This is a genomic window from Luteimonas sp. FCS-9, assembly GCF_001014645.1.
GTDB lineage: Bacteria > Pseudomonadota > Gammaproteobacteria > Xanthomonadales > Xanthomonadaceae > Luteimonas.
Window position 1 is genome coordinate 169,959 of the sequence record NZ_LASZ01000004.1, and the last position, 57,062, is coordinate 227,020.

Annotated in this window: 47 protein-coding genes, 2 tRNA genes and 1 pseudogene (2 of these 50 cut by a window edge); 19 read left to right on the forward strand and 31 right to left on the reverse strand. The window is 70.0% G+C overall.

Going from position 1 to position 57,062, the window contains the following annotated elements; translation table 11 throughout:
• Together WQ56_RS05480 and WQ56_RS05485 are read right to left on the reverse strand one after the other, a co-directional pair.
• Positions 1-49 carry the beginning of an inorganic phosphate transporter gene (locus WQ56_RS05480; RefSeq protein ID WP_047136078.1) on the reverse strand. The gene continues 1,079 nt to the left of window position 1, outside the view, so only the first 49 of its 1,128 coding nucleotides appear in the window; it begins with the start codon at positions 47-49; its stop codon lies beyond the left edge, outside the window.
• 13 nt (positions 50-62) lie between these two features.
• Complete coding sequence (locus WQ56_RS05485; protein ID WP_047136079.1) at positions 63-689, reverse strand: DUF47 family protein; 627 nt, start codon at positions 687-689, stop codon at positions 63-65.
• Positions 690-937: 248 nt separating this feature from the next.
• Between WQ56_RS05485 and WQ56_RS05490 the strand changes: the two genes are divergently transcribed.
• Positions 938-2,245, forward strand: coding sequence for a hemolysin family protein (locus tag WQ56_RS05490; protein WP_047136080.1), 1,308 nt, complete (start codon positions 938-940; stop codon positions 2,243-2,245).
• On the forward strand, positions 2,235-2,873 hold the full coding sequence (locus WQ56_RS05495; RefSeq protein WP_047136081.1) for an exopolysaccharide biosynthesis protein: 639 nt from the start codon (positions 2,235-2,237) through the stop codon (positions 2,871-2,873). Before WQ56_RS05490 ends, WQ56_RS05495 begins: the two co-directional genes overlap by 11 nt.
• A gap of 90 nt (positions 2,874-2,963) precedes the next feature.
• Here WQ56_RS05495 and WQ56_RS05500 read toward each other — a convergent pair whose 3' ends face one another.
• On the reverse strand, positions 2,964-3,752 hold the full coding sequence (locus WQ56_RS05500; RefSeq protein ID WP_047136082.1) for an RNA methyltransferase: 789 nt from the start codon (positions 3,750-3,752) through the stop codon (positions 2,964-2,966).
• An 86-nt stretch (positions 3,753-3,838) separates the two neighbouring features.
• Between WQ56_RS05500 and WQ56_RS05505 the strand changes: the two genes are divergently transcribed.
• Positions 3,839-4,669, forward strand: a complete 831-nt coding sequence (locus tag WQ56_RS05505; protein ID WP_047136083.1) for an inositol monophosphatase family protein — start codon at positions 3,839-3,841, stop codon at positions 4,667-4,669.
• A 248-nt stretch (positions 4,670-4,917) separates the two neighbouring features.
• Here the strand turns inward: WQ56_RS05505 and secF are convergent, their stop codons facing one another.
• The 6 genes from secF to WQ56_RS05535 form a co-directional block, all read right to left on the reverse strand.
• Complete coding sequence (secF, locus tag WQ56_RS05510; RefSeq protein ID WP_047136084.1) at positions 4,918-5,880, reverse strand: protein translocase subunit SecF; 963 nt, start codon at positions 5,878-5,880, stop codon at positions 4,918-4,920.
• A gap of 15 nt (positions 5,881-5,895) precedes the next feature.
• A complete protein-coding gene (secD, locus tag WQ56_RS05515) occupies positions 5,896-7,779 on the reverse strand; it encodes a protein translocase subunit SecD (protein WP_047136085.1) in 1,884 nt (627 codons plus the stop codon).
• A 71-nt stretch (positions 7,780-7,850) separates the two neighbouring features.
• On the reverse strand, positions 7,851-8,192 hold the full coding sequence (gene yajC / locus WQ56_RS05520) for a preprotein translocase subunit YajC (protein WP_047136155.1): 342 nt from the start codon (positions 8,190-8,192) through the stop codon (positions 7,851-7,853).
• Positions 8,193-8,308: 116 nt separating this feature from the next.
• Positions 8,309-9,445 (reverse strand): tRNA guanosine(34) transglycosylase Tgt, encoded by a 1,137-nt coding sequence (gene tgt, locus WQ56_RS05525; protein WP_047136086.1) that lies wholly within the window; start codon positions 9,443-9,445, stop codon positions 8,309-8,311.
• Positions 9,446-9,502: 57 nt separating this feature from the next.
• Positions 9,503-10,555: a tRNA preQ1(34) S-adenosylmethionine ribosyltransferase-isomerase QueA gene (gene queA, locus WQ56_RS05530; protein ID WP_047136087.1), complete on the reverse strand. Its 1,053-nt coding sequence runs from the start codon at positions 10,553-10,555 to the stop codon at positions 9,503-9,505.
• 256 nt (positions 10,556-10,811) lie between these two features.
• On the reverse strand, positions 10,812-11,243 hold the full coding sequence (locus tag WQ56_RS05535) for an Lrp/AsnC family transcriptional regulator (protein ID WP_047136088.1): 432 nt from the start codon (positions 11,241-11,243) through the stop codon (positions 10,812-10,814).
• A gap of 177 nt (positions 11,244-11,420) precedes the next feature.
• Between WQ56_RS05535 and WQ56_RS05540 the strand changes: the two genes are divergently transcribed.
• Together WQ56_RS05540 and WQ56_RS05545 are read left to right on the forward strand one after the other, a co-directional pair.
• Complete coding sequence (locus WQ56_RS05540; RefSeq protein ID WP_047136089.1) at positions 11,421-12,944, forward strand: aminotransferase class III-fold pyridoxal phosphate-dependent enzyme; 1,524 nt, start codon at positions 11,421-11,423, stop codon at positions 12,942-12,944.
• Positions 12,945-13,130: 186 nt separating this feature from the next.
• Positions 13,131-13,469, forward strand: a complete 339-nt coding sequence (locus WQ56_RS05545; RefSeq protein ID WP_052772864.1) for a hypothetical protein — start codon at positions 13,131-13,133, stop codon at positions 13,467-13,469.
• 116 nt (positions 13,470-13,585) lie between these two features.
• On the opposite strand, the gene WQ56_RS05550 is transcribed toward WQ56_RS05545, so the two are convergent.
• From WQ56_RS05550 to WQ56_RS05560, 3 genes are read right to left on the reverse strand one after another with little or no spacing between them, the layout of a single operon-like run.
• On the reverse strand, positions 13,586-14,200 hold the full coding sequence (locus WQ56_RS05550) for an inorganic diphosphatase (RefSeq protein WP_082132211.1): 615 nt from the start codon (positions 14,198-14,200) through the stop codon (positions 13,586-13,588).
• A gap of 5 nt (positions 14,201-14,205) precedes the next feature.
• Positions 14,206-15,591, reverse strand: a complete 1,386-nt coding sequence (locus WQ56_RS05555) for a metallophosphoesterase family protein (RefSeq protein WP_047136090.1) — start codon at positions 15,589-15,591, stop codon at positions 14,206-14,208.
• 20 nt (positions 15,592-15,611) lie between these two features.
• Positions 15,612-16,751, reverse strand: coding sequence for a phytase (locus tag WQ56_RS05560; protein ID WP_047136091.1), 1,140 nt, complete (start codon positions 16,749-16,751; stop codon positions 15,612-15,614).
• A 269-nt stretch (positions 16,752-17,020) separates the two neighbouring features.
• On the opposite strand from WQ56_RS05560, the gene WQ56_RS05565 reads away from it, so the two are divergent.
• Both WQ56_RS05565 and upp read left to right on the forward strand, forming a co-directional pair.
• Complete coding sequence (locus WQ56_RS05565) at positions 17,021-19,837, forward strand: TonB-dependent receptor (protein WP_047136092.1); 2,817 nt, start codon at positions 17,021-17,023, stop codon at positions 19,835-19,837.
• A 128-nt stretch (positions 19,838-19,965) separates the two neighbouring features.
• Positions 19,966-20,598 (forward strand): uracil phosphoribosyltransferase, encoded by a 633-nt coding sequence (gene upp / locus WQ56_RS05570; RefSeq protein ID WP_047136093.1) that lies wholly within the window; start codon positions 19,966-19,968, stop codon positions 20,596-20,598.
• 24 nt (positions 20,599-20,622) lie between these two features.
• Here the strand turns inward: upp and WQ56_RS05575 are convergent, their stop codons facing one another.
• The gene (locus tag WQ56_RS05575; RefSeq protein WP_047136094.1) at positions 20,623-21,552 is read right to left on the reverse strand and encodes an oxygenase MpaB family protein; all 930 of its coding nucleotides are present in this window, start codon (positions 21,550-21,552) and stop codon (positions 20,623-20,625) included.
• A 179-nt stretch (positions 21,553-21,731) separates the two neighbouring features.
• Here WQ56_RS05575 and WQ56_RS05580 point away from each other — a divergent pair, with 179 nt between their 5' ends.
• Complete coding sequence (locus WQ56_RS05580; RefSeq protein WP_156170369.1) at positions 21,732-23,954, forward strand: TonB-dependent siderophore receptor; 2,223 nt, start codon at positions 21,732-21,734, stop codon at positions 23,952-23,954.
• 459 nt (positions 23,955-24,413) lie between these two features.
• On the opposite strand, the gene WQ56_RS05585 is transcribed toward WQ56_RS05580, so the two are convergent.
• Positions 24,414-25,511 carry a YncE family protein gene (locus WQ56_RS05585; RefSeq protein ID WP_047136095.1) on the reverse strand — a complete coding sequence of 366 codons (1,098 nt, stop codon included), beginning with the start codon at positions 25,509-25,511 and terminating at the stop codon, positions 24,414-24,416.
• A 196-nt stretch (positions 25,512-25,707) separates the two neighbouring features.
• Positions 25,708-28,311: an alpha-amylase family glycosyl hydrolase gene (locus WQ56_RS18545; RefSeq protein WP_047136096.1), complete on the reverse strand. Its 2,604-nt coding sequence runs from the start codon at positions 28,309-28,311 to the stop codon at positions 25,708-25,710.
• A gap of 215 nt (positions 28,312-28,526) precedes the next feature.
• Here WQ56_RS18545 and WQ56_RS05595 point away from each other — a divergent pair, with 215 nt between their 5' ends.
• On the forward strand, positions 28,527-31,256 hold the full coding sequence (locus tag WQ56_RS05595; RefSeq protein ID WP_047136097.1) for a TonB-dependent receptor: 2,730 nt from the start codon (positions 28,527-28,529) through the stop codon (positions 31,254-31,256).
• Positions 31,257-31,395: 139 nt separating this feature from the next.
• Positions 31,396-31,470, forward strand: a tRNA-Val gene (locus WQ56_RS05600).
• Positions 31,471-31,618: 148 nt separating this feature from the next.
• Here the strand turns inward: WQ56_RS05600 and WQ56_RS05605 are convergent.
• The 3 genes from WQ56_RS05605 to uvrB form a co-directional block, all read right to left on the reverse strand.
• Positions 31,619-31,873: a Txe/YoeB family addiction module toxin gene (locus WQ56_RS05605; protein WP_047136098.1), complete on the reverse strand. Its 255-nt coding sequence runs from the start codon at positions 31,871-31,873 to the stop codon at positions 31,619-31,621.
• Positions 31,870-32,121, reverse strand: coding sequence for a type II toxin-antitoxin system prevent-host-death family antitoxin (locus WQ56_RS05610; RefSeq protein WP_047136099.1), 252 nt, complete (start codon positions 32,119-32,121; stop codon positions 31,870-31,872). The genes WQ56_RS05605 and WQ56_RS05610 overlap by 4 nt, the downstream gene beginning before the upstream one ends.
• Positions 32,122-32,241: 120 nt before the next feature.
• On the reverse strand, positions 32,242-34,272 hold the full coding sequence (uvrB, locus tag WQ56_RS05615; RefSeq protein ID WP_047136100.1) for an excinuclease ABC subunit UvrB: 2,031 nt from the start codon (positions 34,270-34,272) through the stop codon (positions 32,242-32,244).
• A gap of 183 nt (positions 34,273-34,455) precedes the next feature.
• Here uvrB and WQ56_RS05620 point away from each other — a divergent pair, with 183 nt between their 5' ends.
• Complete coding sequence (locus tag WQ56_RS05620; RefSeq protein WP_047136101.1) at positions 34,456-34,980, forward strand: Tfp pilus assembly protein FimT/FimU; 525 nt, start codon at positions 34,456-34,458, stop codon at positions 34,978-34,980.
• A 112-nt stretch (positions 34,981-35,092) separates the two neighbouring features.
• Positions 35,093-35,169, forward strand: a tRNA-Asn gene (locus WQ56_RS05625).
• 110 nt (positions 35,170-35,279) lie between these two features.
• Here WQ56_RS05625 and WQ56_RS05630 read toward each other — a convergent pair.
• From WQ56_RS05630 to grxD, 11 genes and pseudogenes are all read right to left on the reverse strand, one after another.
• Positions 35,280-35,741 (reverse strand): type IV pilin protein, encoded by a 462-nt coding sequence (locus WQ56_RS05630; protein ID WP_047136102.1) that lies wholly within the window; start codon positions 35,739-35,741, stop codon positions 35,280-35,282.
• A complete protein-coding gene (locus tag WQ56_RS05635) occupies positions 35,738-39,625 on the reverse strand; it encodes a PilC/PilY family type IV pilus protein (protein WP_047136103.1) in 3,888 nt (1,295 codons plus the stop codon). Before WQ56_RS05635 ends, WQ56_RS05630 begins: the two co-directional genes overlap by 4 nt.
• A gap of 10 nt (positions 39,626-39,635) precedes the next feature.
• Positions 39,636-40,160 (reverse strand): PilX N-terminal domain-containing pilus assembly protein, encoded by a 525-nt coding sequence (locus tag WQ56_RS05640; RefSeq protein ID WP_047136104.1) that lies wholly within the window; start codon positions 40,158-40,160, stop codon positions 39,636-39,638.
• A gap of 2 nt (positions 40,161-40,162) precedes the next feature.
• Positions 40,163-41,341, reverse strand: a complete 1,179-nt coding sequence (locus WQ56_RS05645) for a PilW family protein (RefSeq protein ID WP_047136105.1) — start codon at positions 41,339-41,341, stop codon at positions 40,163-40,165.
• Entirely contained in the window at positions 41,338-41,826 is a 489-nt protein-coding gene (gene pilV, locus WQ56_RS05650) for a type IV pilus modification protein PilV (protein ID WP_255350604.1), read from the reverse strand. Before pilV ends, WQ56_RS05645 begins: the two co-directional genes overlap by 4 nt.
• Positions 41,823-42,341 carry a GspH/FimT family pseudopilin gene (locus tag WQ56_RS05655; protein WP_047136107.1) on the reverse strand — a complete coding sequence of 173 codons (519 nt, stop codon included), beginning with the start codon at positions 42,339-42,341 and terminating at the stop codon, positions 41,823-41,825. The genes pilV and WQ56_RS05655 overlap by 4 nt, the downstream gene beginning before the upstream one ends.
• A 187-nt stretch (positions 42,342-42,528) precedes the next feature.
• Positions 42,529-43,917, reverse strand: a complete 1,389-nt coding sequence (ppnN, locus tag WQ56_RS05660) for a nucleotide 5'-monophosphate nucleosidase PpnN (RefSeq protein ID WP_047136108.1) — start codon at positions 43,915-43,917, stop codon at positions 42,529-42,531.
• Between the two features lie 114 nt (positions 43,918-44,031).
• Positions 44,032-47,325, reverse strand: a complete 3,294-nt coding sequence (locus WQ56_RS05665) for a TonB-dependent receptor (RefSeq protein WP_047136109.1) — start codon at positions 47,323-47,325, stop codon at positions 44,032-44,034.
• A gap of 260 nt (positions 47,326-47,585) precedes the next feature.
• Positions 47,586-48,185 carry a YhgN family NAAT transporter gene (locus WQ56_RS05670; RefSeq protein WP_047136110.1) on the reverse strand — a complete coding sequence of 200 codons (600 nt, stop codon included), beginning with the start codon at positions 48,183-48,185 and terminating at the stop codon, positions 47,586-47,588.
• Positions 48,182-48,926, reverse strand: a pseudogene (locus tag WQ56_RS05675) (SDR family NAD(P)-dependent oxidoreductase). The gene WQ56_RS05670 and the pseudogene WQ56_RS05675 overlap by 4 nt, the downstream one beginning before the upstream one ends.
• A gap of 11 nt (positions 48,927-48,937) precedes the next feature.
• Positions 48,938-49,258, reverse strand: coding sequence for a Grx4 family monothiol glutaredoxin (grxD, locus tag WQ56_RS05680; RefSeq protein ID WP_047136111.1), 321 nt, complete (start codon positions 49,256-49,258; stop codon positions 48,938-48,940).
• 116 nt (positions 49,259-49,374) lie between these two features.
• Here grxD and WQ56_RS05685 point away from each other — a divergent pair, with 116 nt between their 5' ends.
• The 3 genes from WQ56_RS05685 (at position 49,375) to WQ56_RS05695 (ending at position 51,260) form a co-directional block, all read left to right on the forward strand.
• Positions 49,375-49,965, forward strand: a complete 591-nt coding sequence (locus WQ56_RS05685) for a Fe-Mn family superoxide dismutase (protein WP_047136112.1) — start codon at positions 49,375-49,377, stop codon at positions 49,963-49,965.
• A 61-nt stretch (positions 49,966-50,026) separates the two neighbouring features.
• Entirely contained in the window at positions 50,027-50,968 is a 942-nt protein-coding gene (locus WQ56_RS05690) for a DMT family transporter (protein ID WP_047136113.1), read from the forward strand.
• Between the two features lie 70 nt (positions 50,969-51,038).
• Complete coding sequence (locus WQ56_RS05695; protein ID WP_047136114.1) at positions 51,039-51,260, forward strand: RNA-binding S4 domain-containing protein; 222 nt, start codon at positions 51,039-51,041, stop codon at positions 51,258-51,260.
• Positions 51,261-51,331: 71 nt separating this feature from the next.
• Here the strand turns inward: WQ56_RS05695 and WQ56_RS05700 are convergent, their stop codons facing one another.
• Positions 51,332-51,856, reverse strand: a complete 525-nt coding sequence (locus WQ56_RS05700) for a DUF4019 domain-containing protein (RefSeq protein ID WP_047136115.1) — start codon at positions 51,854-51,856, stop codon at positions 51,332-51,334.
• A gap of 191 nt (positions 51,857-52,047) precedes the next feature.
• On the opposite strand from WQ56_RS05700, the gene WQ56_RS05705 reads away from it, so the two are divergent.
• Together WQ56_RS05705 and WQ56_RS05710 are read left to right on the forward strand one after the other, a co-directional pair.
• Positions 52,048-52,608 (forward strand): LemA family protein, encoded by a 561-nt coding sequence (locus WQ56_RS05705; protein WP_047136116.1) that lies wholly within the window; start codon positions 52,048-52,050, stop codon positions 52,606-52,608.
• The gene (locus tag WQ56_RS05710; protein ID WP_047136117.1) at positions 52,605-54,311 is read left to right on the forward strand and encodes a DUF2207 domain-containing protein; all 1,707 of its coding nucleotides are present in this window, start codon (positions 52,605-52,607) and stop codon (positions 54,309-54,311) included. Before WQ56_RS05705 ends, WQ56_RS05710 begins: the two co-directional genes overlap by 4 nt.
• Positions 54,312-54,359: 48 nt before the next feature.
• Here WQ56_RS05710 and soxR read toward each other — a convergent pair whose 3' ends face one another.
• Positions 54,360-54,815, reverse strand: a complete 456-nt coding sequence (gene soxR, locus WQ56_RS05715; protein WP_047136118.1) for a redox-sensitive transcriptional activator SoxR — start codon at positions 54,813-54,815, stop codon at positions 54,360-54,362.
• 75 nt (positions 54,816-54,890) lie between these two features.
• On the opposite strand from soxR, the gene WQ56_RS05720 reads away from it, so the two are divergent.
• Positions 54,891-55,916, forward strand: coding sequence for an NADP-dependent oxidoreductase (locus WQ56_RS05720; RefSeq protein ID WP_052772867.1), 1,026 nt, complete (start codon positions 54,891-54,893; stop codon positions 55,914-55,916).
• 143 nt (positions 55,917-56,059) lie between these two features.
• On the forward strand, positions 56,060-57,062 hold the 5' portion of the coding sequence (locus tag WQ56_RS05725; protein ID WP_047136119.1) for an ABC transporter ATP-binding protein. 836 nt of this gene lie beyond the right edge of the window; 1,003 of the gene's 1,839 nt are visible here — the first part of the coding sequence; it begins with the start codon at positions 56,060-56,062; the stop codon falls past the right edge of the window.

Here is a 57,062-nt window from a genome sequence, read left to right on the forward strand (position 1 = left end):
ATTCGAACACCAGCGCGGTCGCGACCACGATCAGCACGAGGGTCAGCATGGTCGGCGGCCCGTCAGGAGTTCTTGAGCACGATCTCGTAGGCGACGACCCCGGCCTCGCGGCAGCGGTCGATGGCCTTCTCGAGGATCTCGAAGAACTCCTTGAGCAGGAACATCTGCAGCGGGTCGAGCTTGCCCGAATAGATGTCGCGATAGAGCTCGAGCATCAGGCGGTCGGCCTCGTTCTCCAGCGCACGCAGCTCGTCGTTGAGCGCCTTCATCGGCTCGAGCTTCATGCTGCGCAGCGCCTTGACCATCTTCACCACGACCGCCGAGGCCTGCTCGAGCATCGCCGCACGCGGCGCGAAGTCGATGTGCTCCAGGTGCTGGGTGGCCAGCGAGTAGCGGTCGGCGAACTTCTCGATCTGCTTGGGGATCTTGTACAGCGCCGACCCGAGCGCCTCGATGTCCTCGCGCTCGATCGGGGTGATGAAGCTGTCCACCAGCGCCTGGCTGATCTTGTCGGACGCCTCGCGCTCGCGCATGCGCGCCAGCTTGAACGCGTCGAGCGCCGGCTGGCGGTCGGCTTCCCGGAGCATGGCGTGCAGCGCCACGGCGCTGTCGTGGGCGGCCACGGCCGCCTCCTCGAGCAGGGTGTAGAACTGGTTGCCTTGGCCGAAGATGGTTTGCAGGGAGAACATGCCGACGCCTTTGTCCGCGCACCCGCGGGGCCGGGCGCTTGCGCAAGCGCGAATTATGACGGCTCCGTGACACTTGCGACCACCCCGGGTGTGCCCGGGTCGTCACGCGGCCACCTGCTATAGTCCGGCCCGCGCCCTCCTGCGCTGCCCGCCACCCATGGACGACGACCCTAGACCGCCCCCCGCCTCCCGACGCCCCCGCCTGCCGACGATCGCTGCCGGCCCCTGCCTGAACCGGGCGGACGTCGATGCTTGAGCTGATCCTCATCGTCCTGGCGCTCATCGCCTGCAACGCGTTCTTCGCGCTGTCGGAGATGTCGGTCGTCACCTCGCGCAAGCCGCGCCTGAAGCAGATGGCCGAGCGCCGCGGCGCCCGCACCGCGTTGGAACTGGCCCAGCACCCCGAGCGCTTCCTGTCGACCGTCCAGGTCGGGATCACGCTGATCGGCGTGCTGACCGGCATGCTCGGCGGCGACGCGCTGGGCAACGCCATCGGCGGCTGGCTGGCCGCCAAGCTGCCGGCGCTGGGCACGTACGCGGCCACCGTCGGCACGGTGCTGGCGGTCGGCCTGATCACGTTCCTGACCATCGTGCTCGGCGAACTGCTGCCCAAGCGCCTGGCACTGCTGGCGCCCGAGCGCGTGGCCAGCGTGGTCGCACTGCCGATGCACTGGCTCTCGCGCATCGCGACCCCGGCCGTCTGGCTGCTCAGCGCCTCGGTGCGCGGCCTGCTCCGCCTGCTGCGGCTCAACGACACCGAGGCCGCCCAGGTGACCGAGGAGGAGATCCGTCTGCTGGTGAGCGAAAGCCACGAACAGGGCGTGATCGACACCGACGAGCGCAACATGGTCAACCGCGTGCTCACGCTGGGCGACCGCGACGCCGAGACGCTGATGACGCCGCGCACGCGCATCGCCTGGCTCGACGTGTCCGCTGGGTTCGAGGAGAACCTGGCGCGGATGCGCGACACGCCCTACTCGCGCTACCCGGTGCTGCGCGGCAACGATGCCGACGTGGTCGGCATCCTGGAGATCAAGTCGCTGATCGACCGGCTCGACGCCGGCGCCTTCGACCTGTTCAAGTACCTGCGCGAGCCGCTGTTCGTGTCCGAGTCGACGCCGGCGATGAAGCTGCTGGAGATCCTGCGCGAGAACCAGCAGTCGCTGGCGCTGGTGGTCGACGAGTACGGCGACATCACCGGCATGGTGACCGTCAACGACGTGATGGAGGCCGTCATCGGCCGCACGCAGAGCAGCGGCGTGGATGCCTCGCCGCTGGTCGTGACGCGCGACGACGGCTCGCTGCTGGTCGACGGCAGCCTGTCGGTCGACGCGGTGCGCGAGTTGCTCGGCGGCGGGTCGCTGCCCGGCGAGGACGAGCACATCTTCCATACCGCTGCCGGCATGACGATCGCCCAGTTCGGCCGGATCCCCAACGTCGGCGAGCATTTCGACGCCAACGGCTGGCGCGTGGAGATCGTCGATCTCGACGGGCCGCGGGTGGACAAGCTGCTGCTGCAGCGCCTGCCCGACGACGAGGCCGACGATGCGGCCTGAGGGGTCGCACGCCCCTTCGCGCGAGGAAGCCTCGACCCGGGAACTGCTCGCGGCGATGGCGGCCGGCGACCCGGCCGACCAGTTGCGCTTCCGCGACCTGCTGGCCGGCCTGGACAAGCGCGTGTTCGGCATGATGCTGTTCGTCGCGACCTTGCCGGCCTTCATCCCGATCCCCGGCGTCGGTGGCGCGGTCGGTGGCCCGCTGGTGATCTTCGTCGGGCTGCAGCTGCTGATCGGGCTGCGCAAACCATGGCTGCCGCGGTTCATCGCCGAGCGCGGCCCGCACCGCAGCGCCGTACAGCGCTTCGAGACCGTGCTCGAACCCTGGTTCCGGCGCCTGGAACGGGTCAGCCGCCCGCGTCTGCCGGCGGTCCTCGACCATCGCGCCGCCACGATGTTCACCGGCCTGCTGCTGGTGCTGCTGGGCATCCTGCTGGCGCTGCCGATTCCGTTCACCAACTACGTGTTCGCGGTGCTGCTGCTGGCCTACGCGCTGGCCCTGCTCGAGCGCGACGGCGCCCTGCTGCTGGTCGCCTGGGCCGCGGGCCTGCTGGCGATCGGCGTGTTCGGCGTGCTCAGCGGCGCGCTGGCGGCCGCGGCGACCGACTGGATCGCGCGGCTCACGTAGCCTCATCGGCGGCGCTGTCCCGCTGCAGACGGAAATTCCCACCGCACCGCCGGGCGGCCCGCGACGGTAGCCGGCCCCGCGCGGGAGCAGCTACCGGTCGCGTTCGCCGGCCAGCCGGGCCATCCGCTGGGCGTCGGCCAGAATGCCGCGCAGCAGCCGCACCTCCTGCGCGTCGAGCCCGGTCCGCACGAACAACCGTCGCAGCTTGCGCATCGCCGAGTCCGGCGCGCGGCCCTTGTGGAAGTCGATTGCCTCGAGCGTGTCGGCCAGCTGGGCGAAGAAGCCCTCGAGCTGCGCGTGCGGCACCGCGTCCGCAGGCGCAGGCGTCACCGCCTGCGGCGCCGAGACCTCGCCCAGCAACGCCAGCCGCAGTTCGTAGCTGAGCACCTGGACCGCGGCCGCGAGGTTCAGCGAGCTGTAGTCGGGATTGGCCGGGATGTGCACCGCCGCATGGCACAGCTGCAGTTCCGCGTTCTCAAGGCCGGTGCGTTCGCGGCCGAACACCAGCGCGACCTCGCCGCCGGACACCGCCTGCGCGTGCGCCGTCGTCGCCGCCTCGCGCGGGCGCAGTTCGCGCAGCTGCACCCGGCGGCTGCGCGCGGTGCAGCCCAGCACCAGGCGGCAGTCGGCGACCGCCTCGGCCAGCGTGTCGAACCGCACGGCCGACGCCAGCACGTCGTCGGCACCGGCGGCCATCGCCTCGGCCTCGGCGTGCGGGAACTTCTGCGGCGCGACCAGCACCAGCCGGTGCAGGCCCATCGTCTTGATCGCGCGCGCGGCCGAGCCGATGTTGCCGGGATGCTGGGTGCCGACGAGCACGATGCGCAGGCGCGCGGCGATCGCGTCGGGCGTGGAATCTGGATTCAGGGGCGCTTGCATGGCGCGAATGGTAAACTGCGCGACCGGCCAAGCGCCGGCACCGCTCTTTCTCCCCTCGAACCTGCCCGCGCCCGGAGTCGTCCGCGATGCTTCAACCTGCTGTCAACATCATGGTCAAGGCGGCGCGTGCCGGCGGCAACGTCCTGCTGCGCAACATGCACAAGCTCGACGCGCTGAACGTCGTCGAGAAGGCGCGGCTGGACTATGCCAGCGAGGTCGACGGCCTGGCCGAGGAAGCGATCGTCAAGGAACTGCGCCGGGCCCATCCCGACTACGCCATCCTCGGCGAGGAAGGCGGCGCCAAGCCCGGCCGCAACGGCGCGAGCCGCTACACCTGGGTCATCGACCCGCTCGACGGCACCAGCAACTACCTGCGCGGCTTCCCGCACTGGTGCGTGTCGATCGCGCTGGTCGAGGGCGGCGAACCGCTGCACGGCGTGATCTTCGACCCGCTGCGCAACGAGCTGTTCACTGCCACGCGCGGCGCCGGCGCCCAGCTCAATGAGCGTCGCATCCGCGTGGCCGACCGCAAGGAGCTGTCGGGCGCGATGATCGGCACCGGTTTCGCCCCGCGCGAGCGCAAGCGCGCCGGCGCCCAGCTGCGCGCGGTCGAGGCGCTGCTCGAATCCGCCGAGGACGTCCGCCGTGCCGGCTCGGCCGCGCTCGACCTCGCCTACGTCGCGGCCGGTCGCAGCGACGCCTACTTCGAGGCCGGCGTGCACCCGTGGGACATCGCCGCCGGCGTGCTGCTGGTCCGCGAGGCCGGCGGTCGCGTCAGCGACTTCAAGGGCCGCGCCACCGGCCCGCTCAACGTCGCCTTCGCCGGCGGCCGCCCGGTCCTCGCCGCCAACGTCCGCCTGATCGAACCGCTGCAGCAGGTGCTGGTGTCGTCGGGGTATGCGAAGGAGTTCGACTGATCCAGCGCCCGGCGCTGGATCAGCGTGTTCGGGGCCCGTAGCCGGTGACCCCCGAGAGCAGAAAGCCGCGCCGTTGCGCGGCTTTTTTGCTTTGGGTGAAGCGACTCCTGTAGGAGCGCGCTCGCGCGCGATGCGCTTCATCAGGAACGCCCGTCGCGCCCATCGCGCGCGAGCGCGCTCCTACAAAATGCCAGACACGAAGAAGCCGCGCGATCGCGCGGCTTCTTCGTTGCGGAACCTGTTCGGGCTCAGGGCCGCCGCGCCAGCGCCGCCTCGTCCCTGGCCTTGGGCAGCAGGTCCTGCTTGGTGACGCGCAGCACGCCGTAGGTCAGCAGCGGGCAGGCGATGAAGATCGACGACAGCGTGCCGACGACCGCGCCCATCATCTGCGTCAGCGCCAGGCCTTCGAGCGAGCCGCCGCCGTAGAGGAACAGCGCCAGCACCGACAGGAAGAACACCAGCGAGGTGATGATCGTGCGCGAGAGCGTCTGGTTGATCGAGCGGTTGAAGATCTCCAGCGGCTCGGCGCGCACGCCGCGGAAGTTCTCGCGCACGCGGTCGAACACCACGATGGTGTCGTTGATCGAGAAGCCCATCACCGACAGCAGTCCGGCCAGCACCGTCAGGTCGAACTCCCGGCCGGTCAGCGAGAACAGCGCGGCGACCACCAGCACGTCGAACAGCGTGGTCACGCTGGCCACGACCGCGAACTTCCACTCGAAGCGCACGCTGATGTAGAGCAGGAAACCCACCAGCACGAAGATCGCGGCGTAGATCGCGTTCTTGCGCAGGTCGCCCGAGACCTGCGAACCGATCGCCTCGGTGCTCAGGATGCGGCCGGGGTTGCCGTCGCTCGAGGCCGCCGCCAGCACCTGCTGCGCCAGCTGCGTGTTGCCGTCCACGTTCGCCTGCTCGTCGCCGCGCACGCGGATCAGCAGGTCGTTTCCGCTGCCGAAGGTCTGCACCTGGGCGTTGGTGATGCCTGCGGTCTCGAGCCGCTCGCGCACGTCGTCGACGCCGACCGGCTGCTCGAAGCGCACGTTCACCGCGGTGCCGCCAGTGAAGTCGAGCGCGAAGTTGAAGCCCTTCACGCCGATCACCGCGATCGAGGCGACGAACAGCAGGGCGAACAACGAGACCCAGACGTGGCGCAGGCGCATGAAGTCGATGCGCGTGTTCGCGGGGATCAGGGACAACGGGAAAATGGTCATGTTCGGTCTCTCCCGTCAGATCGCCAGGGACTTGAGTTTCTTGCGCGGCGCGTAGATCAGCGTGACCAGTGCGCGCGAGACGACGATCGCGGTGAACATCGAGGCGACGATGCCGATCACCAGCGTGACCGCGAAGCCCTGCAGCGGGCCTGTGCCGAAGGCGTACAGCGCGATGCCCGCGATGATGCCGGTCAGGTTGGAGTCGAAGATCGTGTCGGAGGCCTTCTCGTAGCCGGTCACGATCGCCGACTTCGGCGGCATGCCGGCCCTGAGCTCCTCTCGGATGCGCTCGTTGATCAGCACGTTGGCGTCGACCGACAGGCCGATCGACAGCGCCAGGCCGGCGAAGCCTGGCAGCGACATCGTGGCGCCGAACAGCGACATCACCGCGACCACGATCAGCAGGTTCAGGATCAACGCCAAGCAGGTGACGACACCGAACATGCGGTAATAGAGCATGAAGAACAGCAGCGTGAACAGGAACGCGTAGAGCACGGCGGTGACGCCGCGCTCGACGTTCTCCGCGCCCAGGCTCGGGCCCACGACGCGCTCTTCGACGAAGTCCATCGGCGCGGCCAGCGCGCCGGCCTTGAGCTGGCGGGCCAGATCGTTGGCCTCGTCGCGGCTCAGGCCGGTGGTCTGGAACTCGCGGCCGAACACGCCGCGGATCGTCGAGGAGCTGATCACGCGCTCGACGGTGCGCGCCGAACGCACCTCCTCGCCGCCGACGATGCGCACGGTGGGGATGCGCTCGACGTAGACGATGCCCAGGCGCTGGCCGACGTTCTCGAGCGTGTGGTCGAGCATGCGCTTGCCGCCCGCGCTGTTGAGCGTGATGCTGACCGACGGCAGGCCGGTCTGCTGGTCGGTCTGCGGGTTGGCGTTGATCAGCTGATCGCCGGAGACGAGGATGCGCCGCGACAGCAGCAGCGGCTGGTCGAGCTCGTTGTAGTAGATGCGCGAATCGGCCGGGACGTTGCCCGAGGCCACCGCGGCGGCGGCCTGGTTCTCGTCGCCGGTCACGGCGCGGAACTCGAGGGTCGCGGTCGCGCCGATCAGGCGCTTGGCCTCGGCGGTGTCCTGCAGGCCCGGCAGCTGGATGACCAGGCGGTCCTCGCCCTGGCGCTGGAGCACCGGTTCGGCGACGCCGATCGAATTGATACGGTTGGAGATCACGGTGCGGTTCTGTTCGACCGCATCGGTGGCGATCCGCGCGATCTCGCCCTGCGACAGCCGCACGGTGATGCGGTTGCCGTCGACGGCGATCTGCGGGCCACCGCCGGCCACGCCCTGCCCCGACGCGCTCGCAAGGCTGGTGGCGATGTGCTGGCGCGCCTGGTCGACATTGGCGCCCTCGGTCAGCACCACGCCGATGCTGTTGTCGGCACGCCGCTCGACGCTGGAATAGCCGATGCGGTTGTCGCGCAGCACGGTGCGGATGCCGTCGGCGTAGCCGTCGACGCGCTTCTGCAGCGCCGCGGCCTGGTCGACCTGCATCACGAAGTGCACGCCGCCCTGCAGATCGAGGCCCAGCGACATCGGCCGGGCGCCGAAGCCCGACAGCCAGTCGGGCACGGTCGAGGCGAGGTTCAGCGCCACCGAGTAGTTCTCGCCCAGCGCCGGCCGCAGCGTGTCGGCGGCGGCGGTCTGGGCGTCGGAATCGTGCAGCCGGACCAGCAGGTGGTTCTCGTCGATCTCGGTGCCGACCGGCGTCACGCCGGCCTCCTTCAGCAAGCCGTCCACGCGCTGGCGCAGCGCGTCGTCGACACGCGCGTCGCTGGTGCTCGGGGTGATCTGGACCGAGGGGTTCTTCTGGTAGGCGTTGGGCAGCGCGTACAGCGCTGCCAGGACCAGCACCACCAGGATCAGGGCGTATTTCCAGCGCGGGAATTCGAGCATTGGCTTGCCTCGGGCGCCGCACGGGCGGCGCCGGGAGAGTTGCCGGGGCGGACCCCGGCAGAATCAGGGAATCAGGCCGACTTCAACGTGCCCTTGGGCAGCACGTTGCCGACCGCGCCCTTCTGGACACGGATCTCGACGCGCTCGGCGATCTCGACAGTGATGAAGCTCTCGCCGATCCCGCGCACCACGCCGGCGATGCCGCCGTTGGTGATGACCTCGTCGCCGACCGACAGTTTGTCGAGCATCGCGCGATGTTCCTTGGTCCGCTTCATCTGCGGACGGATCATCAGGAAGTACATGATCGCGATCAGGATGATCGGGAAGGCCAGCGTCGACAGCAGGCTCGGCGCGGCGCCGGCAGCGGGCGCGGCGGCGTGGGCGGGGGCGATCAGCAGGTCCAGCAGGTTCATCTGGGCATCCATCAGGGTCGAAAAGGCAGCAGGCGATTATGCCACGGCCGGCCGGAGGCGCAGGCCGAAGCGCGGATCGGGCGGGAATCGGGGCAATCCGGGCCGCCCGGGGCGGCTCAGGCGTCCGGATTCCCCATCCGGGCGCGATAGAAGGACTCGCGGAAGGCGGCGAAGGTTCCCGCCTCGATCGCCGCGCGCATGTCGGCCATCAGTTTCTGGTAGTACCAGAGGTTGTGCAGCGTGCCCAGCATCGGACCGAGCATCTCCCCGCATCGGTCGAGATGGCGCAGGTAGGCGCGGGTGTAGCCCCCGGCGCAGGCCTCGCAGCCGCAACCTTCTTCGATTGGCCGCAGGTCCTTCTCGAACTTCGCGTTGCGGATGCGGATCGTGCCGGTGGACGTGAAGAAGTGGCCGTTGCGGGCGTTGCGGGTGGGCATCACGCAGTCGAACATGTCGACCCCGCGCGCGACCGCCTCCACCAGGTCCTCGGGCCGGCCCACCCCCATCAGGTAGCGCGGGCGGTCGGCCGGCAGCTGCGGCGTGGTGTGGTCGAGCATCGCGTTGCGCTCGTCCTCAGTCTCGCCGACCGCCAGCCCGCCGATCGCGTAGCCATCGAACCCGATGGCCTGGAGCCCTTGCGCCGAGCGTGTGCGCAGGTCGTGGTGCACGCCGCCCTGGACGATGCCGAACAGCGCGGCGTCGTTGCCCTCGTGCGCGCGCTTCGACCGCGCCGCCCAGCGCAGCGACAGTTCCATCGAGCGCTCGACCACGCGCGGATCCACCGGCTTGCCGTCGACCTGCACCGGCGGGCACTCGTCGAAGATCATCACGATGTCCGAATCGAGCGCCTTCTGGATGCGCATGCTCTCCTCGGGGCCGAGGAACACGCGCGAGCCGTCGGTCGGCGCGGCGAACGTGACGCCTTCCTCGGTGATCTTGCGCTTGTGCGCCAGCGAGAAGACCTGGAAGCCGCCCGAATCGGTCAGGATCGGCCCGTCCCAGCGCGCGAAGCCGTGCAGGCCGCCGTGGGCCTCGATGACCTCCAGGCCCGGGCGCAGGTACAGGTGGAAGGTATTGCCCAGGATGATCTGTGCGCCCAGCGCGCGGATCTGGTGCGGCAGCACCCCCTTGACCGTGCCGTAGGTGCCGACCGGCATGAACGCCGGCGTCTCGATCGTGCCGCGCGGGAAGGTCAGGCGGCCGCGGCGGGCGGTACCGTCGGTGGTCTGGAGCTGGAACTGGAGTCGGGACATTGGACGGCCGGGAGCGGGAATCGGGGATTCGGGATCGGGAAGAGCGGCGCCGCTGCGTTACGAATCCCCACTCCCGAATCCCGAATCCCGGCTCCAAAGCAGCATCGCGTCGCCGTAGGAGAAGAACCGGTAGCGCGCGCGCACCGCGTGGTCGTAGGCGGCGAGGATGCGGTCGCGCCCGGCGAACGCCGAGACCAGCATCAGCAGCGTGGACTCGGGCAGGTGGAAGTTCGTGACCATCGCATCGACGCTGCGAATGCGGTAGCCGGGGAAGATGAAGATGCGCGTCTCGCCGGCGAACGGATGCAGTTCGCCATCGACGCTGGCGCTCTCGAGCGCGCGCACGACCGTCGTGCCGACCGCGACCACGCGGCCGCCGGACGCGCGCGTGCGTCGGATCTGCGCGACCAGTTCGGCGCCGACGTTGAGCCACTCGCTGTGCATGCGGTGCTCGCGGATGTCGTCCACGCGCATCGGCTGGAACGTGCCGGCGCCCACGTGCAGCGTCACGTGGCCGAAATCCACCCCGCGCGCGCGCAGGCGCGACAGCAGCGCGTCGTCGAAATGCAGGCCGGCGGTCGGCGCGGCGACCGCGCCGACCTCGCGCGCGAACACGGTCTGATAGCGCTCGGCGTCGTCCACGCCCGGCTCGCGCCGGATGTACGGCGGCAGCGGCATGCGCCCGGCCTGCAGCAGCCAGGATTCGAGCGCGCCGTCGACCTCGAAGCGCAGGTGGTAGAAGCCCTCGTCCCGCGCGAGCACCTCGGCATGGCCGCCGCCGTCGAGCACGATGCGTCCGCCGGGCCGGGGCGCCTTGCTGGCGCCGATCTGCGCGCGCGCCTCGTTGCCGGGCAGCAGCCGCTCGATCAGGATCTCCACGCGCCCGCCGCTGTCCTTGTGCCCGAACAGCCGGGCCGGGATTACCCGCGTGTCGTTGAACACCAGCAGGTCGCCCGGCTGCAGCAGGTCCGGCAGGTCGCGCACGTGACGGTCGTCGAACGCAGCGTCGGCGGGCGGCACGACCAGCAGCCGGCTGGCCGAGCGCTCGGCCAGCGGCGCCTGCGCGATCAACTCCTCCGGCAGGTCGAAATGGAAATCGGACTTCTTCAAGAGGCGGACGGCGGCATGCGGGCCGACATTGTAATGAAGCCCGCCTCCCCCTGTAGGAGCGCGCTCGCGCGCGATGAGGCCCTACCGGAACGCGCCATCGCGCGCGAGCGCGCTCCTACGGGAGATGCGGCGTCCACCCAAGACGCATCGCCCGGTCACGGCCCCCCCACCCCACCATCGGCGCTGCCGATGGTCCCCCCGCCCCCGTGGGCGGGGGTGGGACGCAGCCGTCTTCCGCCGTGAGCGGAAGACGGCTTTATCTTTCGAACTTGGTCGACAGGATGATCGACGAGGTCGTGCGCTCGACGCCCTCCAGGCAGCCGATCCGGTCGGTCAGCACGTCCATGTCGGCGACGGTCGGCACCACGCCGAGCGCGATCAGGTCGTACGGACCGCTGACCGAGTGCAGCGCGCGCACCGCGTCGATCGCGCGCAGTGCGGTCACCACCGGGGTCATCTGCCGCGGGCGCACGCTGATCATGATCTGCGCGCGGATGTGGCCCTGCTCGAAGTCGTCGCGCACCCGCACCGTGTAGCCGCCGATGACGCCGTCGCGCTCGAGCCGCTCGATCCGGCTCTGCACGGTCGTGCGCGACAGCCCGAGCCGGCGCGCGATCTCGGCGGTCGACAGCCGGGCGTTCTCGCGCAGCAGCGACAACAGGCGGACATCGGCGGCCTCCTTATGCACTTGTACGATCTCGCTCGGCGATTCGCCGAAACTTTAGCAAGGCATCGTCGTTCCGTCGCTATCATTCGACGGAATCGTCCAGATAATGGAAAGAACGCACCGGCTGGGGAGCCGGTCTCGCCCGCTGCGCGAGCCCGCGCCCGCCACCGGCCCGCCTGCCGAACCAGGGAGTCACACATGTCCGCGACCCGTATCCTCGCCCCGCTCCGCGCCCACGGTGGCGCGCGCCGCACGACCGGCCTGTCCGACGAGGTCGTCGAGGCGTTCGCCGCGCGCCACCCCGCGCTCGTCGAGGCGCTGCAGGCCGCCGCTGACGAGTACGCGCGGATCCGCGGCGAGTTCGCCGACCTGCTCGACCTCGACGAGGATGCGCAGGCCCGCACGGTGCAGGCCGGCTACGTGAACTTCTATCCCGGCGACGGCGTGAACCCGTACGTCGCGCTGGCCGCACGCGGCCCGTGGATCGTCACGCTCAAGGGCGCGGTGCTGCACGACTCGGGCGGCTACGGCATGCTCGGCTTCGGTCATACCCCCGCGCCGGTGCTCGAGGCGATGGCGCGCCCGGTGCCGATGGCCAACATCATGACCCCGCACCTGTCGCAGCTGCGGCTCGACCGCGCGCTGCGCCGGGAGATCGGCCACACCCGCGGCGACGGCTGCCCGTACAGCCATTTCCTGTGCCTGAACTCGGGGTCCGAATCGGTCGGCCTGGCCGCGCGCATCGCCGACATCAACACCCGCGTGCAGACCGACCCGGACGGCCGCCATGCCGGGCGCACGGTCAAGCGCATCGTCGTCAAGGGCAGCTTCCACGGCCGGACCGAGCGGCCGGCGCTGTATTCCGATTCGACCCGCGCCACCTACATGAAGCACTTGGCCAGCTTCCGCGGCGAGGACTCGCTGATCGCCGTGCCGCCGTACGACGTCGAGGCGCTGCGCCGGGCGTTCGCCGACGCCGATGCCAACGGCTGGTTCGTCGAGGCGGTGTTCCTGGAGCCGGTCATGGGCGAAGGCGACCCCGGCCGCGCGCTGCCGCCCGCGTTCTACGCCGCCGCGCGCGCGCTGACCCGCGAGCACGGCAGCCTGCTGCTGGTCGATTCGATCCAGGCCGGCCTGCGCGCGCACGGCGTGCTGTCGATCGTGGACTATCCGGGGTTCGAGGGGCTCGACGCCCCCGACATGGAGACCTACTCCAAGGCGCTCAACGCCGGTCAGTACCCGCTGTCGGTGCTCGCGGTCACCGAGGACACGGCGGGCCTGTACCGCAGCGGCGTCTACGGCAACACGATGACCGCCAATCCCCGCGCGCTCGACGTGGCCTGCGCTGTGCTCGAACAGCTCACGCCGCAGATCCGCGACAACATCCGCCAGGCCGGCCGCCGCGCGGTCGAGCGGCTCGAGGCGCTGCGCGCCGACGCCGGCGGCGCGATCACCAAGGTCCAGGGCACCGGCCTGCTGTTCTCCTGCGAACTGGCGCCGCGCTTCAAGTGCTACGGCGCCGGCTCGACCGAGGAGTGGCTGCGCGAGCGCGGCATCGGCGTGATCCACGGCGGCGCGAACTCGCTGCGCTTCACCCCGCACTTCGCGATCGGCGAGGACGAGATCGGGCTGCTGGTGGACATGGTCGGCCAGGCCCTGCGCGAGGGCCCCCAGAAGACGGAAGTCTCGACCGAGGACGCGCGTTCCGCCGTCGCGGTCTGATCGAACGCGGCCCCGCCCGGCACAATTGCCCTTCCCCGCTAGGGGGGAAGGGAACGGGATGGGGGCGATGGCCCCCGTACGGCGGACCGCGCGTCCGTCCTAGGCTTGGGGAGAGGGAACGAAGACCAGCCGCCCGGCCCGATCGCCTTCATCGCGACCCGGCCCCGATGCCGGCACAGGAGCCCGATGTCCAGGAGACGACGCGACGCGCTCGACGCCCTCTACGTACGCAGCGTGCTGGCGACGCTGGGCGGCCTGCTGGTCGCGGGGCCGGCGCTGCTGTGGCTGCTCGACACAGGCCGCGGCCATGCCTGGTCCGGCGACGCACTCGCGGTCTGCGGCGCGATCGCCGCGACCGGCCTGCTGCTGGTCTCGATCGCCATCCTCGCGTCCGACCGCAGCGCGGCGCGCTGGGCCGACACCTGCTCGACCCACGAGGCGATCGTCGTGCCGATGCTGCTCGCCTGGCCGCTGTACCGGCTGCTCAAGGCGTCGGAACGCGGGCGACGCCGCACCCGAACGTGAGGGTTCGCTCCGCTGCCGCGCGCCGGTCCGGCCGGCCGGATGCCGGCGGCGCGGCGTACGCCCGGATGGCCGCGACGACGATGCGCGCATTCGCCACCGGATGCCGATCGACGCGGCTACTGCGCCGCGCGCGCGATCGCCTCGCCGATCAGCCGGCGGGCCTCGGCGGCGTCGCCCCAGCCGTGCAGCGCCACGCCGTTGCCGCCCTCGGGCAGGTCCTTGTAGACGCGAAAGAACGCCTCGATGCGCGCACGTTCGGCGGCCGGCAGGTCGGATAGATCGCGCATTCCGGCATAGCTGGGGTCGACGTCGTCGACCGGCACGCCGACGATCTTTTCGTCGGCCTGCCCACGATCGCGCATGCGCAGCACGCCCAGCGGCCGGAAGCGGATCAATGCGCCGGGATGGATCGGCGCGCGCGTGAGCACCAGCGCATCGAGCGGATCGCCGTCGCCGGCGCGCGTGGCGGGCATCGAGCCGTAGTTCGCCGGATACGCCACCGGCATCGACAGGAAGCGGTCGACGTGCACCAGGCCGTCCTCGGCGCCGATCTCGTACTTGACGCTGCCGCCGGCGGGAATCTCCACCGCCAGCAGCGCTTCGTGCGCCGCCGGGTCCGGCTGGGCGACATGGAACGGATGCCGGATCGTGTCGACCGCCGCTGCCGGGGGCTGTGCGCCGGCGAACCCCGTCCCCGCGACCAGCACGGCCGCGAGCCACGCGCGCGCCATCGCGCTCACTCCCAGCACCGGTCGGCGCGGCCCTTGAGCGAGGCCTCGCGCGTGCAGCGCCGCGTCTCGATCCTGCCGTCCTCGCGCTCGACCAGCCGCTTGCGCCCGCCGTCGTCGTGCAGCTCGAACGCGTCGTACAGCCGGCCGGTCGCGGTGCGCGCCTCGTAGCGCAGCACCGGGCCGTCAACGCGCAACACCTGGAACAGCTGCGTGTCCTCGGCGATCGGCGCCATCGTCGCCAGCGCCTGCGGCCCCATGCGGTACTGCTTGGCGCCGACCACGCTGACCGTCAGCTGTGGCGTGTCGCCGTCCGCGTCGAGCGCGCGGCGCCCGTAGGCGTGGTCGTGCCCCTGCAGCACCAGGTCCACGCGGTGCTTGCGCAGCACCGGCGACAGGTGCTCGCGCAGCGGCGCGTAGTCGCGGTCGAAGCGCAACGCGTACAGCGGCTGGTGGATCTGCACCACGCTCCAGCGGTGCGGGTTGCCGGCCAGCACGCGGTCCAGCCACTGCGCCTGCGCCGGACCGGCATCGAGATCGAGGATCGAGGTGCCGTCGAGCACGACGAAGCGCACGCCCTGGTAGTCGAACCAGTACGTCGTCGCCTCGACCCCGGGCGCACCGTTGCGCGGCAGCGCGAACGTCACCGGCCAGTGCGGCGACAGCACCCGGCGCTCCTGCGGCGTGTCCTCGTGCTCTTCGTGGAACTCGTGGTTGCCGGCGGCAGGTGCGGTCGCGATGTCCTCGGGCAGGCCGCTGGCGGCCTCGAACCACTCGGCCCATTCGTCGTCGTCGGCACCCTGCCCCGCGCCGCCGCCCGACACCAGGTCGCCGGCGAACAGCGCCAGCTTCGCGTCCGGCGCCCAGCGCCGCGACTCGCGGATGACCCGGGTCACCAGCGAGGTGTTCTGGTTCTGGGTGTCGCCGAAGTACAGCAGCGTCAGCGGCGCCGCGTCGGCCGTCGCGGTGCGGAAGTGGAACCACGGGCTCCAGGTGCCATGACCCTGCACGCGCCACGCGTACAGCGTGTCCGGCGCCAGCCCGTCGACGTCCGCGCGGTGCTGGTGCGCGGTGCCGTTGCGCGTCTCCAGCGCCTGCGTGCTCGCGACGACGATGCGCGGCCGTCCGCCGCCGATGTCGGGCGTGTCGTCGGCCGGCGCGATCTGCAACTGCGGTGCACGCACGCGCGCATCGGTGCGCCAGGCCACCGCGAAGCCGGTCGCCGCGTCCTGCGCGGGCGAGGCCGCGATGCGGTCCGGATACGCGGTCGCGGCGTGCCCGCGATCGCCTTCGGGCACGCGGGTGTTGGGCTCGGCTTGCCGCGGCGCCTGTGCGTGGACGGCGGGTGCGAGCAACACCAGCGCGAGCAGTGCCGCGCGCAGGCACCGGGTCATGTCGAAGCGCTCTCGCATGATCAGGGCCTCCTGCAGGCGGGCAGCGACAGCGCCTGCGCGATCGCGCGCCAGTCGAACGCGACCAGCCCCTGGTCGTCGTGCACCGCGTACAGCGCGCCGTCGGGAAACGCGGTCGACGGCGCGTCGTGCAGCCAGATGCCGTCGGTGTTGGCGACGGTCTTGCCGGCCACCGCGCCGACGTGCTCGAGCGAGCGCCGGTCGAACAGGTGGAACGCGGTCTGGCCCTTGCCCTGCTCGGTCGTGATCCACCAGCCGCCGCCGTCGGCGCAGGCCTTGAGCATGATGCCCTCGGCCTGCGCCCGGAACACGTCCCGTCCGACCGTGCGTCCGGCATAGCGGCCGGCCAGGTCGTACACCTTCAGTTCGTTGGCGTAGGTCTCGTCCTCCTCGGCGATCAGCAGCCGGTCGTTCGCCGGGTCGCCCCAGATCGACTCGACCACGCGCAGCGCGCCGTCGGCCGTGGTGTCGCCGAATGCGCCCAGCGCCTCGACCGCGAACGTCTCGCCATCGGGGCGCAACGCGTAGCGATGTACGCGCCGGTCGAGCTGGTCGAGCGGCGGCAGTACGTCGTTGCCCTGCGCGTCCTCGCCGTCGTGGTAGGAATCGGTGACGTAGAGCGTGTAGCCGTCGCCCGCACGGTCGATCCACAGGCCGTACGGCTTGACCAGGTCCTGCGCGGCGAACGCGAGCACCGGCGCGAAGTCCGGCAGCCGCAGCACCTGCACGCGGTGGTTGTCGCGTTCGACGACGAACGCCAGGTCGTCGATCACCGCGATGCCGTTCGGGCGCCGGAACTGGCCGGCCCCGGTGCCCGAAGCACCGAACGTGCGCAGCGTCTCGCCCGTCGCCCCGTCGTAGACGACCAGACGGTCGGTGGACTTGGCCGTCGCGATCACCAGCACCCGACCGTCGGGCGCGGTCCACGCGGCCGGCGAGTCGATGTTGTCCTCGGGCGTGAGCGCACTGACGAACGCTTCCTCGACGACCGGCAGCGCGCGCTCGGCGGCGGCCGGCACGTCGTCGGCGGTGGCGGCCGCCTGGCCGGACGTGTCGGGCGCGGAGGCCGAACAGGCGGCGATGCACAGCGCGAGCGATGCGATCGCCAGCGCGCGGGGAGAGACGGTGGAATGCCTTGTCATGGATCACCAGGAAGTCGTGTCATCGGGAAAGCGCGCAACGGTCATGCGACGGTCATGCCGGATCGCGGCGACCGCGCATTGTGTGGACGAACGATGACACCGGCGTGTCATGCCGCGACACGGCGCACGTCGCCTCGCCATCATGAATCCGCAACAAAACCGACCCAGACTTTCCGGACGTTCCCGAGGCGCTCGCGAACACCGGCCCGCGCCGCACGAAAGGGGGTGCGCAGGCCGGCCGATGCGCCCCCGCCACTTCCGGAGTCCCGATGACATCGACACAGACCGCGATCGCCGTGGCGATCGCCGCCGCGCTGTTCGCAGCCACCACGCCCGCCGCCCACGCGCAGACCGCCGCCACCGACGGCGTGGCCGCGATGGCCAGCACGCTCGTCGGCCAGGTCCGCGAGGCCTCGCGCGGCATCGCGCTCGAAGGCGCACTCGTCACCGTCGGCGGCCGCCAGGCCAGCACCGACGGCGAAGGCCTGTTCCGCGTCGTCGGGCTGCCGGCGGGTCGCCACACGCTGCGCGTGGACTACCTGGGATACGGCGCCTACGAGACCGAGGTCACGATCGGCGACGGCCGCGGCACGCGCGTCGACGTCGCGCTGACCAGCAACGCCGGGGCGACCGACTTCGGCGTCGTCGAGGTCCGCGCCAGCCGCGACGCCCAGGCGCGCGCGCTCAACCAGCAGCGGTCGTCGACCAACTACGTCAACGTCGTCTCGGCCGACCTGCTGGGCCAGTTCCCCGACAACAACATCGCCGAGTCCACCCAGCGCATCTCCGGCGTATCCATCGAGCGCGACCAGGGCGAAGGCCGCTACGTCACCGTGCGCGGCGCGCCGAAGGAGTTCACCACCGTCTCGATCGACGGCGTGCAGCTGGCCAACCCCGACGCCGGCAGCCGCGGCGTGGAGCTGGACACCATTCCGTCCGACGTGATCTCCGCGCTCGAGGTCACCAAGGCGCTGACGCCGGACATGGACGGCGACGCGATCGCCGGCAACATCAACATCCGCACCCAGAGCGCGCTCGACCGCGACGGGCTGACGCTGCGCGCCTCGCTGGCCGGCGGCGAGTACCAGCTGGGCGACGGCGACAACGAGCGCTACAACGCGACGATCGGCAACCGCTTCGGCGCCGACCGCAACATCGGCGTGCTGATCTCCGGCTCGCTCAGCAAGCAGGGCCGCTTCACCGACAACGTCGAAAGCCTGTACGAGCGCGTCAACGACGGCTTCGCGCCCACCGAGATCCAGATCAAGGACTACGAGGGCACGCGCACCCGCAAGGGACTGACCGGACGCTTCGACTTCCGCATCGATCCCGACAACCTGGTCTACCTGGTCGCCTCCGACGCCAACTTCGTCGACCGCGAGTTCCGCGACAACCTGACGATCACGCTCGACCAGCACACCGCCGACTCGGGGGAGTCCGGCGGCACCGCGCGCGCGACCTTCGACAAGGAACTGCGCGAGCGCACCTACGACAAGACGATCCGCACCTACAACCTCGGCGGCGAGCACTACGTCGGCGAGACCTGGAAGGTCGACTGGCAGGCCTCGCGCAGCGAGGCCACCAAGGTCACCGAGCCGCGGCGACAGTACATCTTCCGCTCCGACGTGCGCCCGCAGCTCGACTACGACTACGCCAACCCCGACTTCCCCGTGTGGACGATCCGCGGCCGCGAGGACGCGCCGGCCACCGGCGTGAACCTGCCCGAGGACTGGTACGCGTTCCGCCGCCTCAACGACCGCTTCGAGTACAGCGAGGAGAACGAGACCGGCCTGCGCCTGGACCTGAGCCGGGCCCAGTCGTTCGTCGGCGAGACCGGCGACCTGCGCTTCGGCGTGCGCGCCCGGCTGCGCGACAAGCAGTTCGACGACGAGCGCTTCCGCAACGGCGAGGGCGACGACTTCGACGCGCTGGGCATCGCCTACTCGGACATGCTCTGCGACAGCCTGTCGAACAACTTCGGCTACTTCCTGACCGGCCGGCGCTTCTGCCGCGACATCTTCGACCGCTACGCCGGACCGCTGCAGGACAGCGACGCGTACGAGCGCCTGATCCCCGACTCGCTGACCGGCGACTACCGCGCCGAGGAGGACGTGTATGCGGGCTACGTGCGTCTGGACGCGACCTGGGACGCGCTGACGATGATCGCCGGCGTGCGCTACGAGCGCACCGAGACCGAGGGCATGGCGATCGCGTTCGACGAGGACACCGGCGTCGCGACGCCGGTCTCGGCCAGCCGCCGTTACGGCAACGTCCTGCCCAGCGTGCACCTGCGCTACGAACTGGGCCCCGACAGCATCGTGCGCGCCTCGTACTCGACCGCGCTCAACCGCCCGGACTTCATGCACACCGCGCCCTACCGCATCCTCGGCGAGGCCGACGACCGCAACGTCATCGCCATCGACGAGGGCAACCCGCTCGTGCAGGAGGCCTACGCGCACAATCTCGACCTGTCGTTCGAGCACTACCTGCGCCCGCTGGGCCTGGTGTCGGGCGCGCTGTTCTACAAGCGGATCGAGGACCCGCTGTTCCTGGCCTCGCACGACGAGGACGCCGGCGGCGGCCAGACGCTGCGCATCACCCGCGCCGAGAACGGCGACCGGGGCCGGATCTACGGCGCGGAACTGACCTGGCAGCAGACCTTCGACCGGCTGCCCGGCGCGCTCGCCGGCCTGGGCGTCTACACCAACTACACCTACGCCAAGTCCGAGGCGCAGCTGCCGTTCGGCCTGGGCGAGACCGAGCTGCCGGGCACCTCGCGCGACAACTACAACATCGCGCTGACCTACGAGCGCGCGGGCCTCGACGCGCGCCTGGCCTACAACTACCGCTCGCGTTTCATCCAGGCGTTCGATATCAGCAATCCCGAACTGAACGTCTACTGGGACGACCGCTCGAGCCTGGACTTCTCGGCGAGCATGAAGCTCGGCGAGGGCTGGAGCGTGTTCGGCGAGATCAACAACCTGCGCGACACGCGCCAGGTCCGCTTCCAGGGCCAGCGCAACCGCGTGCTGGAGATGGAGGGCTTCGGCCGGTCGTGGCTGGCGGGCGTGCGCTACCAGTTCTGACCGACCGCCGCGTCGTGCGGTGGTCCGGGGTCCGGGCGTTGCGTCCGGCCCCCGGACCGCCGGCAGGGCGGACCCGACGGCGCGCGTGCCCTATCCTGTCGGCATCGCCCGTTCCGTTCCCGATGCCCATGAAGATCGTCGAAGTCCGCCACCCGCTGGTCCAGCACAAGCTCGGGCTGATGCGCCGCGCCGACAACAGCACCAAGACCTTCCGCGAGCTGTCGGCCGAGGTCGCCACGCTGCTGACCTACGAAGCCACGTCGGACCTGGAGACCGAGGACGCGACCGTCGACGGCTGGGCCGGCACGGTGCAGGTGCGGCGCATCAAGGGCCGCAAGATCACCCTGGTACCGATCCTGCGCGCGGGCATCGGCATGCTGCCCGGCGTGCTCGAGCTCATCCCGGCCGCGAAGGTCAGCGTCGTGGGCATCAAGCGCGACGAAGCCTCGCTGCAGGCGGTGCCCTACTACGAGAACCTCGTCGGCGACATGGCCGACCGCACTGCGCTGATCCTCGACCCGATGCTCGCCACGGGCGGTACGCTGATCGCCACCGTGGCGATGCTCAAGGCCGCCGGCGCCAGCCGCATCAAGGGCCTGTTCCTGGTCGCCGCGCCCGAAGGCCTGCGCGCGCTCGAAGCCGTCCACCCGGACGTCGAGGTCTACACCGCCTCGATCGACGAACGCCTCGACGCGCGGGGCTACATCCTGCCCGGCCTGGGCGATGCCGGCGACAAGATCTTCGGCACCCGGGTCGACTGAGCGGCGCGCCGTCCGCCGGCGATTTCAGGCCTCGTCCGGCCAGCGCCGGACGATGTCGGGCGACGCTCCCACGCGCCGGCACGCGCGCGCGGCGATGCCGTCGGGCAGCGCCATGCGGAACAATGGCGCCATGCCGCGCAGCACGCGTGCGCAGGCGCGGTGGCGGACGCGCTGCAGCGGCGTGATCTCCAGCAGCGCCTCGGCCCAGGACGGCAACAGCGCCGCGCCCGCACCGATGAACACCTCGCGCGACAGCGCCGCGCCCGGCACCGGCAGGCGGATGCCGCGCAGCACCGCCAGCACCTCGCGCGAGCGCGCGTCGAAGCGCAGTTCCGGGCGCACCTGCGCGAAATAGTCCGCGATCGCCGCGCGGTCGGCCGGCACGTCGCGCGCGCCCAGCGCCTCGGCCACGCGGCGCGACTCGTCGTAGTAGCGGTCGTCGATCCCATGCGGCGTGCGCAGCCCGGCGTAGGCATGGAATCCCTGCAGAAACGCGTAGGCCTCGGTGACGTGCACCCAGGTCAGCAACTCCGGATCGTCGGCCGCGTAGGGCACGCCGTCGGCCGTGGTGCCGCGCACCTGGCCATGGATCGCGGCGACCCGGGCGATCAGCCGCTGCGCGTGCGCGGTGCCGGCGTAGGTCGTGCCCGCGACGAAGGCCGTCGTGCGCCGCAGCCGTCCGACCAGGTCGGTGCGGAAGTCGGAGTGGTCCCACACGCCTGCCAACGCGCGCGGGTGCAGCGCCTGCAGCAGCAGTGCGCACAGGCCGCCGGCGAGCATGCCGGGGAAATCGCCATGGATCCGCCAGGTGACGCTGTCCGGTCCGAACAGGCCCGGATCACCCGCCGGCGCGTCGTAGTCGATCCCGCTCTGCCCGCGCGGAAACACGCCCAGCACCCAGCTGCGGAGCGCGGCGGTCAGCGGGGTGGCGAGCCCGGGGCGAGGAGCATCCATGGCGCAGATGCTAGCCGGCCGCCGTCGACGCGCGTGTCGATGCCCGGGCGCGACGCCGCGTGCGACAATGTCTTCACGTCGCCGACGCGTCCACGCCCGTCCGCGCCGCTCCGTCAGCCAGGGGCCACCGGCCCTCAGCCAGCCGTGCCGCCTCCCCTTGCCGACAGGACTGCTTCGCCATGCCCGCTCTTCCGTCTTCCGTCCCGGCCGCGTCGCTGCGCGCACGCCGCGCCCCGCTCGCGCTCGCGTTGCTGGCCTGCATCGCCGCCGCGCCCGCGCTCGCCCAGGACGCCGCCACCGACGCCACCGACGCCACCGAGGCTCGGACCCGCACGCTCGACACCGTGCTGGTGACCGCCGACGGGTCGCAGGTCGAGCTGCCGCCCGCCTACGCCGGCGGCCAGGTCGCCACCGGCGGGCGCGTCGGCCTGTTCGGCAACCTCGACCTCATGAACACGCCGTTCAACAGTCTCAACTTCACCGCCGACCTGATGCGCGACCAGCAGGCGCGCAGCGTCGCCGACGTCGTGCAGAACGATCCGGCGGTGCGGGTGGCGCGCGGCTTCGGCAACTTCCAGGAGCTGTACGTGGTGCGCGGCCTGCCCGTGTATTCCGACGACATGAGCTACAACGGCCTGTACGGGCTCCTGCCGCGGCAGTACGTCGCCGCCGAGTTCCTGGAGCGCGTCGAAGTGTTCCGCGGCGCCAACAGCTTCATCAACGGCGCCGCGCCCGGCGGCAGCGGCATCGGCGGTGCGTTCAACCTGGTGCCCAAGCGCGCCGGCGACGACGACCTGACCCGGCTGACGCTGGGCTACGAGAGCGGCGGCCAGGGCTACGCCGCGGCCGACGTCTCGCGCCGCTTCGGCGCCGACCGCGCCTGGGGCGTGCGCGCCAATGCCGTACGCCGCGACGGCGACACCGTGCTCGACGAATCGCGCGAGCTCGGCGTGCTGGCGCTTGGCGTCGACTACCGCGGCGAGCGCGCGCGGTTCTCGGCCGACCTGGGCTGGCAGGACCACCGCATCGACGCGCCGCGCCCCAGCGTCACGCCCAACGGCGGGATCCCGACGGCGCCCGACGCCGACGTGAACTTCGCCCAGCCGTGGACCTTCACCGGCGAGGAGGACCTGTTCGGCGTGGTCCGCGGCGAATACGACGTCAGCGACACCACGACGGCCTGGGCCGCGGTCGGCATCCGTGACAGCCGCGAGCACAACGTGCTGGCCAACCCGCGGGTCGACACCGCCGGCAACCTGGCTGCGTCGCGCTTCGACAACGTGCGCGAGGACCTGCTGCGCACCGGCGAGGTCGGCCTGCGCACCGAGTTCCGCACCGGCGCCGTCGGCCACCGCGTCAGCGTCAGCGGTTCGTTCTTCGACCTCGACTCGCAGAACGCCTTCGCCAGCGGCGTCCGCCTCCCGGTGGGCTCGCTGTACGCGCCGGTCGCGACCCCGCTGCCCGCCACCAACCCCGCGGTCGGCGACATGGCCGATCCGCTGACCACCAGCCGCACTCAGACCGCGAGCCTCGCGATCGCCGACACGCTGCGCCTGGCCGACGACCGCGTGCTGCTGACGCTGGGCGCGCGCCGACAGACCTTGCGCCAGTCGAGCTACGACTACAGCACCGGCGCCGCGCTCGACCGCTACGACGACAGCGTGGTCACGCCGGTCGCCGCGGCGGTCTTCAAGCTCGGCCGGCAGGTCTCGCTGTACGCCAACTACGCCGAGGCCCTGCTGCCCGGCCAGACCGTCGACCAGACCAGCGCCGACGGCACCCCGATCGTCAACGCCGGCGAAATCCTCGACCCGTTCCGTTCCAAGCAGTACGAGGTCGGCGCCAAGTACGACGCCGGCGGCTGGGGCGCGAGCGCCGCGGTGTTCCGCATCGCCAAGCCGAACGCGATCGAACAGGACTACCGGGTCAGCGCCGACGGCGAGCAGCGCAACCAGGGCCTGGAGCTGAGCGTCTACGGCCAGCCGGCCGACGGCCTGCGCGTGCTCGGCGGTCTGACCCTGCTCGACGCCACGCTCCGCCGCACCCAGGGCGGCGTCAACGAGGGCAACGACGTGATCGGCGTGCCGGACGTGCAGGCCAACGCCGGCATCGACTGGGACGTGCCCGGGGTGGACGGGCTCACGCTCGATGCGCGCGCGGTGCACACCGGCCGCCAGGCGGCGCGCCTGGACAATGCGCTGGAACTGCCGTCGTGGACGCGGTTCGACCTGGGTACGCGCTATGCGTTCGAGGCCAGCGGCCGCGACTGGACGCTGCGCGCGCGGGTCGACAACGTGTTCGACCGCGCCTACTGGGCCTCGACCGGCGGCACGTCCGGCGCGAACTACCTGGTGCTGGCCGCCCCGCGCACGTTCACGCTGTCGGTCTCGCTGGCGCTGTAGCGCGGCCCGTTCGCCGCCTTTCGTAGGCGCGCGCTCGCGCGCGATGGCATCGTCGCAACGGCCCCATCGCGCCCGAGGGCGCTCCTACGGGCGATATGGCGTCATTCCCACCGGCTCGCCCGACCCCGCCGCACCGTAGGAGCGCGCTCGCGCGCGATGGCATCGTCGCAACGGCCGCGTCGCGCCCGAGGGCGCTCCTACGGGCGATGGCGTTATCCCACCGGCTCGTCCGGCCCCGCCGCACCGTAGGAGCGCGCTCGCGCGCGATGGCATCGTCGCAACGGCCCCATCGCGCCCGAGGGCGCTCCTACGGGCGATATGGCGTCATTCCCACCGGCTCGCCCGACCCCGCCGCACCGTAGGAGCGCGCTCGCGCGCGATGGCATCGCCGCAACGGCCCCATCGCGCCCGAGGGCGCTCCTACGGACGATGGTGTCCCCCGGCGCCCCGGCCACCGGCCTATTCGAGCGGGATGCGCACCACCGACTCCAGCGCGCTGGCGGTGTAGTCCTTGTTGAAGGGCGCCTTGACCGTCACGTACAGCGCCTTGCCGTCGGGCGCGATCTCCAGGCTGTTGGGATTGGGCGGCAGCGTCCAGGTGCGGCGCACGGCGTAGCTGTCGGCATCGAGCTCGCTGACCGTGCCCTGGTCGCGATGGGTGACGTAGAGCGCACGGCGCTCGGGGTGGAACTTGATGCCCATCGAATCGCCGACCGGCAGGCTGCGCTCGACCTTGCCGGTGCGCGTGTCGAACACCAGCACCGTCGCGCCCTTCGAGTGATCGGTGACGAACAGGCGGTGGGTCGCCGGGTCGTGGGCGAGGTTGAGCAGCAGGTACTCCTTGCCGTCGCCAGGCGTCCAGCGCTGCTGGATCGTGTGGGTGGCGGTGTCGATCACCAGCACTTCGCCGTCGCCGTTGGCCGAATACAGACGGCCCGCGGCCGGATCGAGCAGCAGGCCGGTCACCCACTTGCCGGCATCGCCGATCGTCGCGCGCAGCGTCAGCGTCGCCGCGTCGACGACCCAGATCAGGCCCGGTGCGCCGACGCCGCCGACGTAGAGCGTGCCGCCGGCCTCATCAAGGATCACCTGCCGCGGTCCGTAGTTCGAGCCGTCCGAGGCCTTGTCCTCGAAGCGCAGCCGCGCTTTGACCTCGCCGGTCTTCGCATCGATCGAGGTCAGCCCCCGCTCGACGCTGTTGGTCACGTACAGCGTCTCGCCCTTGGCGTCGGTCGCGACCGCGAAATTGCGCAGGTCGGTGTGGGTCTTGCCGCGGGTCTCCAGCGTGGCCGGGTCGAGCCGGTAGATCACCCCGCCCTTCGTGTCGGGCGCGGCTTCCGAGGACGCGACGAACAGCGCGTTCGCGGCCTGGCTGTAGCGCGCCTCGTAGACGCCGCGCGCCAGGTCCCGGCGCAGCACGCCGTCGACGAGCGCGGTCGCGGTCGCGGCCGGCGGCGCGACCGCCGGTGCCTGCTCGGCATGCAGGGGCGATGCCAGGCCGAGCGCGAGCACGGTCGCGGCGGTCAGCAGGGAAAGGGCACGGGAGGACGGCATCATGGGCATGGACTCGGAGGGAGGACGGGAGGACGAGGACCGCATCGGGCGTCTCCGGCCGGCATCGCTTGCCGGAGGCACGACCCGGCGACGGGCCGGACCGGCGCGCCGTCGAGCGATTCCGGCCCGCGACGCGCCCTCATCGGGAACGATTCTCATTTTCCCGATGGACTGCGGCCTTGTCCATCGCCGGCCGCGCTCACGGCAGCCGCAGCGGCCCGACCGCGTCGAGCACGCGCGCATCGCGCGCGCCGTCGCCGCCACCGAACGCCGATGCGCTGGACTCGGGCTGCAGCGGACGGAAGCCGTCGTCGTAGTCCCAGGTCACCGCGTGCACGCGTGCGCCGGCCAGCGTCGCCGGATCGCCGAGCGACACCGCGGGCAGCGTGAAGCGGATCGTCGCCGCGTCCGCATCGACCTCGATGCGCGCCGGCTGCGCCTGCGGCGTGCCCTCGTCGTCGTCGCCGGCGCCCTGCGCCGAGAACAGCGCGTTCGACCAACCGTGGGCGCGCAGCCGGTAGTGCCAGCGCATGCCGTCGGGCAGGCGCGCGTTCTGCTGCGGCATGGCCTCGCTGCCGCCCTCGCGCCCCGGCAGTTCGACGAACAGCACCGGCGCGACATGGTCGAAGCCGTTGGGCGGGTTCCAGCCCTGGGTCACGCTGGCCATGCGCAATGTCACGCGCAAGGCGCCGCCGCTGGTCTCGACCTCCATCGCGCGCAGGTCGCCCTGCCGCTGCGTCCGCCACTGCCCACCGAGCGGATAGACCACGCGCCCGTCCAGGCCGTGGTCGTCGCCGGCCGGATCGTCTATGCGTGCGACGGCCTGCCATCGGCGCTCGACCCGGAAGTGCTGCGCGGCCGAAGCGGTCCCGTCGGCCTCGCGCCACAGCACCAGGCGATGCGTGCGCGCCGGGTCGATCCAGCTATCGGTACGCAGCGTCGCCGTCCAGCGGCCGTCGGCACCGGCCTCGACGCGTGGCGCGCGCTGCAGGTCGCCGTCGACCACGACCTGCAACACGTCGCCGGGCGCGGCGTGCCCGTGCAGCACCACATCGTCGCGCCAGGGCGCCGCGGGCAACGCATCGAGTGTCGGTGCCGGCCCCTGCGACGTCTGCGGCGGCGCAGCGCGGCCGCGCTGGCGCCAGACCAGGCCCGCGCGCGGCGGCAGCACCAGCGTCAGCCGTCCGTCGGCCGCGACCGTCAGCGGCGCGGGATTGCCGTCGAGTCCGAATGCGCCGTCCAGCCGCGTCCCGGCAGGCAGCCCGGTCTCCAGCGCGTCGACGAGCACCGGCGCGTCGGCGGTGTTGAAGGCGACCAGCGCGAGCGCATCCTCGTGGCGGGTCGCCCACACCAGCGCGCCCGGCCCGCCGCCGCTGTCGCGCAGCACCTCGGGCACGCCGCGCGGGAACACCCGGTCGTCGAGTCGCAGCGCCGACATCGCCGCGATCTCGCGGTACAGCGGCGCGCCGGTGTCGAACGCATCGCCCTGCGCGCCGACACCGCCTGCGAACATCGCCGTGCGACGCCCGGCGAAGCCCTGTTCGGTGCCGTAGTACAGCGTCGGAATGCCCGGCAGCGTCATCATCGCCAGCAGCGCCTGGCGCAGGGCGCGCGTGTCGGCACCGGCCAGGAACCGGTCGACGTCGTGGTTGTCGACGAAGCTCGGCATCCAGTGCAGGCGCGGATGCAGCGCGACCATGCTGGCGATGCGATGCCCGAGCACCGCGGTCGGCTCGCCGCGCGCGAACACGTCGCCGAGGCTGCCGTAGAGCGGGAAGTTGATCATGCCCGGCAGGCGCTCGCCGCCGGCCTCGGTGCGCATGTAGGCCTCGAGCCTGCGCGCCTGGGTGTCCTCGAACGGCTTGTCGATCGCGAAGCCCTCGCCGAACACGTGGAAGTCCTCGCGGCCGGTCGCGCGCGCTGCGGCGACGATGCCCGGCGCCTCGCGATCGTCGGCATGCAGGAAATCGTCGAAGAAATCCGCCGGCACGTGCAGCGCGGTGTCGACGCGGAACGCATCGACGCCGACGTCGCGGATCCAGTCGCCGTAGCTGCGCCGCAGCGTCCGGCGGACCTCGGGGTGCCCGGTGTTGAGATCGTCGAGGCCGGCGAGCTGGTAGGTCAGCTCCTGCGTGCGGTCGGTGAAGTCGACGATGTCCGGCGTCCAGTGATAGATCGCCTCGCGGCGCTGCGCCGCATCGCGCGCGTCGTTGCGGTCGAACGGCGGCTGCACCGGCGCCTCGCGTCCGCGCGCGTCGGCGAAGCGCGCGAAGCCCGCCGCCGGGTCGTCCGCGGTCCAGCCGCCGGGATAGCCGAAGTAGTTCGCGGTGTGGTTCACGACGATGTCCTGGATCAGGTACATGCCGCGGCCGTGCAGACCACGCGACAGCGCGCGGTAGTCGTCGCGCGTGCCGAAATGCGGATCGAGCGCGGAGAAATCGTCGGCCCAGTAGCCGTGGTAGCCGCCGTAGCGGGTCGCCTCGTTCCACCACTGGTGCGCCACCGGCGGCGTGATCCACACCGCCGTCGCGCCCAGGCCCTGCACGTAGTCGAGCCGGCGCGCCACGCCCGCGAGGTCGCCGCCGCTGTAGCGCGCCGGATCCTTCGGGTCGTACTCGCCGGTGCCCTGGTCGTTGTTGGCCGGATCGCCGTCGTCGAACCGGTCGATCATCAGGAAGTAGACGACCTGGTCGCGCCAGTCCGGCGACGGCACGTGCAGTTCGCCGGCGCCCGCCAGGCCGGAGCCCGCGAGCAGGCATGCGAGCGCGAGGCTCCGGATGCGCGATCGCGCGCGCTGATTCATGTAAACGTTTTCCATCGCCGCCTCCCAGCGCCATCGACGCCACATCGTCGACGAGCGCCATCGCGATGCGCCATGAATACGTATGCAGCGCGCCGCCGGGCCCGAACCCCGGGACTACCATGGCCGCCAATCGCAGGACCCGTCCGATCAATCCAGCTGCGGCGCGGACGGTACAACCCAGAACAACCGCCTGCTGGACACCCTTGGGAGGGGAGATGTCGAAGCTCGATCGCAACCTGCTCAGCGTTGCGCTGTCGTCCGCGCTGCTGATGCTCGCAGCCGGCGCACAGGCGCAGACCACCACGTCCACCGACGATGCCGATGCAGGCGCGACGCAGGCGCGTGCCAGCGGCGACGCCGTGCAGCTCGACAGCGTGCGCGTCACCGGCATCCGTCGCGGCATCGAACTGTCGATGGACACCAAGCAGGCCGAGGACACCATCGTCGAGGCGATCTCGGCCGAGGACATCGGCAAGCTGCCCGACACCAGCATCGCCGACTCGCTGGCGCGCCTGCCCGGCATCTCGGCGCAGCGCTTCGGCGGCCGTCCGCAGGAACTCAACATCCGCGGCTTCGCCGGCGATTTCTCGACCGCACTGCTCAACGGCCGCGAGCAGGTCAGCTTCGGCAACAACCGCGGCGTGGAGTTCGACCAGTACCCGTCCGAGCTGATCAGCCAGGTCGTGGTGCACAAGACCACCAATGCGCAGCTGGTCGGCCAGGGCCTGTCGGGCACGGTCAACATGAAGACCGTGCGTCCGCTGTCGTTCGGCGAGCGCGCGGTCGCGGTGAACGTGCGCGGCGACATGAACAAGCTCGGCGACGACAAGGAGTACGGCAGCCGCGCCAGCATCTCGTACATCGACCAGTTCGCCGACGACACGGTCGGCATCGCGGTGGGCTACGCCCGCCTCGACAGCCCGAACCTCGGCCGCCAGTTCGAGTCGTGGAACTTCAATAAGGAGTACGAGGGCTACGAGGGCAATGGCGTGCTCGGCGGCACCGCCGCCTACGGCATCGAGGGCAGCAACCGTCGCGACGGCTACATGGCCGTGCTCGAGTTCCAGCCCAACGAACGCCTGCACTCGACGATCGACCTGTTCTACTCGCAGTTCGAGCGCGAGGAGAACAAGTACGGCCTGCAGACCGGCCTGGCCTACGGCCGGGCAGTGCTCGACGATGCCACGCTGAGCCCCGACGGCACCACGATCGATTCGACCTGGTCGCAGATCGCGCCGATCGTCGTGCGCAACGACACCAACACGATGGACGACCGCCTGCTGTCGTTCGGCTGGAACACCGAACTGGAGGTCAACGCGAACTGGACGCTGACCACCGACGTCAGCCATTCGCGCGCACGCCGCGCCGAGCAGCTGTTCGAGGTCTACGCCACGCCGCCGGCCGGCGTCACCGCGTCGGGCCGCTACGTGTTCAATCCCGAGGGCTGGTACGACATCGGCCTCGACTACGACGTCGGCTCGCCGGGCGGTCTGGTCCTGCGCGACCCCGACCGGTGGGGCGGCGAGCGCGACCAAGCCGGCTACCTGAAGAACTTCGAGGTCCGCGACCAGATCAGTTCGTTCCGGGTCGACCTCGAGCGCCGCTTCGATACCGGCTTCGTCTCGGCACTGCGCTTCGGCGGCAACATCACCGACCGCCGCAAGAGCCGCGCGTCGACCGAATACACGCTGTGCGTCACCGACGCCTGCACCGGCGACGGCAGCGTCGCCATCCCGGGGCAGTACGTGCGCAACAGCGCGTTCGGCTTCGCCGGCATCCCGTCGATCATCGACCTCGACGAGCGCGCGATGCTCGCCGACGGCATCTATCGTCCGTGGCGCAAGGACGACGAGGCCATCAACAGCAAGAACTGGGAGATCCACGAGGAGATCGGCACGCTCTACGTGCAGGCCGACATCGACACCGACCTCGGCCCGGTGCCGCTCAAGGGCAACGTCGGCGTGCAGGTGGTCAACTCCAGCCAGCGCTCGACCGGCGTGGCGACGGTCGAAGGCGTTGCGCTGGAGGCACCGAGCGAGCACGGCGCCGACCATGTGCACTACCTGCCGAGCATGAACCTGTCGTTCGGCCTGCCGGCCGAGCAGTTCGTGCGCCTGGGCGCCTCGCGCCAGATGGCGCGCCCGCGCATGGACGAACTCACCGCCGGTGGCACCTACGGCATCGACCGCAGCCGCAACCTGTGGACCGGCAGCGGCGGCAACCCCGAGCTCGATCCGTGGCTGGCCAACGCTTACGACGTGTCGTACGAGAAGTACTTCGGCGACGAGTCGATCGGTCGCGGCTACGTGAGCGCGGCGTACTTCTACAAGGACCTCAAGACCTACATCTACCGGCAGACCACCGAGTTCGACTTCAGCCAGCTGCCGCTGCCTGCCGAGCTGCCGGGCAACCTGCCGCCGTCGTGGATCGGCGAGTACAGCCAGCCGGTCAACGGCGAGGGCGGCACGATCAAGGGCTGGGAGTTCGCCGTGTCGTTCCCGCTGGGCCTGCTGTGGGCGCCGCTGGAAGGCTTCGGCTTCATGGGCAACTACTCCGACACCGAGAGCGACATCGCGCCCAACGGCCCCGACAGCTCCGAGCCCCTGCCCGGCCTGTCGAAGTACGTCTCCAACGTCGCCCTGTACTACGAGCGCTACGGCTTTTCGGCGCGTGTGTCGCAGCGCAGCCGCTCCGACTTCCTCGGCGAGGTCCAGGGCGCCGGCGGCGACCGCACCAAGGTGATGTTCACCGGCGAGACCGTGACCGACCTGCAGCTGGGCTACGCGTTCGAGAGCGGACGCCTGGAGGGCCTGTCGCTGCTGCTCCAGGTCAACAACCTGGAGAACGAGCCCTTCCGCTCGACCTTCGACGGCCTGCAGGAGCGTCCGAACCAGTTCTACGACTACGGCCGTACCTACCTGATGGGCGTCAACTACCGGTTCTGACCGGATCCGGCCGCGCGGCGCCTCCCCGCCGCGCGGCCGGCGACGCCCGCTCCGGGCATCCCGATCGGGAAATGCTTGTACGGCCCCGGGGACTGGGCTAGAATGCGCGACCTCGCCGACGCGGCGGGATGGCAACACCGGGCGGTTAGCTCAGCGGTAGAGCACTACCTTGACATGGTAGGGGTCACAGGTTCGAACCCTGTACCGCCCACCACGAAGCAGCTGGGAGACAGGCGTTTTCGTGGAATCAGACAGACCCGGCCATCGCGCCGGGTTTTTCGTAAGTGCAGGGTCAGTGCATGCGGTCCCGCTTGACCCGGACGCCGTCCAGGCCCGGATGGAGATAGCGGACTCTGTACCGCTCAGTAGTGGTAGCGGGCCTGCGCGATCAGCTGCACGTCGCCTTCGACCTTGTAGACGATCCGGTGCTCGTCGTTGATGCGCCTCGACCAGTACCCCGCGAGCGCGTGACGGAGCGGCTCCGGCTTGCCGACGCCTCGGAAGGGATCGCGCTGGATGGCCTTGATCAGTTCGTTGATGCGCTTGAGAAGCTTTCTGTCGACCTGCTGCCAGTGGAGGTAATCCTCCCAGGCGTCATCCGAGAACTGCAGGATCACTCGGTCAGGTCCCGCACCTGCCCGCCCCCGGATTCGAGCTGCGCGATCGAACGCAGCAGACGCTGCGCGCTCTTCGGACTGCGCAGCAGATAGGCCGTCTCCTCCATGGCCTTGTAGTCGTCCAGCGACACCATGACCACGGACTGCTCGCGGCTGCGCGTGATGATGACCGGCTCGTGATCGTTGACCACGCGGTCCATCGTGTCGGCCAGGGAGGCACGGGCGGCGGTGTAGGTGATGGTGTCCATGGAAGCGGTCTCTTTATGTACGGGATACCGTACAGGCATACCCATGAACCTACAACCAACCCGATCAGGCGACGTCGTGAGTTCGCCCGTCGGCAGCGGGGCGCCTCGCGGTGAGCCGCCCTACCCCAGCGCCGCCGCCTTGATCTTCTGGATCTGGTCGCGCAGGCGCCCGGCTTCCTCGAACTCGAGGTCGCGGGCGTGCTGGTACATCTGCTGCTCGAGCGCCTTGAGCTTGGACGCGAGCTTGTCGGGCGAAAGCGCCGCGTAGTCCTCGGCCGGTTCGGCGACCTTGCGGCCCTTGCCACGCCCCTTCTTCTCCATTTCGGGCTCGGCGCGCGCGCCTTCCATGATGTCGACGATCGCGCGCGCCACCGAGCGCGGCGTGATGCCGTGCTCGGCGTTGTACTCGACCTGCTTCTGGCGCCGGCGCTCGGTCTCGTCGAGTGCGGTCTGCATCGAATTGGTGATGCGGTCCGCGTACAGGATGGCCTTGCCGCGCAGGTTGCGCGCCGCGCGGCCGATGGTCTGGATCAGCGAACCGCCCGACCGCAGGAAGCCCTCCTTGTCGGCGTCGAGGATCGCGACCAGCGACACCTCGGGCATGTCCAGACCCTCGCGCAGCAGGTTGATGCCGACCAGCACGTCGAACTTGCCCAGACGCAGGTCGCGGATGATCTCCACGCGCTCGACGGTGTCGATGTCGGAATGCAGGTAGCGCACCTTGACGTCGTGCTCGCCCAGGTACTCGGTGAGGTTCTCGGCCATGCGCTTGGTCAGCGTCGTGATCAGCACCCGGTCGCCCATTGCCACGCGCTCGCGGATCTCGCCGAGCACGTCGTCGACCTGCGTGGCGACCGGCCGGATCTCGACCACCGGGTCGATCAGGCCGGTCGGGCGTACGACGAGCTCGGTCACCTGGCCTTCCGATTTCTCCAGCTCGTAGCTGCCGGGCGTGGCCGAGACGAAGATCGCCCGCGGCGAGCGCCCTTCCCACTCCTCGAACTTCAGCGGCCGGTTGTCCAGCGCCGAGGGCAGCCGGAAACCGAAGTTCACCAGCGTCTCCTTGCGCGAGCGGTCGCCCTTGTACATCGCACCGATCTGCGGGACGGTGACGTGCGACTCGTCGATGACCAGCAGCGCGTCCGGCGGCAGGTAGTCGAACAGGCACGGCGGCGCCTCGCCGGGCATGCGGCCGGTCAGATGCCGGGAGTAGTTCTCCACGCCGTTGCAGTAGCCCACCTCGGCCATCATCTCCAGGTCGAACTGCGTGCGCTGCTGCAGCCGCTGCGCCTCGACCAGCTTGTTCTCGGCGTAGAACTGCTCCAGCCGCGGCGGCAGCTCGGCCTTGATCGCCTCGATCGCGTCGAGCGTCGTGCGCCGCGTGGTCACGTAGTGCGACTTGGGATAGATCGTGTAGCGCTGCAGCGTGCGCCGGGTCTCGCCGGTCAGCGGGTCGAACTGGGTGATCCGCTCGATCTCGCCGTCGAACAGCTCGATGCGCAGCGCCTCGGCGTCGGATTCGGCCGGGTGCACGTCGATCGTCTCGCCGCGCACACGATAGGTACCGCGGCGCAGCTCGTGGTCGTTGCGGCTGTACTGCATCTCGGTCAGCCGCCGGATCAGTTCGCGCTGGTCGATGCGCTCGCCGCGGACCATGTGCAGCACCATCCGGAAGTACTCGTTCGGATCGCCCAGGCCGTAGATCGCCGAGACCGTGCACACGATGATCGCGTCGCGGCGCTCGAGCAGCGCCTTGGTCGCCGACAGCCGCATCTGCTCGATGTGCTCGTTCACCGAGCTGTCCTTCTCGATGTAGGTGTCCGACGACGGCACATAGGCCTCGGGCTGGTAGTAGTCGTAGTAGCTGACGAAGTACTCGACCGCGTTGTGCGGGAAGAACGACTTGAACTCGCCGTAGAGCTGCGCGGCCAGCGTCTTGTTGGGCGCCATCACCAGCGTCGGCTTCTGCACCCGCTGGATCACGTTGGCGATCGTGTAAGTCTTGCCCGACCCTGTCACGCCGAGCAGCGTCTGGTGCGCCAGTCCGGCCTCGAAGCCGTCGACCAGCTGCTCGATCGCCTGCGGCTGGTCGCCCGCCGGCTGGTAGGGCGACACGAGCTGGAAACCGGCGGGTTGGGTGGCGTCGTTCATGGCGTCTGCGCTGCGGGGGAAGACCTGAAGTGGGGGCGGCCGCCCCTGGCGACAACCGCTGTCTCGGGAGGAGTCCGACGATACCAGCCGGGGGTTTCCGACCCGTGGAGGCGGCGATAGCCGGATTCAGCAGCACCTCGTCCCAAGCGAAGCTGGCCCTCCGACAGGAGCAGGCGAGCGCCCGTGCACAGGCTGAACGGATTCACGCTGATCGAACTATTGACGATCCTGGTCATCCTGGCCGTGGTGGCGATGGTCGGTCTTCCCGGCTTTGTCGATCTGGTGGCACGTCACCGCGTCCAGACGACGATGCACCTGATCGGCGCCGACCTGGCGATGGCGCGCAGCAGCGCGATCGTCGGGCGCAGCCCCGTCGTGGTCTGCCCGGCCGATGGCGAAGCGGGCTGTCGCGACGACGGGGACTGGAGCGACGGCTGGATCGTCTTCGCCGACCCCGACGGCAATCGACAAGTGGATGCGCCTGCCGATGTCCTGCGCATCACGCCGGCGCCGGCCGGCGCCGCTCGTGGGCTGCGCATCGATGCGACCCGGCCGCTCGTTCGATACCAGCGCGATGGCCGCAGCGCGGGCACCAACCTGACGGTGCGGATCTGCCGGGGCGGACACCTGGAGGGCGAAATCGTCGTCAACAATCTCGGGCGCGTGCGCAGCGAGCGGCTTTCGGTGCCGATGCCCTGCCCTGCATAGGGCGTCCCCTGATGGCCCCACGGCGCGCAGCATGGACCTCCTCGACGCACGGGCAGCGAATGCAACACCGATGCTTGACCCGCGCCGCCAACCGACTAGAATGTGCGTCCCCGCCCGAATAGCTCAGCCGGTTAGAGCACTTGACTGTTAATCAGGGGGTCGTTGGTTCGAGTCCAACTTCGGGCGCCAGATCGAAGAAAAAGCCGCGGAGCGATCCGCGGCTTTTTCTGTGCATGTCACATCGGCCTACGCTGCCATAGACCACCGACGCGCCGGGCAAATAGGCACGATCGCAGGGATCACCAGCACTCGGCGACAGTGCCCGTTGGTTTCGGACTACCGCCGATGGTTTTGCGACCAGCCTGATCCAGGCCGAGTGTGCCGCAGCGCGTGTCCTTCGCCTGGCGCCCCTGCGGCGTTGCGGTCAGGCTGAACGCGTTGGGCCTTTTCGCGTCCACTGCCATACCGATCAGATACGCGGCCGTCCCCGATGCGGGTGATTGCACGTCCTTGCCGTCGTTGACGGTCTCCCAGAATCCCACGTAGGTATTGCGTACGGTATGGAAGCGCTCGGCACGCTGCGCCAGTTCGGCCAGGTCGGCCTTCGCTTGGCCGCGCTTGGACTTGCGGACCGCGTCCTCATAGCTCGGATAGGCGATGGCCGCAAGGATCGCGATCACTGCGACCACGATCATCAACTCGATCAGGGTGAACCCCGTCGGTCGCCGTGCGCGACCGTGATCGCGCTGCCTGGAAGTCATTGGATCTGCCTCCAGGACTGACGACCGCACGGATACGGCAGGTAGCTCGTGTCGGCGCCCGCGACGGTCACCGCCATCCAGCAGCCCTGGGGCGGCGGAGAAGGCGGCTCGCCCCCGTCGTCATCGCCTTCCCCGCCGTCGCCTCCCCCCTCGGAGGACGGCGGCGGTGCCGTGCCCTGGTTGTTTCGGGGCAGCGCGAGCACGCCGACATCGCGGACCGGCGCGCTTCCACCGGTATCGAGCGCCAGGCCTGCGGTGCCTTCCGCGTAATGGCTGCCACCGATCGAACCAGTGCGGGCCGACGAGAGCCCGGCAGCTCCAGTCAAGGCATTGAGGCCGTAGAGCCAGTTGAACCCCTGCGTCGAGCATCCGGTCGCGTTGTCCTGCGGTGCATAGGTCGGCAGGAAGACGACGCCCGATGCGATCGAGGGGAACCCGACGAAGCGCTCGCCCGCCGGCAGCGTCAGGCGCCAGCCGCGCCCAGTCCCGGACGGCGCCGTGGGGGCAGACAGCACACGCACGCCGTTTTGCGTGCCCAAGATGGTCCGCGAGACGAGATGGGACGGGCGGATCGGCGCGAACGCCGAAGTCGGCGGGCCGCGTACCGGATCGACGATCGCGTACAGCGACTGCACGCTCTGATCGCCGGGATCGCCGACGAACGAAAAGCTGCCGGTGCCGAAGTACAGCATCACGCCCCCGCCGGGACCGGCCGTCGCCAGCAGACCGCCGGTGATCGGCTGCCGATACGTCGCTCCGTTCGACTCCGCTTCCTGACTGGTGAACAGCGGCAGCGTCAACGCGTCCGAGGTCGGCTCGCGCAGGTCGAACTTCCAGATCGCGCCCTTCTGGTCCGCGGCATAGACGGTATCGACGAATCCATCGCTGCCAGGCGCGTCGAGTGCGTCGGTGGCCGGATCCAAGCCGGTCCGAGAGCGCCAACGGTCCACGGCCACGAGGTTGCCCAGTCCGTTGCCGCCTGCGATCCCGCTGTCCGGATCCTCGGCTTCGATCATCCGAATGGTCGGCGCCCCCTCGGCAATGTCGACGACGAACAGCACCGCCTTGCCGTTCTTGCTGCCATAACCATTACCGAAGATCGCCTTCCACGCGACCGTGCCATCGGTGTGCCTGACGGGCACGATCACCGGCCGACCGAGGACATGGCCGATGTTGTCGCGCACCTCCGCATCGAGCGTATCGTCGAGATCGCTGATCTCCCACAGCCTGTCCGCGGCATCGAAGGATCCCGGATCGGACACATCGAGCGCGAACACGCTTCGCCCGCCTGCGCCGCTGGCACCGACAACGACGGTCTTCCAGGTGCCGGCAACCCGGGCATCGCCGACGGCAACCGGCCCGTCGACGTAGTAGCGATGGCTGAACTTCTGGTCATTGCGGTCGTCGGGATCGTAGGGATAGAGCAGGTTGCCCAGATGGCCCACAGCGGTCGCAGGAATGTAGGCGAAACGCTCTCGACCGCCGGCGCTGTCGCCCGGCTTCGTGTTGCCCGAAGCATCCATGCCGCCATCGAACGCGTGGAACATACCGTCGTTCGCGCCGACGTACACCATGTAACGCCTGCCCTGCTTGGCCTCGAGGTAAGCGCCGTAGCTGCCGTCTCCCGAGCGCCCGCCGCCATACGCGGTCGGCAACGCCTGGTAGCCGTAATCGTCGCTCGGCGCGCTGACCACCGGCGTGGAGTTGACGATGTCCCCCAGCACGGTGGTCCGGTCCCGAAAACCGCCGCCGAGCCGTTTTTCCAGGCTCGTATCGCCGAGCAGATAGCGTCGCGCGGCGCCGGCGCTGGTGGCGCCGAGCGCTTGCAACTCCGCTGCCGTGCAACGCGACATCCCGGGATAACGTCCATTGTCCTTCGTGCAGAGGTCCTCAAGCGTCAGCACCCCGTCGAGATAACGGGAGACGCGACCGCCGTGCGCAACCCACACGTTACGGCTCGCAGCCTCCGGAAATCGCGCGCTAGCATCCCACAACGGCTCGTATTCGACCGTACCGCTCGACCGATTGAGCGCGACCTTGCTTGCCGTGAGGCGGCTGAACCAGTCGGTACCTTCGTTGCGGACCTCGTACTGCGGCGTCACCGCCAGAGATCCCTGTCCGACCCGCGCGCCACTGACTGCAAGGCTTCCCGAGGGCGACGTTCCCGACGTCACCGACAACAGGATGCGACGCATCGCCGCCGTGATGTCGGCCGGCGTGCGCGCGTTGATCAGCTCGCCGCGCGTGTTGACCGTGGCGTGCCAAATGTCGTCGACCGTGCTCCGGTTGTTGTCCTGCGCAGGCGGCCAGTTCTGATAGACGCGGGCATCGGTATACGGATCAAGCAGATTCACCGGGTCATAGAGGTTGCCTCGGCCACCGAGAGTGACTCCGTAGAAATTGACGTGCAGGTTTTTCTGGCAGTTGATCCTGGGATCGTTGCTCGGGCACGACGACGGCACCGGCACCTGCCCGGCCGCCAGATCGGTTCGCAGCGGAGAACGGCCAGCGTTATCGAGATAGTAGGCTGCCGCGATGTCGGCCATCGTGCTGGAGTGGCCATCAGCGAACGGGATTCCCATGCCGCCATCCCGGTTGGCGGGACTGCCCAGGCTGGGGCCGACCGCATTGCTGAAGCCGTCAGTGAACAGCATCGTGGCATTACGCTGGCATGCCAGTTGCACCGGCGCGCCTGCATCGCTTCTCCGGAACTGCTCGCCCGCCGCCTTCACAGCCTGCCGGTTGGGCGTGCCGCCGCTGGCGGGCAATGCGATCATCTCGGAATACAGCGCCGCCTTGCCCTCGGCAATGCCCATATCGCGCATCACTACACGCTCGTTCGGGCTGGCCAATGGAGCGTCGTAGCTCGCATACCTGTTGATCGGAAAGTAGCCCACGCGCATCGAATTGACGCTTGCCATGGACTGGGTCATCCCCGCGATCATGGCCCGATTCCGGTTGCCGTAGAACGAGTACCAATTGGCAAAATTCTGCAGCGCCGCAGTCCCCGGCTGGATCGTGTATTTCCACAGGTGGCAACCGGGACCACAAGCATTGTCGACCCGCGTGCGGGGCGTGCTTGCCTTGGTGTAGACGCCCGTCGCCCCGTCCAACATCGGCCACGCATCATTATCGGTGCGATACCGCATGAAGAATGCGGCCGGCCAGTAGCGAACGTAAAGCGCGCAACTCGCGCTCATGCGATGGCCCTCGGCGCCGACCGTGCGCCAACGTCCCCCGCCGCTCAAGCCGCCGCAACCCGAACTCGAGACCAACCGGTACTCGGTGCCCGCAGGCAGGAACATGCTGGTGTAAGCCTGGAACCTCGAACGCGTATTCTCGTCCCCGAGATTGGAGGCCAGCGCAATCGTGGCCGCATTGCGTGGATCGATCCGCGTCTGTGCAGTGCCGGCCTGCGCGTAAGGGACGCCGTCGGACGCGATCCATGGCTCATATCGGATCTGCGGGTTGAAGTACGACGGATTGAAATCCGGGGACCGGGCGAATCCATAGTTGTCGACCGGGGGAATCCCCAAGTACGTGTCGCCGATACGGGGCCCCGTATAGGAGTAAGAATATCGACAGGTCGTCCCAGAAGTACGAAGCACGCCCGATGAAGAAAAGAAACTTCCGTAACTAGAACTATTTCCTTGAAGGAAGCAGCCGTAACCGTCCGACGCCGGGAACTGATTATGGAATGTCATCGATCCCGAATCGTCCACCGCCATGATGAAGGCCGGCGGCACCTGGATCTGCGTGTTCAAGGGGGCCTGTGCGAGCACGCCCTGCCCTTGCTCGGCCCGAAGGCCATGGATGAAATAGCCGCCAACGGCGAGCGCGACGAGGCCGACGACGACGGGAACAGGAATGCGGCGCAATGCCATGCGGTCGTCCTCAGAGCCGGAAAATGGTGTCGACGACCGCCGACGAGGTGGGGTTGCCTTCGACATCCACGGCGTACCCCGTCACCTGATAGACGGGAAATGGGTTGGCCTGTACGGGCCCGCCTGCGCCGAGCGAACCACCGGCGGGAATGCACTGGTCGATCTGACGGACCGCCACGGCCGGACCATCGCCCAGCGTCCGCTGCGATGCCCAGCGCCTCGCCTGGAAGCCGGTATCGCAACTCCGTTCGATATCGGCCTCGGTCACGGCAGCGCAACCGCCGATGCTGGTGCGGTTCTCGATGTTCTCGATCGCACACTCGGCATTCCGTACCAGTCCTTCGGCATTCTGGAAGGCCAGGTTCACCGCCCGATGGTTGGCGGCCATTCGCTCCTGCATGCCGGCGACCCGCATGCCCACCAGCCCGATCAGCGCAAGCAGGATCAGCATGATCAGCGCGATGTAGAGCACGGCACCGCGTTGCGCGCTGGGGGGCGGAACCGGAGCCGTCACGATCACTGGAAACGCGCGCATGCTCAATTTCCGAAAAGCCGGTTGCGAAGGGCCACGCTCACCTCGTGAGTGGTGCGATAACGACCATCCGACGCATCAGCCGGGAGAAACGCGACCCCGAGCACGCGTTGACGGACCGCCTCGGCGTCGGCATCGATGGCGCCTGCCGGCCGCGGGCTTCTCGCCAGGATGCCCACTTGCACGAGTCCGACCCGTCGCCATGCGTTTGCGACCGACTCCGTCCCCGACACATCCTTCAGCACGCCCGCTGCCGTGTGCTGGAAGGCGACATGTCCCTTGGGCGGAGCCCTGGCGGAAAGGCTGGCGACCTCGTCCTGTCCATAGAGGAACTGCAGGCTTTCGATCCCTTCGACGAGTTCCTCGCGATGACTGGCCGGGTACTGCCCGCTGGCGTCCGCGCGCGCACGATAGAGCGCCGGCTCACCGGAAGCCCCCGCCGCCACGTAGTAGACGATGGAGTCGGCACGGTGCAGCATTGTCTCGCCGACCGGCTGCGCCGCATATCGCGCCGCGAACGCGGTGCCGCCGACCGTCGTGACGCGACCTGACGCAAGCGTGCCTTCGAAAACATCGGCGAACGTGCAGTCGCCGATGCCGAAGAGCTCGGGCGTCGCGACGCCGTCGACTTTGAGGTCCTCGTCGCTCGACGTATCGAACCGGATGACGTCGTTGCCATCGATCGTCTCGATCGCATTGACCGGCACGCCGAGCGCATGGAAGAAACGCAGCACGATGATGTCGCTGCCAGGTAGCGGGCGCAGGACCTCGATCGCACTGGGCAAGCCTTCTGCCGGATCCCAGGCGGCCCCGAGCGTCAGCTTGTCGCCCGGCGCACTGGATGGCGCCTCGTACCCCTGGACGGACACCGAGAAATCGAGCGGGCTGCCTGCTGCGGGTATCGACGCGAAATTGAGGGTCGGATCACCCAGTTCCTTCACGAAATGCGCTTGGTCGTTCACGCAACCGAAGTGCCCCGCCATGCGGATGTCGCGCTGCAGGAAATCGATTGCGAAACGCGCATTCTCCTGCGCGCGCGACGCGCCTTCCGACAGCCGGTACGACAGGTGTGAGGCTGTGAACACCTGGATGAGGCCAAGTATGAGCAGGCTGCCGATGACCAGGGCCACCATCAATTCAACCAGCGACATGCCTGCCTGTGACCGGCCGTGGTAGCGCGTCATAGACGGCTGCTCACGACGAATGAAGTCAACGCATCCGGGGCGCGCTGATCCCATCGCTGGTCTCCCCAGTTGATCGTGATCGATACGTCTCCGTTCGCGCTGTAGACCACGTCGGCCGACGCGCTCGAGCCCAAGGCCTGTACGACCTGACATTTCCAGCGTGCGGTGCTTTGCGCCACGGACACACTGCCTATCGGCCGGCTGCAATCGCTCGCAACGACGGTGCCGGCCTCGAAACTGGCGCCCCCTTTGCCGCCATACCAGGCCGCTTGGTAGCGGTTGGCCCGCATCTGGTCGAGCAGGTCGTAGGCAAGATTGGTCGCCTGGGTCCGGTGATTCGCACTCTGCGTGTAGCGCAATGTCATCGTCTGCAGCAGCGCGAATCCCAGCAGTCCGAACGCCAGCACGAGCAAGGCGATCAGCACCTCGAGCATGCTGAAGCCGCGCTGCCGCAGACCGCCCCGGCCATGCAGGCGGGCGCTCACTGACAGACACTCCTCGTCGACCGGGCCTGGCCGCTTGCCGACAGCGTGACCGTGCCCCTCAGCGGACTCGACGTCGCACATTCGGAGGGCTGCAACGTGATCGTATAGGGTTGATCGGGCCGGCCACGCCGGTCGAACCTGATCTGGCGGACGTCCTTGCCGGCCGACACGGCCAGCCCCCGTACGCCCTGCAGGGACCGGACGATCCGGTCGTCCTCGCCCAGCTTGCCGTCGCCGTCGAGATCCAGCCAGACCAGCCAGCCATCGTTCCAGGACGCGCCGTCGCATGACGTGCCGCTGGTCGATGCGCAGACCAGCGCACCGCCAGGGCTGCGCAGCGCCTCCGAGCGGGCCAGCGACAACGACGTCAAAAACTCGTTGGTGGTCGTCGCGACGCGATTGGAGCGCAGCGTGTCCTCGAAACTCGGAAACGCGATCGCCGCGAGCACGGCGAGAATCGCGACCGTCACCATCAGCTCGATGAGCGTGAAGCCCCCGCTTCGCATGCGACGCATGCCCCCTCCCCCGACCGTACCTGGCCGCCCAATAGTCTAGGCGGCCCGCGGCGGCGCCGCAAAGCGGCGTCTGACGAGCGGTCTGCGGGCCGCCTGCCGACGGCCTTCGGCACGCCCCAGGCGGCCCCGCCTCCACCTGACGAGCGCAAATTCACGAAAACTAACCCGATGCCCCCCCGGTTTGGGATCAGGCGATCACCTCGTAGCAGGGCCGGTACTCGCCGGAGATCTTCATGCGCCGCTGCTCGATGAACGCGCGCAGCAGCGCGTCGAGCGACTGCATGATGTCGCGGTCGCCGTGAATCTGGAACGGGCCGTACTGCTCCACGCGGCGCAAGCCGTCCTCCTTGACGTTGCCGGCCACGATGCCCGAGAACGCGCGGCGCAGGTCGGCCGCCAGCTCGTGCGGGCGCCGGCCGTGGTGCAGGTCGAGCGCGGCCATCGCCTCATGGGTCGGCACGAACGGCTTCTGCAGGTCCAGCGGGATCGTCAGCGACCAGTTGAAGTAGAACGAGTCCTTGTGCGCGACTCGGTACTCCTTGACCTTGCGGATGCCGGCCGACATGCGCTTGGCGACCTTCTGCGGGTCGGCGACGATGATCTCGTAGCGCGATGCGGCTTCCTCGCCGAGCGTCAGGCGGATGAACTGGTCGATCTGCTCGAAGTACGGCGCCGACGCCGTCGGCCCGGTCAGGATGAACGGGAACGGGATCTCCCGGTTCTCCTCCTGCAGCAACAGGCCCAGCAGGTAGAGGATCTCCTCGGCGGTGCCCACACCGCCGGGGAAGACGATGATGCCGTGGCCCAGGCGCACGAACGACTCGAGGCGCTTCTCGATGTCGGGCATGATCACCAGTTGGTTGACGATCGGGTTGGGCGACTCGGCGGCGATGATGCCCGGCTCGGTGATGCCGATGTAGCGCGCCGGGTACTGGCGCTGCTTGGCGTGCGCGACGTTGGCGCCCTTCATCGGCCCCTTCATCGCGCCCGGGCCGCAGCCGGTGCAGATGTCCATGCCGCGCAGGCCGAGCTGGTAACCGACGAGCTTGGTGTAGTCGTACTCGGCGCGGCTGATCGAGTGGCCGCCCCAGCATACGACCATGTTCGGATCGCCCGGCTGCAGCAGGCGCGCGTTGCGCAGCAGGCCGAACACCGCGTTGGTGATGCCCGACGACGACTCGAGGTCAGCCGCGTACTCGGGCCCCAATTCGATCGCGGTGTAGGCCAGGTCGCGGACCACCGCGAACAGCAGTTCGGCCACGCCGAGGATGATCTGGCCGTCGACGAAGGCCATGCCGGGCGCGTTGATCAGCTCGATGCGGATGCCGCGGTCCTGCTGCAACACCTGGATGTCGAAGTCCGGATAGAGCTCCTGCGCCGCGCGCGGGTCGTCAGACGCACTGCCGCTGGTCAGCACCGCCAGGGCGCAGCGCCGCAGCAGGTCGTGCATGCCCCCGCTGGAGGCGTCCTTCAGGCGCGCGACCTCGTCCCGGGACAGCACGTCCAGCCCGCCGCGCGGGTACACGTAGGCATTCACCACCGGCAGCGCCGTCGCCGCCACGCTCGTCTCGCTCATCTGCTTCTTCTTCGGCTTCTTTTCAGGGGTGCGGCACTGTAGCGCAGCCGCCCGCACAAACGGAAACGGCCGGGTTTCCCCGGCCGTTTCCTGACGCTCAGCGATTGCGACGGATCAGAACTTGTAGCGGAAGCCGATCTGCACGGACCAGCGAGATTCCCAATCGGTCAGCTGCACCTGGGTCACACGGGTCGGGTCGAAATTGTAGATGTACTTTCCGTCCACCTGGCTGATGCCCGCGAAGCTGGCAGCGCCACGACCGCTGAACGGCGAGGCGTAGCTGACCTGTCCCCAATCCTTGTTGATCAGGTTGCCGACGTTCATCACGTCCACCCAGATTTCTGCCTTGTGTCCGTCGAAGAAGGCAGGGATTTCCTGGCTGACACGCAGATCGAAAGTATTGACCCACTTGTTGTGTGCGCTGTTTCGCGGCGCGATGCCCCCCCGGTAGCGCAGGAGATCCTCTTCACCGGCCAGCCATTCGAAGAACGCCTGCTCCATTGCCGCGCCACCGGTGAAGTGCACGTCGCCAGGGCCACCGGGCACGTAGAACAGATCGTTCGAGTACCCGTCGCCATTGGCGTCGTTGAGGAAGCGCCAGCTGTACGGCAGTCCGGAACGCCCTTCCCAGAACAGCGACACGGTCGTGTGGTTGTCGCCGAAGAACGCCTTGCGGAACTGCAGGCTGCCGGTGAAGCGGTCCTTGATCTCGTAGTTCGTGGTCGAAGCCACAACATCGTTCGGATTGACGCCGAGCGGGCCGTTCCAGTTGGAGATCGCACGAGACGATGTCAGCGGGCTGACTTCGGTCGCGTCGGTATACGTATATCCCAGCGACCAACCCCAGTTCTCGATCAGCGGCTTGCTCAGGCTCATCGTGAACTGGGTGCTACGCCCCTGATCGGTGTTCTTCAACAGGATCACGCCATCGTTGTGCCACCCGGTAATGTTTTCATAACCCGGGATCGTGTCGGCGACCGCGCCTACGCCGGCATTGCTGCCAGCACGCACGCCGGTACCCGCATAAGGATTGACCCAATACAGGTCGCGGCCGTCCTGAGGACGCACGGCATTGACGTTACCGATATCGAGGCGCTCGAATGCGATGCCATCCTTGACCTTGGTGTGCAGCAACTCCACCGAACCGGTGATGCCGTACCAAGGCAGCTCGTGATCGAACGCAAGGTTGGCCTTCCAGACCGACGGCTGACGGATGCCCTTCTCCATCAGGTTGACCATGCTCGTGTAGCCGGAAGCAGGCGACGGAACGGGCAGGTTGTTGATGTCGAGCGTGGCCGGCAGTCCGGCCCACATCGCTTCGCGCTCCGCTTGGCTCAGGCCAGCCGCGCGGGCGTTGTAGCCGATCAGTCCGAACCCGCTGTTCTGGTAGGAGTTTCCCACCCAGACATTGGCCGCAGCGCCTTGGAACAGGCCCACGCCACCGCGAAGCTGCGTGGGACGATCGCTGTCGAACGTGTAGTTGAAGCCGAAGCGGGGCTGCACCAACGTCTTGTCCAGCGTCTCACGGTTGTCGTACCCATAGATCTCTTGCACCAGCAGGTTGTGCACCGGCACGTCGTCGACGTCCGGGATATCCACACGCAGGCCGAACATCAGGTTGAGGTTGTAGTTCACCGCCCAGGTGTCCTGCACGAACAGGCCGGTGTTGTTGTGCTTGTACTGCATCGCAACAGAATTCAGGTCATTGCCCGGAACTGGCGCATTCAGATCGTAGACCCAGTAACGGCCGGCGCGGAAATCCTCGAGACTGGCAAACCCATACGTTCCCCAGATGTTCTGGGCGTACAGGTTGTAGATGTCGTTGGACTCCCAGTCGAAACCGAACTTCAACGTGTGGTCACCGACGTACCAGGTCGCGGCGCCAAATGCAGTGGTCGTCTCGGTGTTGATCTGATTACCGTGACGGAATTCGTCGGCACCGGCCGCCAGATAGGGCGGCGCAACGTCGGCGTTGCTGACGCCGCTGCCGATGACGATCGAAGGCAGGCGCGAGTAGACACTGCTCAACGAGTCGTAGGTGCGACGACCGATCTTGAATTCGGTCGAGAAGCTGTCGTTCCAGTCGCTGAAGAGTTGGACCACGCCAGTCTCAACGGTCTTGGTGATGTCGTACCAGCGGCTGCTCAGACCAAGCGCCTCTCCGGTGGTCGGCATGCCGTGGCCCGAGTATCCGGTCGCCAAGCCGCTGCCCCCGAGGTTCGGATCGGTCTGCTCGAGCTTCGAATAACGGGCCGAAAGACGGTGGTTGTCGCTGATGTTCCAGTCGATCTTGACTGCGTACTCTTCGACCTCCTGCTTGGTCTCCGTCGGTGCAGCAGTGCCGCCGAGATCCACGCCGTAAACATCGCGGGCAATTTGCTGGGCTTCAGTAATGAAGGCCGGATCGATGTCGATGACGTTGGTGGCGTTCGAGCCACGCGGACCGAACGAAGACGCCGCACGGCTCCGCTCGTAGTTCTCGTAGTTGGCGAAGAAGAACAGCTTGTCCTTCACGATAGGGCCACCAAAGGTAAGGCCGTACGTCTGCTCGTCCTCGAACCCGGTGAATTCAGTATCGGTGATCGGATGATCGCCAACGAAGCCCTTGTCACGATAGGTGCCATACACGGAACCGTGGAACTCGTTGGTACCCGATTTGGTCACCGCATCGACAACCGCACCGGTCGCGCCGGTGATCGTGGTGTCGTAGTTCGCCACATCGATATTGATCGCCTCGATGGCGTCCATCGAAACCGGCTGGCGCAGTGTCGGGAAGCCGTTGGATTCCAGGCCGAACGTATCGCTCGTGTTCACACCGTCGATGCGGATGGCGTTGTAACGGGGATTCTGACCGCCGACCGTCAGCTCGCCGCGCGACTTGTCGCTCTGGCTGATGCGCGGATCGAGGCGGACGTAGTCCTGGATGTTGCGGTTAATCGACGGCAACGCTTCGATCTGCTGCAGCGAGACGGACGAACCAGTACCCATCTTGTTCGCGCTGAAGATCTCGGACATGCCACCGGCAGCCGTCGCGGTCACGGTCGCCAGCGTTGTCATGTCGCCGGTCAGAACCGTGTTGACGGTGTTCGCCTGGTTCAACGCAAGGTAGACGTTGTCCTCGGTGCGGGTGCCCTCGCCCGGCTTGGTGATCGTGATCGTGTAGGGACCGCCGACGCGCAGGCCGCGCGCGTTGTAGCGGCCGCTGGCATCGGTGGTGGCGCGGCTGACCGTGCCCGACTCGGTATGGACGATGGTCACGTCGGCGCCCGTGACGGGCTGGCCGCCGGCACCGGTCACCTGGCCGCCGACGCCGGCGGAGGTGCTCTGCGCGAACGCGGGCGCAGCGGCGAGTGCGACGATCAGGCCAAGCGACAGTTTGGAAAGTCGGGCGCGATTCGGGTGGTTCATGGGTGGTAAGCCTCGATGCGTGGATAGCGGCGCGGGCCTTGCGGCTTGGCGGCGGTCAGGTCGGTGAGCGAGTGGGGGTCCCCTGCCACGGCGCGCGGGCGACGCGCTGTGGTTAAGAACAGGTTAACACGGTAGCCCGCGCCGGTGACAGTGCCATGACAACGCAGGAAGGCCGCAACCAGCTGAATACCTTGGGATTTATCGGGTTGCGCGACGGTGCGCCGGGCCGCCCGTCGCGGCCCGGTCACATCGGCGGATCTTCACGCTGCCGGAACGTCCCGCAGGAAGCCGACGATGCCGTCGAGCAGCATCTGCACCGAGATCGCCACCAGCAGCATGCCCATCAGCCGCTCCAGGGCAGTCAGCGCGCGCGCGCCGAGCAGCTTGTAGAGGTAGGTGGCCGAGAACAGGATCGCCGCGGTCGCGCCCCAGGCGATCAGCAGCGCCAGGCTCCACTCGCCGAGCCGGTCGGGTTCGTTGCTGCCCATCAGCATCACCGCGGCCATGCCCGAGGGGCCGGCGACCAGCGGGATCGCCATCGGCACGATGAAGGGCTCGCCGTCGGGGATCTCGCCCATCAGGCCGCCGGTCGGCGGGAAGATCATGCGGATGCCGATCAGGAACAGCACGATGCCGCCGGCGATCGCGACCGATTCCTGGCGCAGATGCATCACCTCGAGCGCGTACTTGCCGCCCCACAGGAACAGCATCAGCACCAGCAGCGCGATCAGCAGCTCGCGCGCGAGCACCACGCGCTGGCGCTGCGGGGTCAGCCGCCGCAGCATGCTCAGGAACACCGGGATGTTGCCGAGCGGATCGAGGATCAGGAACAGCAGCAGCGCGGCCGAGGCGATGGTCATGCAGCAGCTCCGTCGCCGGGCGACCAGACCTGGCCGCGGTGCGCGGCGCCGGCGGCCGACAGCAGCGCGACGCAGTGCGGGGCGACCTGCGCCGGGTCCTGCGCGAGGCGGTCGTCCTCCTCGACGTGGGCGCGACTGCGCAGCCCGGTGCGCATCGGCGGCGGGCACAGGCCGCTGACCCGGACCGGCGAATTGGCGAGCTCGGCGTGCAGCATGCGCACCAGCGTCTCCAGCGCGGCCTGGGCGATGCCGTAGCCGCCCCAGTAGGCCCCGCCGGTCCGGGCCGGCGGGTCGATCGCGAACACCACGGCGCTGTCGGCGGCGCGGCGCAGCAACGGCAGGCAGGCCTGGGTCAGCCACCAGCGCGCGGTGAGGTTGACGTGCAGCGCGCGCGAACGCCGCCGGGTCGGTGTGCTCGAGCGGGGTCAGGCCGGCGAACTGGGCGGCGGCGTGCAGCACGCCGTCCAGGCGCCCGGTCTCGGCCTCGATGCGCGCGGCCATCTGCGCGTAGTCGTCCGGGCCCGCGCCTTCGAGGTCGAGCGGATACAGCGCCGGCGCGTGTCCCAGCGCCTGCAGCCGATCGTGCAGCCGATTGAGGCGTGGGACCTTGCGGCCGAGCAGCACCAGCGACGCGCCGGCCTCCGCGCACGCCAGCGCCGCGGCCTCGCCCAGGCCGCCGTGCGCGCCGACGATCAGGATCGTGCGCCCCGCGAGCCCGGCCGGGCGCACGGGGATCTCCAGCAGCGGTGCGCTCACGCCTTGAGCACCTCGGCCAGGATGCGGGCCAGCTCGCCCGATTCGTGCAGCTCCAGCGTAATGTCGCAGCCGCCGATCAGTTCGCCGTGCACGAACAGCTGCGGGAACGTCGGCCAGTTCGAGAACCGCGGCAGGTTGGCGCGGATTTCGGGTTCCTCGAGCACGTTGATCGTGCGGACATCGCGGGCGCCCGCCGCCTCAAGCGCCTCGACGGTGCGCGCGGAATGGCCGCACATCGGGAACTGCGGCGTCCCTTTCATGAACAGCACGACGGCATGGCCGTCGATTTCGGCCTGGATGCGTTCGAGGATCGACACGAGGCGACTCCGAAAGGGGCGCGTCGCCGGCAGTGGCGGCGACGGTCGGGGTTAGAATCCGCCCATTCTATCGCGTCGCACCCGGCGCCATCGCCTCACGGAGATTTCCGCGCCCCATGCCCGTCGAACACGCCGCCCTGCCCTACGACCGCACCGCGCTCGAACCGCACCTGTCCGGCGACACGCTGGACCAGCATCACGGCCGGCACCAGCTCGCGCATGTCGAGCGGGTCAACGCGCTGGTGGCGGGCACCGACCTGGCCGATGCGCCGCTGGAGGCGATCGTGCGCAAGGCGCACGGCGAGCTGTTCGACCACGCCGCGCAGGCCTGGAACAACGCCTTCTACTGGCATTCGCTCAAGCCGGCCGCGGCCGGCGGCGGCGGCGATCCCAAGGGCAGGCTGGCCGAGGCGATCGCCCGCGACTTCGGCGACGTCGCCACGCTGCGCAGCCGCTTCGACGCGCTGGCGCTGCGCCACTTCGGCGCGGGCTGGGCGTGGCTGCTGCAGCGCGGCGACGGACGGCTGGGCCTGGCGGTCACCGCGAACGCGGCCACGCCGCTCACCGGCGACGACACGCCGTTGCTCGCCGCGTCGCTGTGGGAGCACGCCTGGTACCTCGACTACCGCGACAACCGGCCACGCTACCTCGAGGCGTTCTGGCACCTGGTGAGCTGGGACAGCGTCGCCGCGCGGCTGCGCGCCTAGCGGACGCCCCCGACGGCGCGCGCTCGGAGATAATGCGCCTCCCCCGCCCAGACGCCCTTCGATGACGCCCGCCGCCAGAGCCCAGTGGCAGATCCACCTGTGCGTGCTGCTGTGGGGCTTCACCGCGATCCTCGGCAAGCTGATCACCCTGCCCGCGCTGCCGCTGGTGTGGTGGCGGATGCTGCTGGTCGCCGGCACGCTGATGCTGCTGCCGCGGGTCTGGCACGGCCTGCGGGCGCTGCCCGTCCGCCTGCTGCTGGCCTACGCCGGCGTAGGCGCGCTGGTCGCGCTGCATTGGCTGACCTTCTATGGCGCGGTCAAGCTCGCCAACGCCTCGGTCGCGGCGACCTGCATGGCGCTGGCGACGGTGTTCGTGGCGCTGATCGAGCCGCTGGTCGCGCGCAGCCGGTTCTCGTGGCGCGAACTGCTACTGGGCCTGGCGGTACTGCCGGGCGTGGCGCTGGTGGTCGGCGGCGTGCCGGCCGGCATGCGCGCGGGCATCGCGGTCGGCGCGCTGTCGGCACTGTTCGTGGCCTGCTTCGGCGCGATGAACAAGCGCCTGGTCGAACGCGCCGATCCGCTCACGGTCACCGCGCTCGAACTCGGCGCCGGCACCCTGACGCTGACCGCGCTCGCGCCGTTGATGCCGCTGCTGTTCCCGGCGCTCGCGGGCAGCCTGCTGACGCTGCCCAGCGCGCAGGATGGCGCCTGGCTGCTGCTGCTCGCGTTCGCGTGCACGCTGTTGCCGTTCGCGCTGTCGCTGGTCGCGCTGCGGCACATGAGCGCGTTCGCCGCGCAGCTGGCGGTCAACCTCGAGCCGGTCTACGCGATCGCGCTGGCCATCGTGCTGCTGGGCGAGCAGCGCGAGCTCTCGCCGGGCTTCTATGCGGGGGTCGCGATCATCCTCGCGGCGGTGCTGGTCTACCCGGTGCTGGCGCGTCCGCGCCGCATCGTGCACGCCGAGAACATTGGCACCGGCGAGGCGAAGTCGATCACCCGGTGAGCGCGGACGCGCGCCGATCGCATGCGAGGACGGCGACCGGCGATAATGGCCGCCCGCCAGGAGAATCCCGATGCCCGCGACCGTCGAATTCCAGCTCGAGGGCGACTACGTCGAGCTCAACCAGTTGCTCAAGCTCGAAGGGCTGTGCGACAGCGGCGGTGCCGGCAAGGCGCTGGTCGCCAGCGGCGCGGTGCACGTAGACGGCGCGGTCGAGCTACGCAAGACCTGCAAGGTCCGCGCCGGTCAGACGGTGACCGTCGGCACCCAGGCGATCCGCGTGGTCGCCGCCTGAGCGCATGCGCCCGGCATCGGCACCGCCATGGGCGCCCGCGCCGCCGCTGGCAGCGTCGCGAGGCGTCGCGTTCAGCGCACGCTGTAGCCCGACACGCGCCAGGTGCGGTCGCCGTCGAAGCGGAACGACACCAGTTCGCGGATCGGCTGCGCCTGGTTGGCGAACTTCGTCGGCGAGGCGACGTTGAGATAGATCCCCTCGGGCACGGCCTCGCCGGCGCCGAAGCGCGAGCGGCTGACCACCGGGCGGTCGCGCTGGGCCGGCGCGCCGAGGCGGCCGCGATCGGCGGCGACCTGGCGCACGAAGTCCTCGCGCGACACGGTGCGCTTCATCGTCTCCGAGGCGCCGTCCCAGACCTCGCCGGCGCGGTTGGCGTCGATCATCTGCATGATCTGCAGCGCGGCCGCGCCGATCTCGGCGTCCTGGCGCGCGATCTGCGCCTGCTGCTCGGCGGTGAGCGCCGGGCGTTGTGCAGGCTGCTGCGCAGGAGTCGCCTGCGCCGCGGGCCGCGTCGCCGGAGCGGGCTGCTGGGCGTGGGCGGAGGTCACGGCCGCCGCGAGCGCGGCGATCGACAGGGACAGGCGCAGCTTGTTCATGGGCGTGACGCTCCTGGCGGCAGACGGGTCGAAGGGCCCGAGTGTACGCCTCGCGCGGGGGCCGGCAAGCGGGCCGCGGGCGCCCCCGGGGGATGGCGAACGGCCGGACATGGGACGGCGGTATGCTGCTGGTTTTCCCCGGGCCCACCCGCCATGCTCCACCGTGCTCGTCCTCCGGGACCGTTCCGACGATGACCGCGCCGTTGCTCGCGATCGCGGCGATCGCGCTCGGCGTGCTGGGCTGGGGCGTGGCCGCGTTCAACCGCCTGGTGCGGCTACGCAACCAGGTGCGCACGGCGTGGGCCGACGTCGACGTGCAACTGATGCGCCGGCACGACCTGGTGCCGCAGCTCGCATCGGCGGTCGCGGCCTACGCCGAACACGAACGCGCGACGCTCGAAGCGGTGACGGCCCTGCGTGCCCGGGCCGGCGCGACCGTCGACCCGGCGGCGCTGGGCGAGATCGAGACCGCGCTGGCCGCGGGTCTCGCGCGCCTGGTCGCGCTGCACGAGGCCTACCCCGCGCTCGCAGCGAGCGAGGGCTTCCTGCAACTGCAGCGCGACCTGGTCGAGGTCGAGGCGCAGCTGCAGTACGCGCGGCGCTTCTACAACGGCGCGGTGCGCGACCTCAACGACGCGGTGCAGCGGGTGCCCGACACCTGGGTCGCCCGCGCGACCGGCATCGGGCCGGCCGCGTTCTTCCAGGCCGGTGAAGCCAGCCGCGCACCGGCGGCCGTGGGCTCCGGCGCATGAGGCGCGCCTGGCTGGCGACGGCGTTGTGCCTGATCGCGTTGCCCGCCGCCTGGGCGCAGGAGCGCGTCCTGTCCGACGACATCGAAGTCCGCGTCCTCGCCGACGGGCGCCTCGACGTCACCGAACGCATCGCGATCCGGGCCGAAGGCCGCGCGTTCCGCCACGGCATCGTGCGCGACCTGCCCACGCGCTACCACGACGCGGCCGGCCGGCGCGTCCGCATCGACCTCGAGGTCCGCGAGGTGCTGCGCGACGGCCGACCCGAACCCTGGACCATCGAACGCACCGCGAGCGGCCTGCGCCTGCGCGTCGGCGACACGCGCCACCTGCCGACGCCGTCCGAGCCGGTCTACGCGCTGCGCTACCGCACGGCTCGCCAGCTCGCCTTCCTCGACGACCACGACGCCCTGTACTTCCCGGCGATCGCGCCCGGGGGCGCGGTCCCGACCGAGCGCGGCAGCGTGACGGTGTCGCTGCCCGATGCGGTGCCGGTGGACGCCCTGCGCGCCGACGGCGCCACCGGCACGCGCGACGCGCCCGGCCGGGATTTCCACGTCGCGCTGTCGTCGGCCGGCACGGTGCGCTGGACGCTCGCCCGACCGCTGCCGGCGCAGGCCGGCTGGACGGTCGGCCTGGCGTTCCCCAAGGGCCTGGTCGCGCCGCCCGACCGTCGCCAGCGCCTGGCCTGGTGGCTGCACGACCACCTCGGCCTACTGGTCGCGCTGGCGGGCCTGTCGATGCTGCTCGTCTTCTGCGCGTTGCGCCGTCGCCGGCTCGGCCGCGACCGCGCGGCCGGCCGTGTCGCGGTGCGCCACGCGCCACCGCCGGGCTTCTCGCCGGGCGGTCTGCGCTACGCGCTGCGGATGCGCTACGACGAACGCTGCCTGTCGTCCGACCTGCTGGCCGCCGCGGTCGACGACCACGTGCACATCGTCCGCGAGCGCACGCCCGGCGCGACGCACTGGCGCATCGCCCGGACCCGCGCCGGCGCGCACACGCTGCCGACGCTGGAACAGCGCGCGCTGCTGACCGCGCTGCTGCCCGGCGCGCAGGACGAGATCCGCCTCGGGCGCAAGCAGGCCGGGCGCCTCGAGGCCGCGTGGCGCGCCCACGAGACCGCGCTGCGCCGCCGCTTCCAGCCCGCGCTGTTCCGCGCCCACGGCGGCAGTCTGCTCGTGGCGCTCGCGATCGCGCTGGTCTCGGGCGGCGCCGCGCTGCTGCTGTCGGCCCGCGCCGGCACGCTCCCGCCCACGGCGGTGGCGGTCGCGCTGATGCTGCCGGTGCTGGTCGCGTTCGCGATGCTGGTCCGCGCGCCGACGCGCGAAGGGCGCCAGCTCCTCGACCACGTCGAGGGCCTGCGCCGCCACCTGGCCGGCGCCGACCGGCGCGGCGACGGCGCGCCAGGCACGGCCGATGCACCGCCGCTCGACGTCCATCGCTACGAGGCCCTGCTGCCCTATGCGGTCGCCCTCGACGTCGAGGAGGCCTGGACCCGCCGGTTCGCCGCCGCGTGCGGGGCCGAGGCGGCGACGGCAGCGGTCGCCGGCCTGCACTGGTATCGCGGCATCGCGGTCACCGACCTGGGCCGCTTCGCCCGCCCGATGGGCCAGAGCCTCGCGCGCCGGCTCGCGGCGGTGCGCAGGCGCGCCGGTCGCCGTGCCCGCACGCGACCCGACGGGCCGGATGCCGCCGCGCCGCGCTGATCCGGTCCGTGGACCGCGGACCGACGCCGCGCGCGCCGCACCGCGCCGTCAGCGTTCGAGATAGGGCGCGCCGGGGCCGCGCGTGGCGGCGACGTCGCCGGGATTGCGCAACGGGCAGGCCCGCAGCGACAGGCAGCCGCAGCCGATGCAGCCGTCGAGCTGGTCGCGCAGCCGCGTCAACTGCGCGATGCGCGCGTCGAGCTCGCCTCGCCAGTGGCGCGACAGCCGCGTCCAGTCGGCCTGGGTCGGCGTGCGGCCGTCGGGCAGCGTCGCCAGCGCCTCGCCGATCGCCGCGAGCGGGATGCCGGCGCGCTGCGCGACCCGGATCACCGCCACGCGCCGCAGCGCCTCGCGCGGGTAGCGGCGCTGGTTGCCGGCGTTGCGCGTGCTGCGCAGCAGGCCCTGGCGCTCGTAGAAATGCAGCGCCGAGACCGCCACGCCGCTGCGCGCGGCCAGCTCGCCGACCGAAAGCGCCTCGTCACCGCCCGTGCGTCGCTCCGCCATCGCCTTCCGCTTGACCTCAACAATTGTTGAGGTTTTAACCTGCTCGGTATCGAGCCGCAACCGCCAGGAGCCCCCATGACGCTGCATCCCCCGCCCGCACCGCACGCCCCCGACGGCGCCTGGCCGCACGACGATGCCGGGACCGAGACGATGCTCGCGGTCGCGCATGCGCGCTTCGGCGGTCCCGAGGCCTGGTCCCTGCACGAGGCACCGATCCCGCTGCCGGGCCCGGACCAGGTGCTGATCCGCGTGCTGTCGGCGGGCTTCGGGCACTGGGACGTGCTCGAGCGCGAAGGCCGCCTGCCCGGCGCGACCACCCCGCCCGTGCGACCGCGGATCGGCGGCGCGGAGGGCGCGGGCACCGTGGTCGAGGTCGGCGCCCGGGTGCAGCGCCTGCGCGAGGGCGACCGGGTCTGCGGGCTCGCGCCGCCAGGCGATCCGCGCCACGGATTCCACGCCCAGTTCGCGCTGGTCGACGCCGACCGCGCCTGGCGCATCCCGGCGCGGCTGCCGCTGCCGCACGCCGCGGCGCTGCCGGTGGACGGCGGCCTGGCGATGCACGCGGTGGACGTGGTGCTGGGACTGGGCACGGGCGATACGCTGGTGCTGCTGGGCGCCAGCGGCGGCATCGGGCACATGGCGCTGCAGTTCGCCCGCCAGCGCGGCACGCGCGTGCTGGCGGTGGCGTCGGGCCCCGACGGCGTCGCGCTGGCCGAGCGGCTCGGCGCGGACATGGCGATCGACGGGCGGCGCCACGACCTCGCCGCCGCGCTGCGGATCTTCGCCCCCCAGGGACCGACCGCGGCCCTGCTGACCGCACACGATGCCGGCATCGCCCGGACCGTCGTCGCGGCATTGCGCCCCGGTGGCCGCGTCGCCTGGCCGCACGGCGTGACCCCGCCGCCGCGGCGCGCGGACGTCGCCGCGACCGGCTTCGGCGCGCATGCCGGCGCGGCCTCGGTGCACGCGGCCTGCCGGGCGATCGACCGCGGTCCGTTCCACCTGCACGTGGGCACGCGCCTGCCGCTGGCACGGATCGCCGAGGCCGGACGCGCGCTCGCCGGCCATCACCTGGGCCGGATCGTGCTCGACGTGCCCTAGCCGCGCGGGCCGCCGCAACGCAGCGGACCGCGCCGGTGTCGCGACAGGCGCGGCGCCCATGGCCGACAATGGCCGGTCCCGACGAACGCCCTTCCCCCGACAACGCCCGCCGCGCGGTCCCCGCGCGTCCGACTGGATCGCCCATGCTCCGCTGGTTCGAACACCGCATCGCCCCCTTCCCCCCCGCGCCGCCCGAGCAGCCGCCGCGCACGCTGTTCGCGTTCTGCATGCACTACGTGCGCGGCAGCGGCCGCTGGCTACTGCTGATGGCGCTGTTCACGGCCGCGATCGCCGTCGCCGAGGTCGTGCTCTACGCCTACGTCGGCTCGCTGGTCGACCGCCTCGCCGCGCACACGCCCGCGACGTTCCTCGACGCCGAGGGCGGCCGGCTCGCGGCGATGGCCGTGCTGGTGCTCGTCGGCCTGCCGGCGATGACGCTCTTCAGCTCGCTGATCATCCACCAGACGCTGCTCGGCAACTTCCCGATGCGGATCCGCTGGAACGTGCACCGCTACCTGCTGCGGCAATCGATGACCTATTTCCAGGAGGAGTTCGCCGGACGCATCGCGACCAAGCTGATGCAGACCTCGCTGGCGGTGCGCGAGACGGTCATCAAGCTGCTCGACGTCGGCAACTACGTGCTGGTCTACCTCACCGGCGCGCTGGTGGTCGCCGCGTCCGCGGACTGGCGGATGATGCTGCCGTTCGTCGGCTGGGTGCTGTGCTACGCGGCGCTGATGCGGGTCTTCGTGCCCCGGCTGAGCCGGGTTTCCGAGCGCCAGGCCGACGCGCGCGCGGTGATGACCGGGCGCATCGTCGACAGCTACACCAACATCGCGACGGTCAAGCTGTTCTCGCATTCCTCGCGCGAGCAGGCCTATGCGCGCGAGGCGATGGACGGCTTCCTGGACACCGTGCACCGGCAGATGCGGCTGGTCACGATCATCAACGTCTGCAACTACGTGCTCAACATGCTGCTGGTCGCCTCGGTCGGCGCCCTGGGGCTGTGGCTGTGGCACGACGGGGCGATCAGCACCGGTGCGATCGCGGTGGCGATCGCGCTCGCGCTGCGCATGCTCGGCATGTCGCAGTGGATCATGTGGGAACTGTCGGCGCTGTTCGAGAACATCGGCACGGTGCGCGACG

Bases quoted from the DNA above. Each gene is read 5' to 3' on its own strand.
- WQ56_RS05630 (WP_047136102.1), bottom strand. From the start codon at position 35,741: ATGACTTCCAGGCAGCGCGATCACGGTCGCGCACGGCGACCGACGGGG.
- yajC (WP_047136155.1), bottom strand. From the start codon at position 8,192: ATGAACCTGCTGGACCTGCTGATCGCCCCCGCCCACGCCGCCGCGCCC.
- WQ56_RS05635 (WP_047136103.1), bottom strand. From the start codon at position 39,625: ATGGCATTGCGCCGCATTCCTGTTCCCGTCGTCGTCGGCCTCGTCGCG.
- ppnN (WP_047136108.1), bottom strand. From the start codon at position 43,917: ATGAGCGAGACGAGCGTGGCGGCGACGGCGCTGCCGGTGGTGAATGCC.
- WQ56_RS05585 (WP_047136095.1), bottom strand. From the start codon at position 25,511: ATGATGCCGTCCTCCCGTGCCCTTTCCCTGCTGACCGCCGCGACCGTG.
- WQ56_RS05690 (WP_047136113.1), top strand. From the start codon at position 50,027: ATGACGCCCGCCGCCAGAGCCCAGTGGCAGATCCACCTGTGCGTGCTG.
- WQ56_RS05565 (WP_047136092.1), top strand. From the start codon at position 17,021: ATGACATCGACACAGACCGCGATCGCCGTGGCGATCGCCGCCGCGCTG.
- WQ56_RS05640 (WP_047136104.1), bottom strand. From the start codon at position 40,160: ATGCGCGCGTTTCCAGTGATCGTGACGGCTCCGGTTCCGCCCCCCAGC.
- secF (WP_047136084.1), bottom strand. From the start codon at position 5,880: ATGACCATTTTCCCGTTGTCCCTGATCCCCGCGAACACGCGCATCGAC.
- WQ56_RS05495 (WP_047136081.1), top strand. From the start codon at position 2,235: ATGCGGCCTGAGGGGTCGCACGCCCCTTCGCGCGAGGAAGCCTCGACC.
- WQ56_RS05485 (WP_047136079.1), bottom strand. From the start codon at position 689: ATGTTCTCCCTGCAAACCATCTTCGGCCAAGGCAACCAGTTCTACACC.
- WQ56_RS05560 (WP_047136091.1), bottom strand. From the start codon at position 16,751: ATGACAAGGCATTCCACCGTCTCTCCCCGCGCGCTGGCGATCGCATCG.
- WQ56_RS05580 (WP_156170369.1), top strand. From the start codon at position 21,732: ATGCCCGCTCTTCCGTCTTCCGTCCCGGCCGCGTCGCTGCGCGCACGC.
- WQ56_RS05500 (WP_047136082.1), bottom strand. From the start codon at position 3,752: ATGCAAGCGCCCCTGAATCCAGATTCCACGCCCGACGCGATCGCCGCG.
- WQ56_RS18545 (WP_047136096.1), bottom strand. From the start codon at position 28,311: ATGAATCAGCGCGCGCGATCGCGCATCCGGAGCCTCGCGCTCGCATGC.
- WQ56_RS05645 (WP_047136105.1), bottom strand. From the start codon at position 41,341: ATGACGCGCTACCACGGCCGGTCACAGGCAGGCATGTCGCTGGTTGAA.
- uvrB (WP_047136100.1), bottom strand. From the start codon at position 34,272: ATGAACGACGCCACCCAACCCGCCGGTTTCCAGCTCGTGTCGCCCTAC.
- WQ56_RS05655 (WP_047136107.1), bottom strand. From the start codon at position 42,341: ATGCGTCGCATGCGAAGCGGGGGCTTCACGCTCATCGAGCTGATGGTG.
- WQ56_RS05685 (WP_047136112.1), top strand. From the start codon at position 49,375: ATGCCCGTCGAACACGCCGCCCTGCCCTACGACCGCACCGCGCTCGAA.
- WQ56_RS05490 (WP_047136080.1), top strand. From the start codon at position 938: ATGCTTGAGCTGATCCTCATCGTCCTGGCGCTCATCGCCTGCAACGCG.
- WQ56_RS05505 (WP_047136083.1), top strand. From the start codon at position 3,839: ATGCTTCAACCTGCTGTCAACATCATGGTCAAGGCGGCGCGTGCCGGC.
- secD (WP_047136085.1), bottom strand. From the start codon at position 7,779: ATGCTCGAATTCCCGCGCTGGAAATACGCCCTGATCCTGGTGGTGCTG.
- WQ56_RS05555 (WP_047136090.1), bottom strand. From the start codon at position 15,591: ATGACCCGGTGCCTGCGCGCGGCACTGCTCGCGCTGGTGTTGCTCGCA.
- WQ56_RS05665 (WP_047136109.1), bottom strand. From the start codon at position 47,325: ATGAACCACCCGAATCGCGCCCGACTTTCCAAACTGTCGCTTGGCCTG.
- WQ56_RS05540 (WP_047136089.1), top strand. From the start codon at position 11,421: ATGTCCGCGACCCGTATCCTCGCCCCGCTCCGCGCCCACGGTGGCGCG.
- WQ56_RS05710 (WP_047136117.1), top strand. From the start codon at position 52,605: ATGAGGCGCGCCTGGCTGGCGACGGCGTTGTGCCTGATCGCGTTGCCC.
- WQ56_RS05720 (WP_052772867.1), top strand. From the start codon at position 54,891: ATGACGCTGCATCCCCCGCCCGCACCGCACGCCCCCGACGGCGCCTGG.
- WQ56_RS05700 (WP_047136115.1), bottom strand. From the start codon at position 51,856: ATGAACAAGCTGCGCCTGTCCCTGTCGATCGCCGCGCTCGCGGCGGCC.
- WQ56_RS05550 (WP_082132211.1), bottom strand. From the start codon at position 14,200: ATGGCGCGCGCGTGGCTCGCGGCCGTGCTGGTCGCGGGGACGGGGTTC.
- WQ56_RS05595 (WP_047136097.1), top strand. From the start codon at position 28,527: ATGTCGAAGCTCGATCGCAACCTGCTCAGCGTTGCGCTGTCGTCCGCG.
- WQ56_RS05705 (WP_047136116.1), top strand. From the start codon at position 52,048: ATGACCGCGCCGTTGCTCGCGATCGCGGCGATCGCGCTCGGCGTGCTG.
- WQ56_RS05695 (WP_047136114.1), top strand. From the start codon at position 51,039: ATGCCCGCGACCGTCGAATTCCAGCTCGAGGGCGACTACGTCGAGCTC.
- WQ56_RS05575 (WP_047136094.1), bottom strand. From the start codon at position 21,552: ATGGATGCTCCTCGCCCCGGGCTCGCCACCCCGCTGACCGCCGCGCTC.
- WQ56_RS05545 (WP_052772864.1), top strand. From the start codon at position 13,131: ATGTCCAGGAGACGACGCGACGCGCTCGACGCCCTCTACGTACGCAGC.
- soxR (WP_047136118.1), bottom strand. From the start codon at position 54,815: ATGGCGGAGCGACGCACGGGCGGTGACGAGGCGCTTTCGGTCGGCGAG.
- upp (WP_047136093.1), top strand. From the start codon at position 19,966: ATGAAGATCGTCGAAGTCCGCCACCCGCTGGTCCAGCACAAGCTCGGG.
- WQ56_RS05670 (WP_047136110.1), bottom strand. From the start codon at position 48,185: ATGACCATCGCCTCGGCCGCGCTGCTGCTGTTCCTGATCCTCGATCCG.
- tgt (WP_047136086.1), bottom strand. From the start codon at position 9,445: ATGTCCCGACTCCAGTTCCAGCTCCAGACCACCGACGGTACCGCCCGC.
- WQ56_RS05610 (WP_047136099.1), bottom strand. From the start codon at position 32,121: ATGGACACCATCACCTACACCGCCGCCCGTGCCTCCCTGGCCGACACG.